At 72.4% G+C, this 56,069-nt stretch carries 55 protein-coding genes, 1 pseudogene and 1 riboswitch (2 of these 57 only partly in view); of the genes and pseudogenes, 33 read left to right on the forward strand and 23 right to left on the reverse strand.

The features are described from left to right. Positions 1-36, forward strand: a pseudogene (gene gvpJ / locus QDS12_RS22660) (gas vesicle protein GvpJ); its annotated part reaches 159 nt to the left of the window's first position; the annotation flags it as partial. A 249-nt stretch (positions 37-285) separates the two neighbouring features. Here the strand turns inward: gvpJ and QDS12_RS04645 are convergent. From QDS12_RS04645 to QDS12_RS04660, 4 genes are all read right to left on the reverse strand, one after another. Continuing rightward, positions 286-1,707 (reverse strand): aminotransferase class V-fold PLP-dependent enzyme, encoded by a 1,422-nt coding sequence (locus QDS12_RS04645; protein WP_279877292.1) that lies wholly within the window; start codon positions 1,705-1,707, stop codon positions 286-288. Beyond that, positions 1,704-3,032, reverse strand: a complete 1,329-nt coding sequence (locus QDS12_RS04650) for an MFS transporter (protein ID WP_279877293.1) — start codon at positions 3,030-3,032, stop codon at positions 1,704-1,706. Before QDS12_RS04650 ends, QDS12_RS04645 begins: the two co-directional genes overlap by 4 nt. Before the next feature lie 85 nt (positions 3,033-3,117). Next, complete coding sequence (locus QDS12_RS04655) at positions 3,118-4,557, reverse strand: trehalose-6-phosphate synthase (RefSeq protein ID WP_279877294.1); 1,440 nt, start codon at positions 4,555-4,557, stop codon at positions 3,118-3,120. Positions 4,558-4,633: 76 nt separating this feature from the next. After that, positions 4,634-5,659 carry a Gfo/Idh/MocA family oxidoreductase gene (locus QDS12_RS04660; RefSeq protein ID WP_279877295.1) on the reverse strand — a complete coding sequence of 342 codons (1,026 nt, stop codon included), beginning with the start codon at positions 5,657-5,659 and terminating at the stop codon, positions 4,634-4,636. 168 nt (positions 5,660-5,827) lie between these two features. Here QDS12_RS04660 and QDS12_RS04665 point away from each other — a divergent pair, with 168 nt between their 5' ends. The 9 genes from QDS12_RS04665 (at position 5,828) to QDS12_RS04705 (ending at position 16,129) form a co-directional block, all read left to right on the forward strand. Next, positions 5,828-6,121: a DUF3263 domain-containing protein gene (locus QDS12_RS04665; RefSeq protein ID WP_279877296.1), complete on the forward strand. Its 294-nt coding sequence runs from the start codon at positions 5,828-5,830 to the stop codon at positions 6,119-6,121. 8 nt (positions 6,122-6,129) lie between these two features. After that, the gene (locus QDS12_RS04670; protein ID WP_279877297.1) at positions 6,130-6,627 is read left to right on the forward strand and encodes a LytR C-terminal domain-containing protein; all 498 of its coding nucleotides are present in this window, start codon (positions 6,130-6,132) and stop codon (positions 6,625-6,627) included. 102 nt (positions 6,628-6,729) lie between these two features. Continuing rightward, entirely contained in the window at positions 6,730-8,754 is a 2,025-nt protein-coding gene (locus QDS12_RS04675) for an acyltransferase family protein (protein ID WP_279877299.1), read from the forward strand. Between the two features lie 54 nt (positions 8,755-8,808). After that, entirely contained in the window at positions 8,809-9,645 is an 837-nt protein-coding gene (gene otsB / locus QDS12_RS04680; RefSeq protein WP_279877300.1) for a trehalose-phosphatase, read from the forward strand. Positions 9,646-9,809: 164 nt separating this feature from the next. After that, positions 9,810-12,140, forward strand: a complete 2,331-nt coding sequence (lon, locus tag QDS12_RS04685; protein ID WP_279877301.1) for an endopeptidase La — start codon at positions 9,810-9,812, stop codon at positions 12,138-12,140. Positions 12,141-12,234: 94 nt separating this feature from the next. Beyond that, positions 12,235-12,375, forward strand: a riboswitch (SAM riboswitch). Between the two features lie 9 nt (positions 12,376-12,384). Then, a complete protein-coding gene (gene thrC / locus QDS12_RS04690; RefSeq protein ID WP_279877302.1) occupies positions 12,385-13,650 on the forward strand; it encodes a threonine synthase in 1,266 nt (421 codons plus the stop codon). 57 nt (positions 13,651-13,707) lie between these two features. Then, on the forward strand, positions 13,708-14,550 hold the full coding sequence (locus QDS12_RS04695) for an SGNH/GDSL hydrolase family protein (RefSeq protein ID WP_279877303.1): 843 nt from the start codon (positions 13,708-13,710) through the stop codon (positions 14,548-14,550). Positions 14,551-14,569: 19 nt separating this feature from the next. Beyond that, a complete protein-coding gene (locus QDS12_RS04700) occupies positions 14,570-15,571 on the forward strand; it encodes a LacI family DNA-binding transcriptional regulator (protein WP_279877304.1) in 1,002 nt (333 codons plus the stop codon). Positions 15,572-15,592: 21 nt separating this feature from the next. Next, the gene (locus QDS12_RS04705; protein WP_279877305.1) at positions 15,593-16,129 is read left to right on the forward strand and encodes a GNAT family N-acetyltransferase; all 537 of its coding nucleotides are present in this window, start codon (positions 15,593-15,595) and stop codon (positions 16,127-16,129) included. 45 nt (positions 16,130-16,174) lie between these two features. On the opposite strand, the gene QDS12_RS04710 is transcribed toward QDS12_RS04705, so the two are convergent. The 3 genes from QDS12_RS04710 to QDS12_RS04720 form a co-directional block, all read right to left on the reverse strand. After that, positions 16,175-17,209: a DUF6596 domain-containing protein gene (locus QDS12_RS04710; RefSeq protein WP_347882174.1), complete on the reverse strand. Its 1,035-nt coding sequence runs from the start codon at positions 17,207-17,209 to the stop codon at positions 16,175-16,177. 230 nt (positions 17,210-17,439) lie between these two features. Next, entirely contained in the window at positions 17,440-17,802 is a 363-nt protein-coding gene (locus QDS12_RS04715) for a YciI family protein (protein WP_279877306.1), read from the reverse strand. Beyond that, entirely contained in the window at positions 17,795-18,157 is a 363-nt protein-coding gene (locus QDS12_RS04720) for a YciI family protein (RefSeq protein ID WP_279877307.1), read from the reverse strand. Before QDS12_RS04720 ends, QDS12_RS04715 begins: the two co-directional genes overlap by 8 nt. Before the next feature lie 83 nt (positions 18,158-18,240). Between QDS12_RS04720 and QDS12_RS04725 the strand changes: the two genes are divergently transcribed. After that, entirely contained in the window at positions 18,241-19,095 is an 855-nt protein-coding gene (locus QDS12_RS04725; RefSeq protein WP_279877308.1) for a hypothetical protein, read from the forward strand. A 57-nt stretch (positions 19,096-19,152) separates the two neighbouring features. Here QDS12_RS04725 and QDS12_RS04730 read toward each other — a convergent pair whose 3' ends face one another. Then, a complete protein-coding gene (locus QDS12_RS04730) occupies positions 19,153-21,006 on the reverse strand; it encodes a hypothetical protein (RefSeq protein WP_279877309.1) in 1,854 nt (617 codons plus the stop codon). A gap of 364 nt (positions 21,007-21,370) precedes the next feature. Between QDS12_RS04730 and groL the strand changes: the two genes are divergently transcribed. Beyond that, positions 21,371-22,999 carry a chaperonin GroEL gene (gene groL / locus QDS12_RS04735; RefSeq protein WP_279877310.1) on the forward strand — a complete coding sequence of 543 codons (1,629 nt, stop codon included), beginning with the start codon at positions 21,371-21,373 and terminating at the stop codon, positions 22,997-22,999. Positions 23,000-23,228: 229 nt separating this feature from the next. Here the strand turns inward: groL and QDS12_RS04740 are convergent, their stop codons facing one another. Together QDS12_RS04740 and QDS12_RS04745 are read right to left on the reverse strand one after the other, a co-directional pair. Then, positions 23,229-23,819 (reverse strand): hypothetical protein, encoded by a 591-nt coding sequence (locus tag QDS12_RS04740; RefSeq protein WP_279877311.1) that lies wholly within the window; start codon positions 23,817-23,819, stop codon positions 23,229-23,231. Beyond that, entirely contained in the window at positions 23,816-24,379 is a 564-nt protein-coding gene (locus QDS12_RS04745) for a sigma-70 family RNA polymerase sigma factor (protein WP_279877312.1), read from the reverse strand. The genes QDS12_RS04740 and QDS12_RS04745 overlap by 4 nt, the downstream gene beginning before the upstream one ends. A gap of 68 nt (positions 24,380-24,447) precedes the next feature. On the opposite strand from QDS12_RS04745, the gene QDS12_RS04750 reads away from it, so the two are divergent. The 13 genes from QDS12_RS04750 (at position 24,448) to QDS12_RS04810 (ending at position 35,894) form a co-directional block, all read left to right on the forward strand. Next, positions 24,448-24,954 (forward strand): sigma-70 family RNA polymerase sigma factor, encoded by a 507-nt coding sequence (locus tag QDS12_RS04750; RefSeq protein ID WP_279877313.1) that lies wholly within the window; start codon positions 24,448-24,450, stop codon positions 24,952-24,954. Next, the gene (locus QDS12_RS04755; RefSeq protein WP_279877314.1) at positions 24,951-25,577 is read left to right on the forward strand and encodes a hypothetical protein; all 627 of its coding nucleotides are present in this window, start codon (positions 24,951-24,953) and stop codon (positions 25,575-25,577) included. The genes QDS12_RS04750 and QDS12_RS04755 overlap by 4 nt, the downstream gene beginning before the upstream one ends. Beyond that, on the forward strand, positions 25,574-26,182 hold the full coding sequence (locus QDS12_RS04760; protein WP_279877315.1) for a nucleotidyltransferase family protein: 609 nt from the start codon (positions 25,574-25,576) through the stop codon (positions 26,180-26,182). The genes QDS12_RS04755 and QDS12_RS04760 overlap by 4 nt, the downstream gene beginning before the upstream one ends. Beyond that, positions 26,175-26,357 carry a hypothetical protein gene (locus QDS12_RS04765; protein WP_279877316.1) on the forward strand — a complete coding sequence of 61 codons (183 nt, stop codon included), beginning with the start codon at positions 26,175-26,177 and terminating at the stop codon, positions 26,355-26,357. Before QDS12_RS04760 ends, QDS12_RS04765 begins: the two co-directional genes overlap by 8 nt. A gap of 71 nt (positions 26,358-26,428) precedes the next feature. Next, complete coding sequence (locus QDS12_RS04770; RefSeq protein WP_279877317.1) at positions 26,429-27,301, forward strand: MoxR family ATPase; 873 nt, start codon at positions 26,429-26,431, stop codon at positions 27,299-27,301. Next, a complete protein-coding gene (locus QDS12_RS04775) occupies positions 27,298-28,557 on the forward strand; it encodes a VWA domain-containing protein (protein ID WP_279877318.1) in 1,260 nt (419 codons plus the stop codon). Before QDS12_RS04770 ends, QDS12_RS04775 begins: the two co-directional genes overlap by 4 nt. Beyond that, positions 28,550-29,698, forward strand: coding sequence for an XdhC family protein (locus tag QDS12_RS04780; RefSeq protein WP_279877319.1), 1,149 nt, complete (start codon positions 28,550-28,552; stop codon positions 29,696-29,698). Before QDS12_RS04775 ends, QDS12_RS04780 begins: the two co-directional genes overlap by 8 nt. 4 nt (positions 29,699-29,702) lie before the next feature. Then, entirely contained in the window at positions 29,703-29,954 is a 252-nt protein-coding gene (locus QDS12_RS04785; protein ID WP_279877320.1) for a hypothetical protein, read from the forward strand. Between the two features lie 87 nt (positions 29,955-30,041). Continuing rightward, on the forward strand, positions 30,042-31,232 hold the full coding sequence (locus QDS12_RS04790) for a transcriptional regulator (protein ID WP_279877322.1): 1,191 nt from the start codon (positions 30,042-30,044) through the stop codon (positions 31,230-31,232). Positions 31,233-31,319: 87 nt separating this feature from the next. After that, positions 31,320-31,832 carry a 2Fe-2S iron-sulfur cluster-binding protein gene (locus QDS12_RS04795; protein ID WP_279877324.1) on the forward strand — a complete coding sequence of 171 codons (513 nt, stop codon included), beginning with the start codon at positions 31,320-31,322 and terminating at the stop codon, positions 31,830-31,832. Further along, positions 31,829-34,288 carry a xanthine dehydrogenase family protein molybdopterin-binding subunit gene (locus QDS12_RS04800; protein ID WP_279877325.1) on the forward strand — a complete coding sequence of 820 codons (2,460 nt, stop codon included), beginning with the start codon at positions 31,829-31,831 and terminating at the stop codon, positions 34,286-34,288. Before QDS12_RS04795 ends, QDS12_RS04800 begins: the two co-directional genes overlap by 4 nt. Further along, positions 34,285-35,148: a xanthine dehydrogenase family protein subunit M gene (locus QDS12_RS04805; protein ID WP_279877326.1), complete on the forward strand. Its 864-nt coding sequence runs from the start codon at positions 34,285-34,287 to the stop codon at positions 35,146-35,148. Before QDS12_RS04800 ends, QDS12_RS04805 begins: the two co-directional genes overlap by 4 nt. Beyond that, on the forward strand, positions 35,148-35,894 hold the full coding sequence (locus QDS12_RS04810; RefSeq protein WP_279877327.1) for an SRPBCC family protein: 747 nt from the start codon (positions 35,148-35,150) through the stop codon (positions 35,892-35,894). The genes QDS12_RS04805 and QDS12_RS04810 overlap by 1 nt, the downstream gene beginning before the upstream one ends. On the opposite strand, the gene QDS12_RS04815 is transcribed toward QDS12_RS04810, so the two are convergent. After that, complete coding sequence (locus tag QDS12_RS04815) at positions 35,891-36,619, reverse strand: hemerythrin domain-containing protein (protein WP_279877328.1); 729 nt, start codon at positions 36,617-36,619, stop codon at positions 35,891-35,893. The genes QDS12_RS04810 and QDS12_RS04815 overlap by 4 nt on opposite strands. A gap of 65 nt (positions 36,620-36,684) precedes the next feature. Beyond that, positions 36,685-37,941, reverse strand: coding sequence for an MFS transporter (locus QDS12_RS04820; protein ID WP_279878464.1), 1,257 nt, complete (start codon positions 37,939-37,941; stop codon positions 36,685-36,687). 205 nt (positions 37,942-38,146) lie between these two features. On the opposite strand from QDS12_RS04820, the gene QDS12_RS04825 reads away from it, so the two are divergent. Beyond that, positions 38,147-38,698 carry a LemA family protein gene (locus QDS12_RS04825; protein ID WP_279877329.1) on the forward strand — a complete coding sequence of 184 codons (552 nt, stop codon included), beginning with the start codon at positions 38,147-38,149 and terminating at the stop codon, positions 38,696-38,698. On the opposite strand, the gene QDS12_RS04830 is transcribed toward QDS12_RS04825, so the two are convergent. After that, positions 38,695-39,303, reverse strand: coding sequence for an alpha-ketoglutarate-dependent dioxygenase AlkB (locus QDS12_RS04830; RefSeq protein WP_279877331.1), 609 nt, complete (start codon positions 39,301-39,303; stop codon positions 38,695-38,697). The genes QDS12_RS04825 and QDS12_RS04830 overlap by 4 nt on opposite strands. Positions 39,304-39,436: 133 nt before the next feature. On the opposite strand from QDS12_RS04830, the gene QDS12_RS04835 reads away from it, so the two are divergent. Then, the gene (locus QDS12_RS04835) at positions 39,437-40,156 is read left to right on the forward strand and encodes a GntR family transcriptional regulator (protein WP_279877332.1); all 720 of its coding nucleotides are present in this window, start codon (positions 39,437-39,439) and stop codon (positions 40,154-40,156) included. On the opposite strand, the gene QDS12_RS04840 is transcribed toward QDS12_RS04835, so the two are convergent. Further along, positions 40,153-40,509 carry a hypothetical protein gene (locus tag QDS12_RS04840; RefSeq protein WP_279877333.1) on the reverse strand — a complete coding sequence of 119 codons (357 nt, stop codon included), beginning with the start codon at positions 40,507-40,509 and terminating at the stop codon, positions 40,153-40,155. The two genes, QDS12_RS04835 and QDS12_RS04840, sit on opposite strands and share 4 nt — an antisense overlap. Positions 40,510-40,560: 51 nt before the next feature. Between QDS12_RS04840 and QDS12_RS04845 the strand changes: the two genes are divergently transcribed. Then, positions 40,561-40,821: a DUF4031 domain-containing protein gene (locus QDS12_RS04845; RefSeq protein WP_279877334.1), complete on the forward strand. Its 261-nt coding sequence runs from the start codon at positions 40,561-40,563 to the stop codon at positions 40,819-40,821. Positions 40,822-40,956: 135 nt separating this feature from the next. Here the strand turns inward: QDS12_RS04845 and QDS12_RS04850 are convergent, their stop codons facing one another. Genes QDS12_RS04850 through QDS12_RS04865 form a run of 4 tightly spaced genes read right to left on the reverse strand, consistent with a single transcriptional unit; the run spans position 40,957 to position 44,566 of the window. Then, complete coding sequence (locus tag QDS12_RS04850) at positions 40,957-42,201, reverse strand: MFS transporter (RefSeq protein WP_279877335.1); 1,245 nt, start codon at positions 42,199-42,201, stop codon at positions 40,957-40,959. A 54-nt stretch (positions 42,202-42,255) separates the two neighbouring features. Then, the gene (locus QDS12_RS04855; protein WP_279877336.1) at positions 42,256-42,864 is read right to left on the reverse strand and encodes a hypothetical protein; all 609 of its coding nucleotides are present in this window, start codon (positions 42,862-42,864) and stop codon (positions 42,256-42,258) included. Positions 42,865-42,909: 45 nt separating this feature from the next. Further along, complete coding sequence (serA, locus tag QDS12_RS04860) at positions 42,910-44,271, reverse strand: phosphoglycerate dehydrogenase (RefSeq protein ID WP_279877338.1); 1,362 nt, start codon at positions 44,269-44,271, stop codon at positions 42,910-42,912. A gap of 16 nt (positions 44,272-44,287) precedes the next feature. After that, positions 44,288-44,566, reverse strand: coding sequence for a hypothetical protein (locus tag QDS12_RS04865; protein WP_279877339.1), 279 nt, complete (start codon positions 44,564-44,566; stop codon positions 44,288-44,290). 167 nt (positions 44,567-44,733) lie between these two features. On the opposite strand from QDS12_RS04865, the gene QDS12_RS04870 reads away from it, so the two are divergent. Continuing rightward, entirely contained in the window at positions 44,734-45,348 is a 615-nt protein-coding gene (locus tag QDS12_RS04870) for a glyoxalase (protein ID WP_279877340.1), read from the forward strand. 38 nt (positions 45,349-45,386) lie between these two features. Then, complete coding sequence (locus QDS12_RS04875; protein WP_279877341.1) at positions 45,387-47,738, forward strand: excinuclease ABC subunit UvrA; 2,352 nt, start codon at positions 45,387-45,389, stop codon at positions 47,736-47,738. Between the two features lie 48 nt (positions 47,739-47,786). Here QDS12_RS04875 and QDS12_RS04880 read toward each other — a convergent pair whose 3' ends face one another. Then, a complete protein-coding gene (locus tag QDS12_RS04880; RefSeq protein ID WP_279877342.1) occupies positions 47,787-48,956 on the reverse strand; it encodes an RtcB family protein in 1,170 nt (389 codons plus the stop codon). A 123-nt stretch (positions 48,957-49,079) separates the two neighbouring features. On the opposite strand from QDS12_RS04880, the gene QDS12_RS04885 reads away from it, so the two are divergent. After that, on the forward strand, positions 49,080-49,796 hold the full coding sequence (locus tag QDS12_RS04885; RefSeq protein WP_279877343.1) for a hypothetical protein: 717 nt from the start codon (positions 49,080-49,082) through the stop codon (positions 49,794-49,796). On the opposite strand, the gene QDS12_RS04890 is transcribed toward QDS12_RS04885, so the two are convergent. Together QDS12_RS04890 and QDS12_RS04895 are read right to left on the reverse strand one after the other, a co-directional pair. Further along, positions 49,763-50,023 (reverse strand): DUF2087 domain-containing protein, encoded by a 261-nt coding sequence (locus tag QDS12_RS04890; RefSeq protein ID WP_279877344.1) that lies wholly within the window; start codon positions 50,021-50,023, stop codon positions 49,763-49,765. The genes QDS12_RS04885 and QDS12_RS04890 overlap by 34 nt on opposite strands. A gap of 69 nt (positions 50,024-50,092) precedes the next feature. Continuing rightward, the gene (locus QDS12_RS04895) at positions 50,093-51,760 is read right to left on the reverse strand and encodes a DNA repair helicase XPB (protein ID WP_279877345.1); all 1,668 of its coding nucleotides are present in this window, start codon (positions 51,758-51,760) and stop codon (positions 50,093-50,095) included. On the opposite strand from QDS12_RS04895, the gene QDS12_RS04900 reads away from it, so the two are divergent. After that, a complete protein-coding gene (locus QDS12_RS04900; RefSeq protein ID WP_279877346.1) occupies positions 51,759-52,928 on the forward strand; it encodes an acyl-CoA dehydrogenase family protein in 1,170 nt (389 codons plus the stop codon). The two genes, QDS12_RS04895 and QDS12_RS04900, sit on opposite strands and share 2 nt — an antisense overlap. Here QDS12_RS04900 and QDS12_RS04905 read toward each other — a convergent pair. Both QDS12_RS04905 and QDS12_RS04910 read right to left on the reverse strand, forming a co-directional pair. Continuing rightward, positions 52,915-53,715, reverse strand: coding sequence for a crotonase/enoyl-CoA hydratase family protein (locus QDS12_RS04905; RefSeq protein ID WP_279877348.1), 801 nt, complete (start codon positions 53,713-53,715; stop codon positions 52,915-52,917). The two genes, QDS12_RS04900 and QDS12_RS04905, sit on opposite strands and share 14 nt — an antisense overlap. 22 nt (positions 53,716-53,737) lie before the next feature. Beyond that, positions 53,738-55,972 (reverse strand): helicase-associated domain-containing protein, encoded by a 2,235-nt coding sequence (locus QDS12_RS04910; protein WP_279877349.1) that lies wholly within the window; start codon positions 55,970-55,972, stop codon positions 53,738-53,740. A 42-nt stretch (positions 55,973-56,014) separates the two neighbouring features. Here QDS12_RS04910 and QDS12_RS04915 point away from each other — a divergent pair, with 42 nt between their 5' ends. Then, positions 56,015-56,069, forward strand: partial view of an FHA domain-containing protein gene (locus QDS12_RS04915; RefSeq protein ID WP_279877350.1) — the beginning only. 1,130 nt of this gene lie beyond the right edge of the window; only the first 55 of its 1,185 coding nucleotides appear in the window; its start codon is at positions 56,015-56,017; its stop codon lies beyond the right edge, outside the window.

Genomic DNA, 56,069 nt, shown 5'->3' on the forward strand with positions numbered 1-56,069 from the left:
AGCAGCGTCGACACCTACCTCCGGTTCGCGGAGGCGACCAACCGTCTCGACCTCATCGACCGCGGTCCTCCCTCGCTCGCCGACGTCATCGAGGAAGGGGTCGGCCGCACGATCGAGAACGTCGCCTCCCACGTCGTCGAGAACAAGGTCGAAGAGGGCATCGAGAAGGTCGAGGAGGTCGCCGAGCACCTCGGTCCGGTGGCGGAGACCGTTGTCGAGGGTGCCGAGAAGCTGGTGGCGAAGGTCGTGGAGAAGGTCGTCCCCGACCCCGAGGACTGAACGGCGCTAGATCGTCGCGCGCACCGGCCGGGACAGCCGGTCCAGGAACGCGACGAGGACCGCCTCCCGGGTGGCCGGCGAGGCGAGGTCGAGCAGCGCGTTGACGGGCGCCATCCGGTCGGGGAGGGCCACGCCCTCGCCGGCGAGGCCGGCGAAGGCGAGCAGGCCGTCGAAGTCGTCGTCGCTGAGCGTCGTCGGGTCGAGCGCGGTCACGAAGTCGGCGACGCCGGCGTCGACCGCCACCGGTCCGGCGGCGACGGCCGCCTCGACCGCGGCTGCCAGTGCGTCGAGGAACTCCGGCACGTGCGGCAGCGTCGCGGCCGAGAGCGACAGGTGGACGGTCGCCGGCAGCCCGGCGAAGGAGAGCTGCGGCTGGACGAACCAGCCACGGGCGACCAGCTCGTCGATGAGGGTGAACGGGTCGAGCGTGTCGTCGGTCGTGAAGGCGACCAGCGTCGAGTCCGGGTGGGCGACGAGCCGCAGCGGCGGAAGGGCCGCGATCCCGGCGACGACGAGGTCGACCGCCTCGAAGACCTGGCCGGCCAGGGCGGCGTACCCCTCGGAGCCGATGGCCTGCGTGACGGCCCAGGCGCCGGCGAGCGGCCCGCCCGACTTCGTCGACTGGAGCGTGGAGTTGAGCATCGTGTAGCCGGGCCAGGCGGCGGAGGCGAAGTATTGCGGCCGTCGGAGCTCGGGGGTGCGGTGCAGGAGCAGCGAGGTGCCCTTCGGGGCGTAGGCGTACTTGTGGGTGTCGACGGAGATCGAGGTGACGCCCTCGACCGCGAACGTCCACGGCGGCACGTCGCGTCCGATCCGCGGCGCGAACGGCAGCACCCAGCCACCGATGCAGGCGTCGACGTGGCACCGCACGCCGGCCGCAGCGGCCGCGGCCGCGATCGCCGGGACCGGGTCGACCACCCCGTGCGCGTACGACGGCGCGCTGGCCACGACGAGCACCGTGCTCTCGTCGATGGCGGCCGCCATCGCGTCCGCATCGGCCCGGAAGTCGGGCCCGACCGGGACGACCACCGGCTCGACCCCGAAGTAGTGCGCCGCCTTGTGGAAGGCGGCGTGGGCGGTCGACGGGATCACCATCCGTGGCCGGACGACGTCCGGGCGCGCGTCCCGGGCACCCTGGACGGCCAGCAGCACCGACTCCGTGCCCCCGCTGGTGACCGTGCCGACCGCGGTGTCGGGAGCGTCCAGCAGGCCACACGCGTAGCCGACCAGCTCGTTCTCCATCTGGAGCATGCTCGGGAAGGCGGTCGGGTCGAGGCCGTTCGAGCCGGCGTAGGCGGCCACGGCCTCGCGCCCGATCGCGTCGACGTCGGGCAGCCCGGAGTCGTAGACGTAGGCGAGGGTCCGGCCACCGTGGACGGGCAGGTCGGCGGCCTGCAGCTGGCGCAGCCGGGTCAGCGGGTCGGTCATGCGGACACCCTCTCAGCCGAGCCGACGACGTCCGCGCTCAGCGAGTAGCGGCGCAGCCACCAGAGGCTGGCGACGACGAGCACGGCGGGCACCACGCCGAAGCCGAGCGTGATCGCGGTGAGGGCCGAGTCGGGCTGGGTGGTGCCGCCGGTGGTCGACGAGCGGTAGCCGCCGACGGCGAGCACCAGCGCGAACAGGCCGGGGCCGAGGGCGAGGCCGAGGGTCTCCCCGGCGGTCCAGACGCCCGTGTAGACGCCGACCCGCGACGAGCCGGTCCGCCGGGCGTCCACGGCGGCGGCGTCGGGCAGCATCGCCATGGGGAACATCTGGCAGCCGGCGTAGCCCACGCCGGCCAGCGCTGTGCACAGGTAGACCACCGGCAGGGGCGCGACCTGGGCGGTCGCCGTACCCAGCGCGCCGACTGCCAGGAACACCGAGGACCACGTGTAGCCGGTCCGCTTGCCGACGCGGGCGCCGACCCGCGCCCACACCGGGGTGAGGAGCAGCGCGGGTCCGACGAAGCAGACGAACAGGACGGTCGACGCCGCCGTGCGGTCGAGCACGTCCGAGGCCAGGTAGTCGACGCCCGCGAGCATCGCGCCGGTCGCCAGCGCCTGCACGATGAAGGTCGTCAGCAGCAGCCGGAAGTCCCGCGCGCCCGCGACGATGCGGAGCTGGTCGCGCAGCCCGCCGGCGCCGGCGGTCACGGTCCTGACGGGAGCGCGCCGCGTGCCGACGTACGCCGAGACGACGCCGACCAGCATGAGGCAGGCCATCAGCAGGCCCATCACGCGGTAGCCGTCCCGGCCGCCGACGGCGTCGCGGATCGCCGGAGCGGTGCCGCCTGCGACGAGGATCGTGAGGGCGAGGATCGCCACCCGCCAGGTCATCAGGCGGGTGCGCTCGTCGTAGGAGTCGGTCAGCTCGGCGGGCATCGCGACGTAGGGCACCTGGAAGAACGCGTACGCCGTCGCGGTGGCCAGGAACACCAGCAGCACCCACGCGGCCTCGGCGGCCAGCGGCATCGACGGCGCCGCGAACAGCAGCGCGAAGCCGGCTGCCAGCCCGAGGCCGCCGCGCAGCAGCCACGGACGGCGCGGGCCGCGCGGGTCGACGGTGCGGTCGGAGAGCCGGCCGGCGTAGGGGTTGAGGACGACGTCCCACGCCTTCGGCAGCAGCACGATCGCGCCGGCCAGAAGGGCGGCCACGCCGAGGGTGTCGGTGAGGTAGGGCAGCAGCATCAGCCCCGGCACGGTCCCGAACGCGCCGGTCGCGACCGAGCCGGAGCCGTAGCCGGCGCGCACGGCGCGCCCGAGGGGAGGCATGGCGGAAACGTACCGGCCGTCGCGCGCCGGCGGGCGACTTCGGCGAGGACTCGGGAGGCCTCGGGAGGACTCGGTAGGACTCGGGCTAGGACTTGCGGGCGGGCCGCAGCGTCTTGCCGTGGCTGCCCGGGACCCCGGCGAGAGACGTCATGTACTCGGCCGCCCACGCCGCGACGTCGTGCTGCCGGATGGTCCGGCGCATCGCCCGCATCCGGCGGGCCAGCTCGCGGTCCTCGGCCCGGTAGGCGTCGAGCAGGGCCTGCTTCATGCCGTTGAGGTCGTAGGGGTTGACCAGCCACGCCTGGCGCAGCTCGTCGGCCGCGCCGGCGAACTCGGAGAGGACGAGCGCGCCGTCGTCGGAGGCCCGGCAGGCGACGTACTCCTTGGCGACGAGGTTCATGCCGTCGCGGTAGGGCGTCACGACCATGACGTCGGCGGTGCGGTAGAGCGCGGCCATCTCCTCCCGCGGGTAGGAGGAGTGCAGGTAGTGGATGGCGGGGCGCCCGAGCTTGCCATGGTCGCCGTTGATGCGGCCGACGAGGCGCTCGATGTCGTCGCGGAGCACCTTGTACTCCTCGACCTGCTCGCGACTGGGCACCGCGACCTGCACGAATACCGCGTCGTCGACATCGAGGTTGCCGTCGGCGATGACCTCGGCGAAGGCGCGCAGCCGTGCGTAGATGCCCTTCGTGTAGTCGAGCCGGTCGACGCCGAGGAAGACCTTGCGCGGGTTGCCGAGTGCCTCGCGGATCTCCTTGGACCGCTCGAGCACCGGCTCGGTCTGGGCGAGCTGCTCGAGGCCTGCCGCGTCGATCGAGATGGGGAAGGCGGCGGCCCGGACGGTACGGCCGTCGGGGAGGTAGACGAGGTCGCGGTGGGTCTTGTGGCCGACCCGCTGCCGGACCAGCCGGATGAAGTTCTGGGCCGCCCCCGAGAGCTGGAAGCCGACCAGGTCGGCGCCGAGCAGCCCCTCGAGGATCTGGCGACGCCACGGCAGCTGCTGGAACAGCTCGGTGGGCGGGAACGGGATGTGCAGGTAGAAGCCGATCGTCAGGTCGGGCCGCAGGTCGCGCAGCATCGCGGGAACCAGCTGCAGCTGGTAGTCGTGCACCCACACGGTGGCGCCCTCGGAGGCGAGCTCGGCGGCCTTCTCGGCGAAGCGACGGTTGACGCGCTGGTAGGTGTCCCACCACTCGCGGTGGAACGACGGCCGGGCCGCCAGGTCGTGGTAGAGCGGCCAGAGCGTTCCGTTGGAGAAGCCCTCGTAGTGCTCCTCGATCTCCTCGGGGGACATCGACAGCGGCACCAGATGCAGGCCGTCTTCGGTGAACGGCTCCATCCCGGTGTCGGTGCCGCCGGGCCAGCCGATCCAGACCCCGTCGTTCTCGCGGAGCACCGGCTCGATCGCCGTGACGAGCCCGCCGGGTGAGGTGCGCCAGCCCTTCGTGCCGTCGCTGTTGGTGACCCGGTCCACCGGGAGACGGTTCGCGACCACCACGAGATCGGCCTGCATGCTCTTGACCATAGCCGGGTTCAGATACCCCGCGGACGCCGCCCGCAAGCGTCCGACCGCGGAATCGGTGGGACGGCTGCGTCACCGGTCAGGAGAACTGCACACCGACCTGGCGTCGTACGTCGTCCATCTGGCGCAGCAGCGCGAGCGTCTGCGCGTGCGGGACGAGCGGCGACTCACGCAGGCCTTCGCGCAGGCAGCGGCCGACCTCGGCGATCTCGTTGCCGTAGCCGGCGCCGATCAGCGGGCCGTCGGGCTCGATCTCGACCGGCTCGACGGGAGCCTCGTCGGCGGTCCAGTCGGCGATCGCCGGCTTCGGCGTGAAGACGGCCCGGCTGGGGTGGTGGAAGTCGTCGAGGTCGATCCGGCCGGTGTCGGTGGCGATCTGCGCCGCCCGGGAGGACCAGGAGGTGATCGACGCGGTCAGGGTCGCGAGCACGCCGCGGGGGTAGCGCGCGACGATCGCGACGTCGGTGTCGTAGGTGCCGCCCGGCGCGCTCCGCGTGTCCGCGAGGGCTGAGGTCGCCTCCGCCTCGCCGAACAGCAGGTGGGCGACGGTGAGCGGGTAGACGCCCATGTCGAGCAGCGCCGACGCGCCGAGCGCGGGGTCGAACATCCGGTCGCCGGCGTCGCCCGTGACCACGAAGCCGAGCTCGGCGTGGAAGTGTCGCGGCGTCCCGAACTCGCCGGCGGCCAGCCGGCGCCGCAGCGCCGCGATCGTCGGGTGGCAGGCGGTCCACATCGCCTCCATGAGGAAGCGGTCGTGCCGGCGGGCGAGGGCGACCATCTCCTCGGCCTCGGCCGAGGACAGCGTGAGCGGCTTCTCGCACAGCACGTGCTTGCCGGCCTCGAACGCGAGGCGCGCGTTGTCGAGGTGGAAGGCGTGCGGCGTCGCGATGTAGACGACGTCGACGTCCGGGTCGGCGACGAGCTCCTCGTAGGAGCCGTGCGGGCGTCCGCCGTGCTCGGCGGCGAACGCCTCGGCCGACCCGAGGCGGCGCGACCCGACCGCGACCAGCTCGGCGCCGGGCGTCCGGTGGAGGTCGCGGGCGAACGTGTGGGCGATCTTGCCGGTGGCGAGGATGCCCCACCGGACGGGAGTGTCGTGGCTCACGCGGACAACGTAGCGACCTACCTGGCGACGGATCTGCGCCGGCCACGGCCGCGTGGATCGGCTCCGCCGGCGCGGCAGGCACGCCGCGCAGAAGAACTACATCGGTGTGATTCCTCGTCTACAGTGGTGGGCGACGTACGACCAGCATCACCAAGGACGGGGGAGCCGATGGCCGCGGAGAACGCCGCCTCACCGAGCGAGGTCCAGGGCCCGGCGCTCAGCGAGCGCGACCGCGAGATTCTCGACTTCGAGCGTCAGTGGTGGAAGTACGCCGGGGCCAAGGAGACGGCCGTCCGGGAGAAGTTCGACATGTCCGCCACCCGCTACTACCAGGTCCTCAACGCCCTCATCGACCGTCCCGAGGCACTCGAGGCCGACCCGCTGCTGGTGCGTCGCCTGCGTCGCCTGCGCGCCGCCCGCCAGCGCCAGCGCTCCGCCCGCCGCCTCGGCTTCGAGATCTGAGCCGGGCCATGGGTCGCAGGGACCAGCGCGGCGTCGTCCTCCCCTCGCCGGTGATGATGCTCAGCATCGTCGCCGTGCTCATGGCTGCGGTGGCCTTCGTGGCCACCCGCGGTGACGGGCCGAAGGAACGCGAGATCTCCACCGTCTCCCAGCCGGAGCCCTCGGCGACGCCGACCCCGACCCCGACCCAGACCACGGCCCCGAAGCCGACGCACACGCCCAAGCCGGTGGTCCGCAAGAAGGTCATGGTCGAGGTCTTCAACAACACCCCGACCAAGGGCCTGGCCAGCACGGTCAGCCAGAAGGCCTCGACGATCGGGTGGCAGGTCGTCGGCGCCGACAACTGGTACGGCAGCGTCCCGGCGACCACCGTCTACTACCCCGAGAAGCTGAAGCGCGAGGGCAAGCAGCTCGCCCTCGACCTCGGCGTCAAGCGCACCGCCAAGGCGGTCGACCCGATGAAGCTCGACCGGCTGACGATCATCCTCACCGGCCCGCTGCACTGACGGTGTGTCCGAGCGGTTTTCTGGCACGGACCGTCGCGTCGTAGGCTCGACGGCCGCGCGGCCGCACCTGCGGTCGGCGTACGTGTCTGGAGGAGTCGCCCGTTGAACCGCCGCCGCGACATCCAGGGGCTGCGCGCGATCGCGGTCGGGCTGGTCGTTGCGGCGCACGCCGGCGTCCCGGGCCTGCAGGGCGGCTTCATCGGCGTCGACGTCTTCTTCGTCATCTCCGGGTTCCTGATCACCGGCATGCTGCTCAGCGAGGGGCGGCGGACCGAGCGGATCAGCCTCAAGGACTTCTACGCGCGGCGCGCCCGCCGGATCCTGCCGGCCGCCACGCTGGTGCTGGTCGTGACGCTGGCCTACGTCTCGTTCGTCGGCTCGGTCGCCCGCACCCACCAGGCCCGCGGTGACGCGCTGTGGTCGGCCGGCTTCCTGGCCAACGTGCACTTCGCGCGCACCGGCGCCGACTACTTCAGCACCGACCTGCCGTCCGCGTTCCAGCACTACTGGTCCCTCGGCGTGGAGGAGCAGTTCTACCTGCTCTGGCCGCTGGTCATCGCGCTGCTCGTCCGAGGGCGGGCCCGCCGCGGCATCGTCCTCGCGGTGACCGGCACGCTCGTGCTCGCCTCGTTCGCGTGGTCGCTGCGGGTGACCGACCTCGACCCGTCCGGCGCCTACTTCTCGACGCCCGCCCGCGGCTACGAGCTCGGCGGCGGCGCGCTGCTCGCCGTGCTCGCGCCCCGCGTCCCGAGGACGGCGCAGTGGCTCCTCGGCATCACCGGCGCCGTCGTCCTCGGCTGGGACGCGGTGGTCGTCGACGCCGACACGGCGTTCCCGGGCTGGCAGGCCGTGATCCCGGTGGCAGCGACGATGGCACTGCTCGCGGCGCGCCGCGGCCCGGTGGCGACGGCGCTCTCCTGGGCGCCGCTGCGCCGGCTGGGTGACATCTCGTTCTCGGTCTACCTCTGGCACTGGCCGCTGCTGGTGCTCGGCGAGTCCCGGCTCCCGAAGGAGTGGAGCCACGCCGAGCGCGTGTCCCTGCTCCTGGCGCTCACGCTGGTCGTGTCGGTGCTCAGCTATCTGCTCGTCGAGCGGACCTTCCAGCGCGGCCTACCGGCGCTGCACGGCCCGCGCGCTCTCGTGCTCTGGCCCGCCACGCTGTCGCTGGTCGTGGGCTCGGCGATCGTCGCGACGTCTCACGCGGACGCGGTCATGGCCCGTGAGCGCGGGGACTCGGACCGCTGGTTCGCGGCGCACCCGGAGGCGAAGGTCGAGCCCGAGCCGGCCAGCATCCCCGACACCGTCGCGCAGGCCGTCGCCGTCGCCCGCGGCGGCGCCCCGCTGCCCGCGGTCGACCTCGACGCCCAGGCGAAGGACGTCTGGCGGACCGACTTCCCCTGCTACGCCGACTTCGACACGTCCACCACCCGGCTGTGCACGTTCGGCGACAAGACGGCCGACCCGCTCGTGGTCGTCTACGGCGACTCACACGCGGGCATGTGGCTGCCGGCGCTCGACGCGATCGGCAAGACGCAGCACTTCCGCGTCGTACCGCTCGTCAAGTCGTCGTGCACGCCCTTCGACGTGCCGCAGAGCCTCGGCTCGCACGACTACAAGGGGTGCGTCGCGTTCCACTCCTGGGCCGCCGCCCAGATCGCCCGGCTGAAGCCCGACACGGTCGTCATCGGCTACCGCGGGCTCTACCAGACCCGCACCCGCGCCGGCATGAGCAAGGAGCGCACCTGGCAGGCCGGCGTCGCGTCGACCGTCGGGAGGCTGACGGCGATCACTCCCGACGTCGTCGTGCTCGGCGACATCCCCCAGCGCACGCTGCCGGCGCCCGAGTGCCTGAGCACGCCCGGCGCGGACCAGGCGACGTGCCTGTCGCCGGTCGGCGGCGACGGCATCGTCTCCAACCGGTTCACGGTCCAGGGCATGGCCGGCACCGGGGCCCGGTTCGTCGACCCGCGCTCGCTCGTCTGCTCCGCCGGCGTGTGCCCGCTGGTCGTCGGCGACGACGTGGTCTTCTACGACGACGACCACATCACCGCCTCGTGGTCGCGGGTGGTCGCGCCCGGGCTCGCCGCGCTCACCGCACCCCTGGCCGGAACCAGACCCGCCACCTGACGTTCGCGGCGGGGGCGTTCCGGGCCGATGGGCGGACATGGTTGGCTTGAGGCCATGCAGTTCGTCTCACCCGAGGGGGAGCAGCGGTACGACGCGCTGGTGGCCGCGGCGCCCGGCGTGATCGTCGCCCTCGACTTCGACGGGACGCTCTCTCCCATCGTCGACGACCCCGCCCAGGCCCACATCCACCCCGACGCCGGCGAGGTCCTGGTCGCCCTGGCCCGCAAGGTGCGCGCGATTGCCGTGGTCACCGGGCGCCCCGCGCGCCAGGTGCTCGACCTCGGCGGGCTCGAGGCCGTCGGCGACGCCGTCGCCGCTGCCGGCAAGGAGCTCTACGTCTTCGGCCAGTACGGCAACGAGCGGTGGAGCGCCTCCCAGCGGTCGATCGTCGGCCCGCGTCCGCCGCAGGGCCTGGCGACGTTCCTGCGCGACCTCCCGCGCACCCTGCGCACGGCCGGCGCCGCCGACGCCTACGTCGAGGAGAAGGGGCTCGCGGTCGCCGTACACACCCGGCGGCTGCCGGACGCGGAGGCGGCGTTCGAGCGCCTGCTCCCGGTGCTGAGGGAGCAGGCCGACGCCCACGACCTCGTCGTCGAGCCGGGCCGCAACGTCATCGAGGTGCGCTCCGGCGGGATGGACAAGGGCCTCGTCGTCGATCGGCTGATCACCCAGCTCGACGCCAAGGGCTTCCTGTTCGGCGGCGACGACCTCGGGGACGTCGAGGCGTTCGAGACCGTGGCAGCCTACGCCGCCGAGGGCCTGCCCACGCTCCTCGTCTGCTCGGCCTCCGACGAGCAGTCGGCGCTGGTGCCGCTCTCGGACGTGGTCGTCGACGGCCCCGACGGTGTGCTCGACATCCTGCGTCGGCTGGTCGACGACATCCCGGGCTGACGGCTGATCGGACCAGGTCTCGAAGATCGCTGGTCGACTAGCGAGCGCCAGCGAGCGTATCGAGACCCTCCGGCCGGCCGCCCTGTCCGCCCAAGGCGAACACCGGGAAGCATCTCTGCCGCAGGGAAGTTGAGCCTTCACAACTCAACTCCAGGAGGGTCCCCGTGGATCGTCTTCCCGTTCTCTTCGTCTCGGACCTCGTCGTGCTCCCGGGCATGGTCGTGCCGATCGCCCTGGACGAGGCCGCCCAGGCCGCCGTCGACGCAGCGCGCGCCAGCAGCGACGGCCGGGTGCTCGTCGCGCCCCGGCTCGAGGACCGCTACGCGTCGTACGGCGCCGTCGCGACCATCGACCGCGTCGGTCGCTTCTCCGGCGGCGGCCCGGCCGCCGTCCTGCGGGCCGAGTCCCGCGCCCGCATCGGCTCCGGCGTCACCGGCCCCGGTGCCGCCCTGTGGGTCGAGGTCGACCCCGTCACCGAGACCGTCACGGACCACGCGCAGGAGCTGGCCGAGGAGTACAAGCGGCTCGTCGTCGCCGTGCTCCAGCGGCGCGAGGCGTGGCAGATCATCGACCAGGTCAGCCAGCTCACCGACCCCAGCCAGATCGCCGACACCGCCGGCTACGCGCCGTATCTCACGGACGACCGCAAGCGGGAGCTGCTCGAGACGCCTGAGGTCGAGGAGCGGCTCGAGAAGGTCATCGGCTGGACCCGTGACCACCTCGCCGAGTCGGAGCTGACCGACAAGATCAGCGAGGACGTCCGCGAGGGCATGGAGAAGTCGCAGCGCGAGTTCCTGCTGCGCCAGCAGCTCGCCGCGATCCGCAAGGAGCTCGGCGAGGGCGAGCCGGAGGGTGCCGACGACTACCGCGCCCGCGTCGAGGCCGCCGACCTGCCGGAGCACGTCCGCGAGGCCGCGCTCCGCGAGGTCGACAAGCTGGAGCGCGGTTCGGAGCAGAACCCCGAGACGTCGTGGATCCGCACGTGGCTCGACACGGTGCTCGACCTGCCGTGGAACGTCACGACGCAGGACTCGACCGACATCGAGGCCGCGCGTGCGGTGCTCGACGCCGACCACCACGGCCTCGACGAGGTGAAGGAGCGGATCGTCGAGTACCTCGCCGTCCGTGCCCGCCGTGCCGAGCGCGGCCTCCAGGTCATCGGCGGCCGCGGGAGCGGTGCCGTCATCCTGCTCGCCGGCCCTCCCGGCGTCGGCAAGACCTCGCTCGGCGAGTCAGTCGCCCGCGCGTTGGGCCGGAAGTTCGTCCGCGTCGCCCTCGGCGGCGTGCGGGACGAGGCGGAGATCCGCGGTCACCGGCGCACGTACGTCGGCGCGCTGCCCGGCCGCATCGTCCGGGCCGTGAAGGAGGCCGGCTCGATGAACCCGGTCGTCCTGCTCGACGAGGTCGACAAGGTCGGCGCCGACTACCGGGGCGACCCGGCGGCCGCGCTGCTCGAGGTGCTCGACCCGGCGCAGAACCACACGTTCCGCGACCACTACCTCGAGCTCGACCTCGACCTGTCCGACGTGGTCTTCATCGCCACGGCGAACGTCGTCGAGTCGATCCCGTCGGCACTGCTCGACCGCATGGAGCTGGTCGCGATCGACGGCTACACCGAGGACGACAAGGTCGCGATCGCCCGCGACTTCCTGCTGCCGCGGCAGCTGGAGCGGGCTGCCCTGACCGCTGACGAGGTGACGGTCGCCGACGACGCGCTGCGCGAGATGGCGGCGAACTACACCCGTGAGGCCGGCGTACGGCAGCTCGAGCGGCTGATCGCGAAGGCGCTGCGCAAGACCGCGACCCGCCTCGCGATGGGCGAGGAGCACGTCGACGTCGGCGTCGACGACCTGAAGGGCCTGGTCGGGCGGCCCCGGTTCACGCCGGAGTCAGCCGAGCGCACCGCCGTCCCGGGCGTCGCGACCGGGCTCGCGGTGACCGGGCTGGGCGGCGACGTCCTCTTCATCGAGGCCTCGGCCTCGGACGGCCAGCCGGGGCTCACCCTCACCGGCCAGCTGGGCGACGTGATGAAGGAGTCGGCGCGGATCGCGCTGTCCTACGTGCAGTCCCACGCGGCGGAGCTCGGCGTCGATCCGACGGTCCTCGACCGGCAGGTGCACGTCCACGTGCCCGCGGGAGCGGTACCCAAGGACGGGCCGAGCGCCGGCATCACGATGGTCACGGCGCTGGTCTCGCTGGCCACCGGGCGCCCCGTGCGCGGTGAGGTCGGCATGACCGGCGAGGTCACCCTCAACGGCCGGGTGCTGCCGATCGGCGGGCTCAAGCAGAAGCTGCTCGCCGCCCAGCGGGCAGGCCTGACCGAGGTGTTCGTCCCGCTCCGCAACGAGCCCGACCTCGACGACGTGCCGGCGGAGGTCCGCGACGCGCTGACGATCCACATCGTCGGCGATGTCCGTGACGTCGTACGCGGTGCGCTCGAGCCGGCGGACGTCGCCGGCGGAACGGCGCGGGCGACCGCTTCCGACGCCGCCTGACGCGGCCGCTTCGAGAGTCCGGATGCTGAGATTTTCGTCCGGCATCCGGACTCTCGATTTCTTCGCCCGGCTCCGGCGCCCCTAGAGTCAGACCTGCTCATCGAGAGGGACTGAGGGAACGGCCCGTTGAAGTCCCGGCAACCGCCACGAGCCTCCGCCGCCTGTGTGAGGTCGGTTCGTGGAAGAGGTGCTAATTCCGGCCCGACGCGAGATCCGCGCACGGGGAAGATGAGGAGGAGGACTCATGAGCGCAGTTGTGTCGGAGCTGGAGACCGTTCGCGAGGGTGCCTTCGGCAACGCCGTCGCCCTGTCGTGTCGCGAGTGCGGCGCGAAGGTCGACCTCGGGCCGTCGTACGCCTGCCCGGAGTGTTTCGGGCCACTCGAGGTGGCCTACGACTTCCCGGCGATCACCCGCGAGGACATCGCCGCCGGACCGGCGAACATCTGGCGCTACAAGGCGCTGCTGCCCGTGCCCACCGACATCGAGCAGAGCCCCAACACCGAGCCCGGCTTCACCCGGCTGCTGCGCGCCGACAACCTCGGCCGTGAGCTCGGCATCGCGTCGCTGTGGGTGAAGGACGACAGCACCAACCCGACCAACTCGTTCAAGGACCGCGTCGTCGCCTGCGCGCTGAGCGCCGCCCGCGAGTTCCACGCCAAGGTCTTCGCCTGCCCCTCGACCGGCAACCTCGCCAACGCGGTCGCCGCGGCCGGCGCCCGCGCCGGGATCCGCACGGTCGTCTTCATCCCGAGCAACCTCGAGCAGCCCAAGCAGGTCAACTCGGCCGTCTTCACCGACAGCCTGGTCGCCGTCGACGGCAACTACGACGACGTCAACAAGCTGGCCCAGGAGATCGCCGCCGAGGAGGAGGGCTGGGCCTTCGTCAACGTCAACGTCCGCCCGTTCTACGCCGAGGGCTCCAAGACGCTCGGCTACGAGATCGCCGAGCAGCTCGGCTGGCGGCTCCCCGACCAGATCGTCATCCCGGTGGCGTCCGGCTCGCAGCTGACCAAGGTGCACAAGGCGTTCCAGGAGCTCATCGCGCTCGGCCTCGTCGAGGACAAGCCCTACAAGGTGTTCGGCGCCCAGGCCGAGGGCTGCGGCCCGGTCGCGACCGCCTACAAGGCGGGCGTCGACGCGATCCGACCGGTCAAGCCCGACACCATCGCCAAGTCGCTCGCCATCGGCAACCCCGCCGACGGCATCTACGTCCTCGACATCACCCGCGCCACCGGCGGTGCCGTCGAGCAGGTGACCGACGACGAGATCCGCGACGCGATCGTGCTGCTGGCCCGCACCGAGGGCGTCTTCACCGAGACCGCCGGCGGCACGACCACGGCGGTGCTCAAGAAGCTGGTCGAGACCGGCCAGCTCGACACCTCGCTCGAGACGGTCATCATCAACACCGGTCACGGCCTGAAGACCCTCGACGCGGTCTCCGGCAGGGTCGGCCCGCGCGCCACCATCGCCGCCTCCTACGACGCCTTCGAGGCCGCCGGGCTGGCGTAGGTCGGCGGCCGCGGTCGGTTCACCGCCGGTTCACCGCTCCCGGGTAGACAGCGCGGCATGGAGCGAGTCAACCCCCGGATGCTCGGTGCGGTCGCGGTGACCGCGGGCGTCGCGGGTGCCGTCGGGGCGCTGGGCGCGGCCGTCGGCGTGGGCGCCCGGCACCTCCTCAAGCGCCAGGCCGCGGCCGCCCGCGCGCTCATCGGGAAGCCGCTGGGCGAGGTCGCGCCGGAGGCGGACAAGGTCTACAAGAGGCGGTACGGCGACCCGATCCGGCTCCTCGTTCTCGGCGACTCGATCGCGGCCGGGCTCGGCGCGGAGGACGGCAGCGGGACGCTGGGCGCCAGGCTCGCCAAGAAGATCGCGAAGGCCACCCACCGGTCGGTCGACCTCACCACCGCCGCGGTCGTCGGCACCGAGTCGGCGCAGGTGATGGCACAGATCGAGGCCCTTCCGCCGACGTACGACCCCGACGTCGCGGTCGTCATCGTCGGCGGCAACGACGTCATCCACCGGGTACCGGTCGCGGAGTCGGCCCAGCACCTGGCCGAGGTCGTCGCGCGGCTGCGCGAGCGCGGCGTCCCGGTCGTCGTGGGGACCTGTCCCGACCTCGGCGCCCTCCGCGCCGTCCCGAACCCGCTCCGCGCGCTCGGGTCCCGGGCGTCACGTCAGCTGGCCGCGGCGCAGACCGAGGCGGCGCTCGACGCGGGCGCCTACGTCGTCAGCCTGGCGAAGATCGTCGGGCCGTTCTTCATCACCAACCCCGACGAGATGTTCAGCCTCGACCGGTTCCACCCGAGCGAGCTCGGCTACCGGCGTACCGCCGAGGCGCTCCTGCCGTCGGTGCTCGTCGCGCTCGGGGTCTCCGACACGGTGCCGTTCGGGCACCGGATCCCGACCTGACCCGAATAGTCTGAGCCGCATGTCACAGGCTCGCCGTCCCACGCTCGAGGACGTGGCGGCGCGGGCCGGGGTCGGGCGGGGGACCGCGTCGCGCGTCATCAACGGCGCGTCCCGCGTGTCAGCCCAGGCGCGGGAGGCGGTCCAGACCGCCATCGACGAGCTCGGCTACGTGCCCAACCGGGCCGCCCGGTCGCTGGTCACCAACCGCACCGACGCGATAGCGCTGGTCATCGCGGAGTCGGAGGAGCGCGTCTTCGGCGAGCCGTTCTTCGCCGGCGTCGTGCGCGGCATCGGCACGGCGGTGGCCGAGGCCGACAAGCAGCTGGTGCTCCTGCTCGCGCCGGCCGAGCGCGCGGGCCACATCGACGACTACCTCACCCGCCAGCACGTCGACGGTGTCCTCCTGCTCTCGCTCCACGACGACGACACGCTCCCCACGCGCATCCGCGGGCACGGCATCCCGGTCGTGCTCGGCGGCGGTCCGCGACCCGGCCCCGGGGTCGGGTACGTCGACAACGACAACGCCGAGGGTGCCCGGCTCGCCGTCGCCCACCTGCTCGAGCGCGGTCGCAGCCGGATCGCGACCATCGCCGGACCGGCGGACATGACCGTCGGCCACCACCGTCTCGAGGGCTACCTGAGCGGGCTGCGAGAGGCCGGCCTCGAGCCGCTCACGGTGCAGTACGGCGACTTCAGCCAGGCCAGTGGCGAGGCTGCGATGCGCACGCTGCTGGAGCAGCACCCCGACCTCGACGCGGTCTTCGCCGCGAGCGACCCGATGGCCGCGGGCGCGATGACCGTGCTCCGAGAGACCGGCCGGACGGTGCCCGAGGACGTCGCCGTCGTCGGCTTCGACGACTCGGCGGTCGCCGTCTCGCTCGACCTCACGAGCGTCCATCAGTCCGCCGACGCGATGGGTCGCGCCATGGTCGAGATGCTGACCGAGGCGATCCGCGCCCCCGACGACGAGCCCGCCACGCGCATGCTGCCCACCCACCTGGTCGTGCGCTCCAGCTCCTGACCGCTCGCTAGGTTGTACGTCGTGCTGAACGGCCCGATCCTCACCTACCGCGACGCCACGACCGCCGACGTACCCGAGGTGGTCGCCCTCGTCGAGTCCGCCTACCGCGGGGACGCGAGCCGCGGCGGCTGGACCACCGAGGCCGACATCCTCGAGGGTCAGCGCACCGACCCCGAGGGCGTCCGCGAGGTCATCGAGCGCCCCGACAGCCGGATGCTGCTCGCCCACCAGGACGGGTCGCTGATCGCCTGCTGCCAGCTGGAGCGCCGCGGCGAGGCCTGCTACTTCGGGATGTTCGCGGTCCGGCCCGGTCTCCAAGGTGGCGGGCTCGGCAAGGTCGTCATGGCTGAGGCGGAGCGGGTCGCCCGCGAGGACTGGGGCGCCACGACGATGGAGATGACCGTGATCTCGGTCCGCGAGGAGCTGATCGCCTTCTACGTGCGGCGCGGCTACCGGCGGACCGGTGAGCTGTCGCCGTTCCCCTACGGAGACGAGCGGTTCGGTCTCCCGCAGCGCGACGACCTCGCGTTCGAGCGGTTGGTCAAGGCGCTCGCCTGAGGCTGGGGCGGGTTGGTCGGTTCATCGAGGTATGCAGCCGAACCGTCACTTTCCCTGCGGAGCTCCGCTGGGGGAGTGCGCATTCGGCTGCATACCTCGATGAACATCCGCCTCCGCCAGCCGACCCTCCAGGTGCGCCCGCTCGGCACCGTTGCCGCACAACGCGATCGCGGTGGTGAACGCGATCCGTGCCTCGTCGGGCCGCCCGGCGCGCAGCAGCAGCTCCGCGCGGGTGGCCGGCAGCCGGTGGCCCGAGAGCGCGACCGAGCCCAGCGCGTCGAGCCCGGCCTCGGGCCCGGACGCCTCGGCGACCGCGACCGCGCGGTTGAGCCGGACGACCGGGGTGTCGAGCAGGGTGAGCAGCTCGTCGTACCTCGCCACGATGCGGTCCCACGCCGTGGCCGCCGACGACGGTGCGATCGCGTGCTCGGCGGCGATGAGGGCCTGGACCAGATAGGGCGCGGGTGGCTCGTGGACCAGCGGCTCGAGCAGGGCCAGCCCCTCGGCGATCTCGTCGTGGTGCCACCGCGTCCGGTCCTGGTCGGCGAGCAGGACGAGCGCGCCGTCGCGCACGCGGGCATCGCGCCGGGAGTGCTGCAGCAGCAGGAGGGCCAGCAGGGCGTCGACCTCGGCATCGGAGTGCGGCAGCAGCGATCGGAGCACGCGCACCAGCCGCACGGCCTCGCCCGCCAGCTGGGTCCGTACGACGTCCGGGCCGCTGCCGGGGGCGTAGCCCGCGGTGAAGGCGAGGTAGGCGATGTCGGCGACCGCCGAGACCCGCGCGGCCAGCGCGGCCGTGTCCGCGGGCACCTCGAACCGCGCGCCGGCCAGGCGCTTGCGGGCGCGGGTGAGCCGGGCCGCCATGGTCGGGGTCGACTGAAGGAAGAGCCGGGCGATGTCCTCGGTGGCGACACCGAGCACCAGCCGCAGGGTCAGCGCTGCCGCCGCCTCGGGCGAGAGCGACGGGTGGGCGCACAGCAGGACCAGGCGCAGCCGCTCGTCCGCGACCAGCTCGCCTCCGTCGGCCATCACGTGCGCCGCCTCCTGGGTCAGGGAGGCCTCGACCTCCAGCAGCGGCATCCGCCGTGCCAGGACGGACTCCGAGCGGAGCCGGTCGACGATCCGCCGGCGGGCGGTCGTCAGGAGCCAGGCCGGCCCGTTGGCCGGCGCACCGTCCGACGGCCACGTCCGGGCGGCCGCCTCGAACGCGTCGGCGAGCCCGTCCTCGGCGAGGTCGAGACGGCGGTACTGCGCGACGAGCAGGGCCAGCAGCCGGCCCCACTCGTCGCGCAGCAGGTCCTCGAGGGTGGTCAGCGGATCGGCACCCCTCGCGTCGGGCGCACCTCGACAGCGGTGTTGCGAGGGAGGAGCCGAGCCAGGTCGACCGCCGTCTCGAGGCTGTCCACGTCGATGACGTAGAAGCCGGCGAGCTGCTCGACGGTCTCCGCGAACGGCCCGTCGGTGACGACGCGCTCGGGGCCCATCTGGACGGTCCGGGCAGCGGCGGGCGCATACAGCGCGTCGCCGGCCACGATCTCGCCGCGCTCCTGCACCGCCTTGGCGAAGGAGCCGAAGGACGCCATCGCGTCGTCGCGCTCCTCGGAGGAGAGGCCCTCCCAGCGGGCGAAGTGGTCGGGCGCGGTCAGCAGGACGAGGAACTGCACCTCACTCACCGCCCTGGTCGACGGTGGCGCGCACCTCGACGGGGGCCCCGCCGTTCGCGAGCAGCGCGGAGACCTCGAGCAGGTCGTCGAGGTCGTCGCTCTCGACGAGGTAGAAGCCGGTCAGCTGCTCGACCGTCTCGGCGAAGGGCCCGTCGGAGACGACGACGCCGCCCGACGCGTCGCGGCGGACCTGCTTCGTGGTGCGGGAGTGGGTCAGCTCGGCGCCGCCGAGGATCTTGTGGCCGCGCTCGGCGAGCATCGCGGCGAAGCGGCCGTGGATCTCGTACATCGCGGCCCGCTGCTCGGCGGTGGCGCTCTCCCAGGTGCTCTCGTCAGCGGGGAGCAGAACGGCATAGGTGGTCATCGCGGTGTTCCTCTCGTGCGTGGTGAGTCTGTCACCGAGATGACGTGCGGGGCGATGAGGAATCGACAGTAGGTTTCTTCCTCGTGCCGAAGATCCTGCTTGCCACCTTCCAGCTGATGCCCGACGGCGAGAGCGGAGGCGACTCCCTGCTGGCCGCCCTCGCCGAGCGCGGGGTCGACGCCGCCTGGGCGCGCTGGGACGACCCGGGCGTCGACTGGGCGGCCGCCGATCTCGTGGCGGTCCGGTCCACGTGGGACTACTACCGGCGTACGCCGGAGTTCCTGGCGTGGGCGCGCAGCGTGCCGCGGCTCCTCAACGGCGCCGACGTCATCGCCTGGAACGCCGACAAGGCCTACCTGCGCGACCTCGCCGCAGCCGGTGTCCCGACCGTGCCGACCGAGCTCCTCGACGACACCACGCTCGTGACCGGCCTCGCCGCCGCCCTCGAGCGGTGGGAGAGCGCCGTGGTCAAGCCGCGCACGGGCGCCGGCGGCGTCGGCGTCTGCGTGGTCTCCGCCTCGTCCTACGACGGCCTGGAGGGCCTGGTCGCCGCGCCCTGGATCGTCCAGCCGCTCGTCGAGTCGGTGCGGACCACGGGGGAGACCAGCGTCTTCGTCTTCGCCGGCACGCCGGCCGCGCAGGTCCAGAAGGTGCCGGGCGGTGGAGACATCCGGGTCAACGAGCTCTACGGCGGCAGCTCGCGGGCCGTCGTACTCACGCAGGAGCACGCCGCCCTCGCCGAGTCGGCTGTCGCGGCGGCCGCCGCGCGGCACGGACGCCCGATCGACTACGCCCGCGTCGACATCCTCGAGTACGACGACCGCCTGGTCGTCTCCGAGCTGGAGCTCATCGAGCCGGGGCTCTACCTGGACGTCGAGCCGGCCAACGCGACCGCCTTCGCCGACATGGTCGCCTCGCGCCTGGCGAGCGGCGCGTGACGACGCGGCGGCCGGGCGCAGGCCCGGCCGCCGCTCTGGGTCACCTGGTGGCTCGGCTCATCGGCTGAAGGACGTGCCGAAGATGTCCTGGTCGAGACCACCTGCGTTGGGACACGTGTCGGCTCCGAACGTGCCGCCGGGCTGAGGCGCGCGGCACTGCAGCACGTCGAAGCCCTCGCCGCCGACGTAGCGCGGGTCGTCTCCTGGGGCGACCTGCCGCGTGTCCGTCCACGTGCCGAAGGCGAGGTTGCCGACGCTCGACACGTAGTTGTAGTCGCCGTGGAAGGGCACCCGGCGGTCACCGAACATCTCGTAGTTGGGCATCTGCGAGCGCGACGAGAGCCGCACCACCGACCAGGTGGTGCCGCCGTCCACCGAGGTCGCCCCGTAGGTGTCCAGCCCGACGGTGGCGAGGTGGAATCCCGCCGCATCGGTGGCGGTCGCGTTGCCCGGCGGGTTCTGGACGCTGTAGCCGGGATCGTTGCGGCTGTCGTGCCAGAGCGCGAACAGGTGGCCGCCGTCGGCGTTGATGTCGGGGAACAGCTGGTGCCCGACCGGGGTCGGCGCCAGCCTCGACGGGGCCGTCCAGGCGCCGTTGCCGACCTTCTTGGTGAAGTAGACCGCGCCTTGACCGACCATCAGCGTCCCGTTGCGGACCGGGGCGGTGTTGTAGGTCGAGGTGGACGGCACCTCCGTGGCCGGCACGGTGGCGTCGTAGGTCATGTAGACGGTGTTGGACGGGTCGGCCGGGTCGGCGGTGATCCGCGGCTGGCTGTCGTGGCGGAAGAAGACGAAGCCGCTGCGGCACGCGAACGGGCCCGACCCGCAGTCGCGGGCGTCGCCGGCCGAGCTGGGCTCGACGTCGGCCTCCGGGCCGTCGGCGTGCTCGAAGGCCTGCTCGCGAGCCTGCTCCGCCGCCTCGGGGTCGCCGGTCGAGTCGGCCGCGTCGAAGCCGTCGAAGTCGGCCGCGACCGACGGCTTGGTGAACGTGCGTCCGCCGTCGTTGGAGCGGACCCACAGCATCGCGGCGTGCCCGGTGGCGCGGCTGCCCACCGAGCCGTTCCACGCGACGTAGACGGTGCCGTTGCGGGTGACCGCGATGTCGGCGAACTGGTTGTCCTTGGACGTCTCGGAGATCTTCTGCGGCTGGCTGAACGTCGCGCCGTGGTCGGTGGACCGGGCGAACATGATCTCGTTGTTGCCGTGCAGGCCCTGGAACACGCTCCAGGCGACGTAGACGTTGCCGCTGTAGGGGCTGGCCAGCCCGCGGTCGACCTCGATGGAGGTCTTGTCGTTGAACTTGCCGTTGAGGGCGGGCGTGCCACGGCCGACGATCACCGTCCGCACGTAGTGGCCCGCGTCCTGGTCGTAGGTCGCGACCCAGACCGAGCCGTTCTGCGGGGCCACCCGGTTGAAGGCGTTCCCCATGTAGAACAGCCGGTGGCTGCGGTCCCAGGCCTGCACCGGGTCGCCGGCGTTGGTGATGCCGCGCTGCTGCAGCGGGCTCGCCTGACCCTCGGGGGAGGTGTCGGTGGGATAGCCGGGCAGCAGCGAGTCGGTCCAGCTCGTCCCGCCGTCGGTGGAGCGGTAGAAGCCGGCCCAAGTGCCGCCCGCCAGCTCCACGGTGCAGTAGTCGTTCGAGCCGGAGGTGACGACGGCGGTGTTGGCCGGGTTGATCGCGACCGTCGGCTCGTTCTGCTGGCGCCGGTTGGTCCCGCAGGCGGTGATGGCATCGCCGGGTGTCGGCGTACGACCGTTGGCCTTGACGTACGGCGAGTCGACGCTGACCGGCCGGTCGGGTGCCACCGCCGCGTCGGCGGAGGCGCCGAGCGAGACGGTGGCTGCCGCGAGGGTGCCCGCGGCGAGCAGGACGGCGCTCCGGTGGAAGCGCCTGGTGTGGTTGTCGACCATGTGGTTCTCCGAGTGGTCAATCGACGCGCCACCTCAGCGGTGGCGAGGACCGCGACGCCGCGCCTCGGGTGTGACGCACGTCACGCCAGCGGTCCCTCGCACCGTACGACGTCGACACCCGTCTGGGCACCACCCCAGGTGCGGTATCTCGCGGCCGGTCGACGTACGGTCTCCTTGCACTCGCCAGGGGCGAGTGCTAAACATGGCATTGGCACTCTCGCCATGAGAGTGCCACCTCCGGTCCGGTGACGTTGGGCCATCCCGGGGGCGGCGTGAAGGGATCGCCGCCGCAGGGTTGGTCGTGCCGTCGCGGGCAACCCACCGGCCGGGACAACGAACTTCCCAAGTGAAGGATCGCCAGGCAATGCCGAAGCTGATTGCTTTCAACGAGGAGGCCCGTCGCGGTCTCGAGCGGGGCATGAACACCCTCGCCGACGCCGTCAAGGTCACCCTCGGCCCCAAGGGCCGCAACGTCGTGCTGGAGAAGAAGTGGGGCGCCCCCACCATCACCAACGACGGTGTCTCCATCGCCAAGGAGATCGAGCTCGAGGACCCCTACGAGAAGATCGGCGCGGAGCTCGTCAAGGAGGTCGCCAAGAAGACCGACGACGTCGCCGGTGACGGCACCACCACCGCCACCGTGCTCGCCCAGGCGCTCGTCCGCGAGGGTCTGCGCAACGTCGCCGCCGGCGCCAACCCGATGGGCCTCAAGCGCGGCATCGAGGCCGCCGTCTCCGCCGTGTCGGAGCAGCTGCTCGCCCTCGCCAAGGACATCGAGACCAAGGAGCAGATCGCCTCCACCGCCTCGATCTCCGCCGCTGACACCACGGTCGGCGACATCATCGCCGAGGCGATGGACAAGGTCGGCAAGGAGGGCGTGATCACGGTCGAGGAGTCGAACACGTTCGGCCTCGACCTCGAGCTCACCGAGGGCATGCGGTTCGACAAGGGCTACATCTCGGCCTACTTCGTCACCGACCCCGAGCGCATGGAGACGGTCTTCGAGGACGCCTACGTCCTCATCGCCAACCAGAAGATCTCCAACGTCAAGGACCTGCTCCCGCTGCTGGAGAAGGTCATCCAGTCGGGCAAGCCGCTGGTCATCATCGCCGAGGACGTCGACGGCGAGGCCCTGTCCACGCTCGTCGTCAACAAGATCCGTGGCACCTTCAAGTCGGTCGCCGTCAAGGCCCCCGGCTTCGGTGACCGTCGCAAGGCCATGCTGCAGGACATCGCGATCCTCACCGGTGGCCAGGTCATCTCCGAGGAGGTCGGCCTCAAGCTCGAGAACACCGGTCTCGAGCTGCTCGGCCAGGCCCGCAAGGTCGTCATCACCAAGGACGAGACCACGATCGTCGACGGTGCCGGCGAGGCCTCCCAGATCGAGGGCCGGGTCAACCAGATCCGCGCCGAGATCGAGAAGTCGGACTCCGACTACGACCGCGAGAAGCTGCAGGAGCGCCTCGCCAAGCTGGCCGGCGGCGTGGCCGTCATCAAGGTCGGCGCGGCCACCGAGGTCGAGCTCAAGGAGCGCAAGCACCGCATCGAGGACGCGGTCCGCAACGCGAAGGCCGCCGTCGAGGAGGGCATCGTCGCCGGTGGTGGCGTCGCTCTGCTCCAGGCCGCCGAGAAGGCGTTCGAGAAGCTCGAGCTCGAGGGTGACGAGGCCACCGGTGCCAACATCGTCAAGCTGGCGACCGAGGCCCCGCTCAAGCAGATCGCCATCAACGCCGGCCTCGAGGGCGGCGTCGTGGCGGAGAAGGTCCGCAACCTCACCCCAGGTCACGGCCTCAACGCCGCCACGGGCGAGTACGTCGACCTGCTGGCCGCGGGCATCATCGACCCGGCCAAGGTGACCCGCTCGGCGCTGCAGAACGCCGCGTCGATCGCCGCGCTGTTCCTCACCACCGAGGCCGTCGTGGCCGACAAGCCGGAGAAGGCCGCGCCCATGGGCGGCGACCCGACCGGCGGCATGGGCGGCATGGACTTCTGACCGGCCACCGTCCGAGCGCAGCGAGGACGGTGATCAGCCGGGCAGGTCGAGGAGCGTCGGCACGGACCCCGCGCCAGCGGGGGACGTGAGACGCGTCTCGAAACCCAGTCGCTCCGGAAGAGACATCCAGCAGGGCCCCAGCGCGATGCGCTGGGGCCCTGTTGCCCTGTCAGTGGCCCTGTCAGTGGCCCTGTCAGTGGCCCTGTCAGTGGCCTTGTCAGTGGCCTTGTCAGCAGGCGCCGCCGGACCAGTAGACGGCCACCGGGGAGTGGACGTCGTCCGCGTTCGAGCCGCCCGTGACGATCTCGAGCTCGGCGTCGCCCGCGACCTGCGCGGCGCTCAGGGTGAACGTCAGGCCGGCGTCGGACTTGGCGAGGTGGATGGAGCAGGCGGTGTGCTGCGAGGTGCTGTCGCCGGCGGCCGAGGTGCCCGGACCGTCGGTCTTGGATTGCGGATCTCCGGATTCGCCATCGGAGTCGGTCTTCGGCGCGACCGTCGTGTCGTAGCGGACATCGGCTCGGATCCCGTGGGCGCGCAGCGCGTGCTCGAGCCCGGCCGCGTCGTCGAGCCGGTGGATGGTGACGACGACGTCGCCGCCGGCGGTCGTGCCCACGGCGTACGCCGACGGGGAGCCGCCGAGGCTGAGCGCGACCGCGACGCTCGCGGCCACGCCGGCGGGCACGGCCGCCAGCGCCCAGCGGCGCCGGGTGCGGCGGGTGCGCCGGGTGCGTCCGGTGTGGCGGGCCGAGGCGGTGCCGCGCGAGGCGACGTGCTCGCGCAGGTCGGTGAGCAGGGACTGCTCGAAGCTGTCGAGTGTCATGAGGAGACCTCCTGGATCGGGAGCAGGTGTGACTGGACCCGGGCCCGGCTGCGGTGCAGCCGGACCCGCGCGGTGCCCGGCTTCACCCCCAGCACGGCCGCAGCCTCGGTCACGGTCAGTCCGTCGACGGCGACCAGCTCCATCAGCGCACGGTCGCGGCGAGGAAGGGACGCCAGCGCCTCGTAGAGACGGCGGGTCTGGCGCTCGGCGTCGATGCGCTCCTCGAGACGGGCCAGCGAGTCCGCGTCGAGGTGGCGCCGCCCGGAGAGGCGTCGCGTCGCCTCCCGATCCCTGGCCTGCCGGCGGAACTCGGCCGCCACGACATGGCGGGCGACGCCGGTCAGCCAGCCGGCGGGTGTGCCGCGGTCCGCACGGTAGCCCCCGGCGCCGTCGATCGCGGCGAGGAACACCTCGGCGATCAGGTCGGCCGCGAGGTGGGGGTCGCTCACGCGACGCACCACGAAGCCCCGCACCAGACCGAGGTGCGCCCGATAGAACTCCTCGAACGCGTCCGGGTCCCCGGCGATCCGGCCGACGTCCGGATTCGGTGGTGTGTTCATGCCTCCTCTTGGGAACGAGCAGGACTGACGTTACAGACACCTCACCCCGTCGATGAGAGGCTGGAGACGTGGAGCCCAGCAGGACCGACCGCTTCGAGGCGCTCGCCCGCGAGTGCCTGGAGCCGTTGCGGCGCTACCTCGCGCGGCGCACCGACGCCGAGACCGCCGCCGACGTCCTCGGCGACACGCTCCTGGTCGCCTGGCGGCGCTTCGACGACGTACCGCCCGAGCCACTGCCGTGGCTCTACGGCGTCGCGCGCAACTGCCTGGCCAACGCGGAGCGGGGCGTACGCCGACGCGCACGGCTGGGGGCCCGGCTGGCCGCGCAGCCGGTCGAGACGCCGACCGGGAGCGACGCGACCGACCTGCACGAGGCGCTCGAGCGGCTCACCGACACCGAGCGCGAGCTGATCCGGCTCTGGGCCTGGGAGCAGCTGGCGCCCGCCGAGATCGCCACGGTCGTCGGGCTCACGCCCAACGCGGTGAGCATTCGGCTCACCCGCGCCCGCCAGCGCCTGCGCGAGCTGATGGCGGCACGAAAGTCCGGCGACCTCGCCGGACATGAAGGGTCGTGAACGACTCCGACGCCGATCTCCACGCCCGCCTCCGTGCCGCCGACCCGGCCGCCGAGCTGCCGCCCGCGGACGCCGACGACGTCGACCACCTGCTCAACCGGGTGGTCCACACCGACCTGCGCGAGACCGGCACGCGTCGTCGCAACGCGCTGACCTGGCTGGTGGCCGCGGCGGCGGTGGTGGTCATCGCGGCCGGCGTGACCTGGTGGTTCAGCGACGACCACTCCAAGCCCGGGGTGGTCGCGCAGCCGAACGCGGGTCAGACGACGTCCGCGCCCCGCACGACCGAGCTCGCGGCCGCGACCGCGGCCGGCCGGTGCATCATGCCCAGCGCGCAGCTGCTCGCGAAGAAGCCGATCGCCTTCGCGGGGACCGTCCTCGGTATCGCCGACGGGGTGGTCACGATCCGGACGACGAAGGTCTACGCGGGTCAGGTCGGCGACCAGGTCACGGTGCGGGGCGTGACGGCCCCGGACACCGGCGGCATCGAGGGAGACCCGGTGTTCGAGGCCGGCAAGGACTACCTCGTCGCGGCGGACGGCCAGCGGGTGATCGGCTGCGGGATGAGTGGCCCGGCGACCCCGGAGACCCAGCGCCTCTACACCGAGGCGTTCCCGCAGTGACCGCCCACGGGCTGCTGCTCGCCGCCGGCGCCGGCAGCCGGATGGGCACCCCCAAGGCGCTGGTCTCCGACGGCGACGGGCACTGGCTCCCGCGCGGCGTCGGCGCGCTCCTCGACGGCGGGTGCGCCGCGGTCACGGTCGTGCTCGGCGCCGCGGTCGACGAGGCGCTGCCGCTCCTGCGCGCACCTGACCTGCTGAACCGCGACACGCCGGAGAACGGTTCGGAAGGTCAGGTGCCGGTCGCGGCCGTCGTCGCCCGCGACTGGGCCGAGGGGATGAGCGCCTCGCTCCGGGCCGGACTCCGGGCGCTCGAGGGGTCGGACGCCGACGTCGCGGTGGTGCACCTCGTGGACCTGCCCGACGTCGGCCGGGACGTGGTGCGGCGGGTGCTCGCCGCCGGGTCGACCGGGGCCGGCGCGCTGGCCCGGGCGGCGTACGGCGGCGTGCCGGGGCACCCCGTCCTCCTCGGCCGGGACCACTGGGCGCCGATCGCGGCGAGCATCACCGGTGACGAGGGCGCTCGCGACTACCTGAAGACCCATGACACCCGGCTCGTCGAGTGCGGGGACCTCGCCTCGGGCGTGGACGTCGACACCCGTGAGTGACCGCGACCCGGACCGGGCACCGGGCGGCATGACCGAGAGCGACCCTGAGCAGAACGAGCGGCAGGCGGACGACCAGGACGCGGGCGCGGCGTCGAAGCCGTCGGGCGCGGCGGCGGAGGAGACCGCTGCCGAGCAGGAGGATCCGGACGCCGGGCCCGCGTCGGAGCCCGACTGAGCCCGACTGAGCCCGGCTGACACCGGCTGACACCAACCCCGGGCCAACTCGCCCCGAGTAGCCTGGATCACATGGAGACCCTGTCCGCTCAGGAGCTGAGCACTCGGCTCGGGCGGACGGGCTACCTGTGCGACGAGCCGCTCGCCACCGTCACCTACCTCGCCCTCCGGATGCAGCGACCGCTGCTGCTCGAGGGGGAGCCGGGCACCGGCAAGACGGCCCTGGCCGAGGCGATCGCGGAGTCGCTCGAGCTGCCGCTGATCAGGCTGCAGTGCTACGAGGGGATCGACGCGACGCAGGCCCTCTACGACTGGGACTTCCCGCGCCAGATCCTGCACCTGCGTGCCCTCGAGGCGGCCGGCCGCGGCACCGAGGTCGAGGAGGCCGAGAAGAGCCTCTACGACGAGCGCTTCCTGCTCGCCCGGCCCGTGCTGGCGGCGCTGCAGCAGAGCCCGGCGGTGCTGCTCGTCGACGAGGTCGACCGCGCCGACGACGAGTTCGAGGCGTTCCTGCTCGAGGTGCTGTCGACCTATCAGGTCTCCATCCCGGAGCTCGGCACCGTCGCGGCCGCCGAGCCTCCGGTCGTGGTCCTCACCTCCAACCGCACCCGCGAGCTGCACGATGCGCTCAAGCGGCGCTGCCTCTACCACTGGATCGACCACCCCGGCCTCGACCGCGAGGTCGAGATCGTCCGCAGCCGCGCCCCGGAGGTGGCCGACGCGCTGGCCCGGCAGGTCGTCGGGATCGTGCAGCAGCTGCGCACCGACGCCGGGCTGCTCAAGCCGCCGGGCGTCGCCGAGACCCTCGACTGGGCCCGTGCGCTCTCCTGCCTCGGCAGCGACCAGGTCGACCTCGCCACCGCGAGCGCCACGCTCGGCGCGCTCGTGAAGTACCGCGAGGACGCCGACCGGGTCCGCGCCGCCCTCGACCGGCTGCTCGCATGAGCGAGCGAGGTCTCGATACGCCCTCGCTCGTTCCTCCCGAGGGCTACTCGACCAGCGAAGCTCCAGCTGGTCGAGTGGGGGACGAGGCTTCCGCTGGTCGAGTAGCGAGCGCCAGCGAGCGTATCGGGACCACCCCCGCGGACCGCATCCTCCTCGGCTTCACCCACGCCCTCCGGGCCGCGGGCGTGGCGGTGACCTCCGACCGGTCGCAGAGCTACCTCGAGGCGGTCTCGCTCGTGGGGCTCGACGACCGCCGGGCGACCTACACGGCCGGCCGCGCGACGCTGTGCGGCGGACCCGACGACCTGGCCCGCTACGACCAGGTCTTCGAGGCCTACTTCGGCGCCCGCGACGGGCTCCCGATGCCGCGGCCGGCGCGGTCCACGGTCCAGTCGGTGGGGGATCTGCCGCTGGCCGACGGCGTCGGTGCCGCGGATCGGGCGGACGACGTCACGCGGGCGATGGCGAGCGAGGTCGAGGTGCTGCGCCACCGCGACGTCGCCGGGCTGACCGCCGCGGAGAAGCAGCGGCTCGCCGCCCTGTTCAACACCCTGACGCCACGGGCGCCGCAGCGCCGTACGGCCCGCCACCGGCCCTGGCACCGCGGCCGGGTCGACGCCGCCCGCACCCTGCGGACCAGCCTGCGCCGGATGGGGGAGCCCGCCGAGATCGCCTGGCGCCGGCGCGCCACGAAGCCGCGCCGCGTGGTGCTGCTCATCGACGTCTCGGGATCCATGAGCGGGTACGCCGACACGCTGCTGCGCCTGGCCCACCGGATGTCGACGAGCTCGATCGGGGGGAGGACGGGCTCGACCGGCGGACGGCCGGTCGTCGAGACCTTCACGGTCGGGACCCGGCTCACCCACCTCACCCGAGCGCTGCGCGTGCGCGACAGCGAGCGCGCGCTCGTCGCGGCCGGTGACACCGTGCCCGACTGGTCCGGCGGCACCCGCCTCGGCGAGACGCTCCAGGTCTTCCTCGAACGCTGGGGCCGGCGCGGGATGGCACGCGGCGCCGTCGTCGTCGTCTTCAGCGACGGCTGGGAGCGCGGCGACGTGACGCTGCTCGCCGAGCAGGCCCGGCAGCTCAGCCGGGTCGCCCACCGTCTCGTCTGGGTCAATCCGCACCGGGGCAAGGACGGCTACGAGCCGATCCAGGCCGGGGTGCTCGCGGTGCTCCCTCACGTGGACCACTTCGTCGCCGGGCACTCGCTGGCGACATACCAACGCCTCCTGGAGGTGGTAGCCGATGCGTGACGTGCTCGACGACCTGATGACGTGGTGGGAGTCCGGCCGGACGGTCGGGGTCGGCACCGTGGTGGCGACCTTCCAGAGCGCGCCGCGCCCACCGGGCGCCTCCATGCTCGTCGGCCCGGACGACACTGCAGTCGGGTCGGTGTCCGGCGGCTGCGTGGAGGGCGCCGTCTACGACCTGGCCCAGGAGGTCGCGGCCTCCGGCGAGCCGGTGCTGCAGCGGTACGGCGTCTCTGACGACGACGCCTTCGCTGTGGGCCTGACGTGCGGCGGCATCCTCGACGTCTACGTCGAGAAGGTCGACCGCGAGACGTTCCCCGAGCTCGGCGACGTCGCGGCCGACATCCGCTCCGGACGGCCGGTCGCGCTGGCCACCGTCATCGAGCACCCCGACGCGTCGGTGCTCGGGCACCGCCTGGTCATCCGGCCCGACGCCTCGACGGGCTCGGCGACCGTGTCCGGCAGCCTGGGCAGCGAACGGATGGACGACGCCATCCGCGACGACGCGCTCGGTCTGCTGGCGCAGGGCCACAACGCGACCCTCACCTACGGCCCGCACGGCGAGCGGCGGGGTGAGGGCATGCGGGTGTTCGTGTGGGCGTTCGCGCCCAAGCCCCGGATGCTCGTCTTCGGGGCGATCGACTTCGCCGCCGCGGTCGCCCGGGTGGGCGCCTTCCTCGGCTACCACGTCACGGTCTGCGACGCCCGGCCGGTCTTCGCGACCCACAGCCGGTTCCCCGACGCCGACGAGGTGGTCGTGGACTGGCCGCACCGCTACCTCGCCGCGGAGGCGGAGGCGGGCCGCGTCGACGCGCGCACGGTGGTCGCCGTCCTCACCCACGACCCGAAGTTCGACGTACCCCTGCTCGAGGTGGCGCTGCGGCTGCCGGAGGTCGCCTACATCGGCGCCATGGGCTCCCGCCGTACGCACGAGGACCGCGAGCAGCGCCTCAAGGAGGCCGGTCTGACCGCCGACGAGATCGCCCGCTTGTCGAGCCCCATCGGTCTCGACCTCGGGGCGCGCACGCCCGAGGAGACCGCGATCTCGATCGCGGCGGAGATCATCGCCGGCCGCTGGGGTGGCACGGGCAGCCGTCTCGGCGTCCTCGACGGCCGCATCCACCGGGAGCACGTCCTGCCGTGAGCCGGTGACCCGGTCAGGCGTCCACCCAGCGGCCGCCGAGCAGGCCGCCACGGATCCCGACATGCAGGAGGAGTGGGCCACGTGGAGCGGCCGGCTGGCGGCGTACCTCGGCGACGACCACCCGCTCGCACGGCGGGTGGGCGCGGCGGCCGGGCAGGCGATGCAGACGTCCTCCAGCCCCGACCACGCGTGGGACTTCGGCCTGGCACGGATCGTCGACGGTCTCGCCGTCCTCGCGAGTGGATCCGGCTCCTAGTGACGGGTGTCACGAGCGGGTAGGTTCGACCCGACGGCGCTCCTTCCCGAGGTGACGATGGCCAGAGCAGAGCTGCAGGCGCGGCGCGTGGACGCCGTGCGTGCCTGGACCTCCTTCGTGGAGAACGGTGACGATGTCGAGCACCGGGTCCGTCCCGAGATCCTGCGCAGCTGGACCCGGTCGTCGGTGATCCGTCCCGACGTCACGCATGCGCCGCTCGCCGACGAGGCGGACACGGCCGACTACTGGCGGCACTCGCCGCTCCAGGTGGCGGTCGAGCGGGTCGAGGAGGACCTGCGTCGCACGGCCGAGGACGGCGACCTCGTCATCGCCATCACCGATCCCGACACGCGCATCCTCTGGACGTACGGCGGCCGGGTGATGCGACGCCGGGCCGAGACGGTCAACTTCGTGCCCGGCGGGCGCTGGGACGACCAGTCGGTGGGCACCAACGCCCTCGACCTGGCCAACCGCGACGACGTGCCCTCCATGGTGTTCTCCGCGGAGCACTACGCCGAGGTGGTGCACAACTGGGTGTGCTGGGCGGCCCCGGTGCACGACCCGGTCACCGGCGCCCGCCTCGGCGTCGTCGACCTCTCGACGACCTGGGACCGTACCCACCCGATCGGCCTCGCCACCGCGCGGGTCATGGCCCGGCTCATCGAGACCGCGCTCCCCGCCGGCGCCGTCGCGGGCCGACGCGACGAGCCGAGCGCGCCCGGCCTCGTGATGACCCTGCTCGGCACCGCCGAGTCATGGCTCGACGGCCAGCGGCTGCTGCTCAACAGGCGCCAGACCGAGATCCTCGCCCTGCTCGCGCTGCACCCCGAGGGCCTCTCGCTCGAGCAGCTGCACGCCGCGGTCTACGGCGACCAGGCGGTCACCTTCTCCACCCTCAAGGCCGAGGTCTCCCACCTGCGGCACGCGATCGGCGGTCAGCTCGCCTCCCGCCCCTACCGGCTCCTCATGCCGGTCGCCACCGACGTCGAGCAGGTCCTGTCCCTGCTGCGCCGCGGCCGCGTCGGCGCCGCCGTCGACGCCTACGGCGGCGACCTCATGCCGGGCACCAACAGCCCGGCGCTCACCGAGCTCGCCGAATACGTCGCCGTCGCGCTGCGCGAGGCGCTGCTCGGGCAGCCGGAGCCCGACGCCGTCCTGCGCTACTCCGAGCTGGCGCCCTACGACACCGAGGTCGTCGAGGCGGCGCTGCGCGTGCTCGCCGGCCACCAGCACCCGGTCGTGCCGCTCCTCAAGGCACGGCTCGCGGCGGCTCGCTGAGCACCGGCGAGCGGTCGCCAACCTTCGGGCAACCTGGCGCCTCCTAGTGTGATCGGGACCACATCGGCGTGATCACCTGGAGGTCCCATGACCCGGATCAACCTCACCGTGGACGGCATGAAGGTGAGTGACGACGTCGAGCCCCGGATGCTGCTGGTGCAGTACCTCCGCGAGAAGCTCGGCAAGACCGGCACCGTCGTCGGGTGCGACACCAGCAACTGCGGCGCGTGCACCGTCCACCTGGACGGGGAGAGCGTGAAGTCCTGCAACGTCCTCGCGGTGCAGGCCGACGGGCACGACGTCACCACCATCGAGGGGCTGGCGAAGGACGGCCGGCTGCACCCGGTGCAGGAGGCGTTCCGCGAGTGCCACGGGCTGCAGTGCGGCTTCTGCACCCCCGGGATGATCATGCAGAGCATCGACCTGCTCAACCACAACCCGCAGCCCTCCGAGCAGGAGATCCGGGTGGGTCTCGAGGGCAACCTGTGCCGCTGCACCGGCTACCACAACATCGTCCGGGCCGTGCAGTACGCGTCCGGCCAGCTGGTCGCCGCCGCCGGTGAGGCCGGCGGCGTCGCCGAGGAGGTGACTCCCGCATGACCGCCGTCGAGGCCCAGCCGATGGACACCAAGGAGATCGGCCGCGACCGGCGCCGCAAGGAGGACGCCCGGCTCATCACCGGCCGTACCCGCTGGACCGACAACCTCCAGCTCAACGGCATGCTGCACCTGGCCATGGTGCGCAGCCCCTTCGCCCACGCGCGGATCACGACCATCGACACCCGGGCCGCCGAGGAGGCGACCGGCGTGGTCGCCGTACTCACCGGCGAGGACCTGGCCGACACGCAGGGCGCGTGCATCAACGCCTGGGCGATCACCACCGACCAGGTCACGCCGGCGCACCCGCCGATGCCCGTCGACCGCGTGGCCTTCGCCGGCGAGACCGTCGCTGTCGTGGTGGCGCGCAGCGCCGCCGAGGCCCGCGATGCCGCCGAGCTGGTCGAGATCGACTACGACGAGCTGCCCGCGGCGCTCGACCTGAAGGAGGCCGCGGCGGCATCCGCGGAGAACGGCGGCGCGCTCGCGCACCCCGACCTCGGCACCAACAAGAGCGCCTTCTGGAGGTTCGACTCCGCCGAGGCCGGCACGGGCGGCGACGTCGACGAGGCGATCGCCCAGGCGCGCGAGGACGGCGTCGTCCTCGAGCGGGAGTACCGCCAGCAGCGCCTCATCCCCGCGTTCATGGAGCCCCGCAGCGTCGTCGTCGACCCGACCGGCGAGCAGATCACCGTGTGGAGCGCGACCCAGATCCCGCACATCCTCCGGTTCGCCCTCGCGGCGACGACGGGCGTGCCGGAGTCCAAGATCCGGGTCATCGCGCCGGACGTCGGCGGCGGGTTCGGCGGCAAGCTGCAGCAGACGCCGGAGGAGATGATCGCGTTCGCGGTCGCCCGTCGCCTCGGCAAGCCGGTGAAGTACACCGAGACCCGGTCCGAGTCGCTGCTGAGCGCCCACCACGGCCGCGACCAGTGGCAGAAGCTGACCCTCGCCGCGACCAAGGACGGGCACGTCACCGGGCTCAAGGTCGAGCTCCTGGCCGACCTGGGCGCCTACGTCGCGCTGGTCGGCGGCGGCGTCCCGGTGCTCGGCGCGTTCATGTTCAACGCCATCTACAAGTTCCCGGCCTACCAGTTCAACTGCCAGACGGTGCTCACCAACAAGACCTGGACCGACGCCTACCGCGGCGCCGGCCGGCCGGAGGCGACGTACGCCGTCGAGCGGCTGATGGACGAGCTCGCCGCCGAGCTGGGCAAGGACCCGCTCGAGGTCCGGGAGATGAACTGGATCAAGCACGAGGAGTTCCCGTTCACGACGGTCGCCGGGCTGGAGTACGACTCCGGCAACTACGAGGCCGCCACCGCCCGCGCCAAGGAGCTCTTCGGGTACGACGACCTGCGGGCCGAGCAGAAGCGGCGCCGTGACTCCGGCGACCCGGTGCAGCTCGGCATCGGCGTCAGCACCTTCACCGAGATGTGCGGTCTCGCGCCGAGTCGGGTGCTGGGCCAGCTCAACTACGGGGCCGGCGGCTGGGAGGCGGCGAGCGTGCGGATGCTGCCGACCGGGAAGGTCGAGGTCATCACCGGTGCGAGCGCGCACGGCCAGGGTCACGAGACGGCGTTCAGCCAGATCGTCGCCGACCGGCTCGGCGTGCCGTTCGAGGACGTCGAGATCCTGCACGGCGACACCCAGGTCGTCCCCCGCGGCATGGACACCTACGGCTCGCGTTCGCTGGTCGTCGGCGGCGAGGCGCTGGTGCGGGCCGCCGACAAGGTGATCGAGAAGGCCAAGCCGATCGCCGCCCACCTGCTCGAGGCGAGCATCGACGACCTGGAGTTCAAGAACGGTCGCTTCGGTGTCCGAGGCACCGACCAGGGGCTGGCGATCGGGGAGATCGCGACCGCCAGCTTCGCCGCGCACAACCTCCCGGACGGGGTGGAGCCCGGGATCGACGCCGACGCGACGTACGACCCGGTCAACTTCAACTTCCCGCACGGCACCCACCTGTGCGCGATGGAGGTCGACACCGAGACCGGCGAGACGCGGATGCGCAAGTACACCTGCGTCGACGACATCGGCGTCATCATCAACCCGCTCATCGTGAGCGGGCAGGTGCACGGCGGGCTGGTCCAGGGGATCGCGCAGGCGCTGTGGGAGGAGGCGGTCTACGACGACTCCGGCACGCTCGTGAGCGGCACGTTCACCGACTACCTCCTGCCGACCGCGGCCGACACGATCAGCTTCGACATCGACCACACCAGCTCGCCGTCGACGACCAACAGCCTCGGCACCAAGGGCGTCGGCGAGGCCGGGACGATCGCCTCCACGCCGGCGGTGGTCAATGCCGTCGTCGACGCGGTCCGACACCTCGGCGTCGACGACATCCAGATGCCGTGCACCCCCGAGCGGGTGTGGAAGGCGATCAACACAGCGGGGTCCGGCGGCGAGACGGTCGACGCGGCGGTGCCCCACCTCAGCACCGAGGAGGGACAGGCATGATCCCCGCACCGTTCGACTACGTCGCGCCGTCCAGCGTCGAGGAGGCACTGGCCGCGCTCCAGCAGCACGGCGACGACGCGAAGATCCTGGCCGGGGGGCAGTCGCTGCTGCCGGTCCTCCGGATGCGGCTCAACGCGCCGGAGCTGATCATCGACCTGGGCCGGATCGACTCGCTCCGCGGCGTGCGCGACGACGGCGACGCGATCGTGATCGGCGCGATGACGCCGCACAGCGTGGTGGGCGCCGACCCGCTCGTCGCGGAGCACGCGCTGCTCGTCGCGAAGGCCGTGGCGCACCTCGCCGACGCGCAGGTCCGTCACCGTGGCACGTTCGGCGGCGCGCTCGCGCACGCCGACCCGGCCGGTGACCTCGGCGGCCCGGCCCGTGCCCTCGACGCACAGTTCGTGATCGCCGGCCCGGCCGGCACGCGCACGGTCCCGGCCGACGACTTCTTCGTCGACCTCTTCGAGACCGCCATCTCCGAGGACGAGATCCTCACCGAGGTCCGGATCCCCAAGCACACCGGCTGGGGCGCCCACCACGAGAAGATGGTGCGGGTGGCCCACCAGTGGCCGATCTGCGCGGTCGCGGCGACGGCGCGGGTCGAGGGTGGGACGATCGCCGACATCGCGATCGGCCTGGCCAACATGGGCTCCACGCCACTGCGTGCCCGCGGCGTCGAGGAGGCCCTGCGCGGTCAGCCGGCGACCGAGGACGCCGTCCGCGCGGCATGCGGGCGTGCCGCCGAGGGCGCGAACCCGCCGTCGGACCTCAACGGCAGCGCGGAGTACCGCAACCACGTCGTCACCGTCATGTGCCGACGGGCGGTGCTGGGTGCAGTGCAGGGGGCCGGCGCCTGATGGAGCTGACCCACGGCTTCACCGTCCCGGGCACCGTCGACGAGACCTGGGCCCGCTTCCAGGACATCTCCTCCCTCGCGGAGTGCTTCCCGGGCGCCCAGGTCACCTCGGCCTCCGGCGACTCCTTCGAGGGGACCGTCAAGGTCAAGCTCGGCCCGATCGCGCTCGTCTACGCCGGCTCCGGAACCTTCGTCTCGAAGGACGAGGCGGCACACGCCTTCGTCGTCGAGGCGAAGGGACGCGACAAGCGCGGCAACGGTACGGCGGGCGCGACGGTGACCGTCTCGATGAGCGGTGCCGGGGACTCGACCGACGTCGAGGTGAAGACCGACCTGTCGATCACCGGCAAGCCGGCGCAGTTCGGCCGCGGGGTGATGCAGGACGTCTCCGACAAGCTGCTCGGGCAGTTCGTGGCGTGTCTGGAGCAGCGGTCCGACGTACCTGATGGGGACCAGGACGCCGGACCCGCGTCGGTGCCGACAGGCGCCGCCGCCACCGCGGCGCCGGGGGAGGACCAGGACACGGGTCCTGCCTCGGCGCCGTCCGCGGAGCCTTCCGCCGCCCCGAGCGTGGAGCCATCGACCGCGCCGGCGACGCAGGCGCTGGGTGGCCCACCTCCCGCCGACGACGCCCTGAATCTCGGTGCGACCGTGCTGCCGGTGCTCGTCAGGAGCTATTGGAAGCAGGGCGCGGCCGGGCTGGTCGGGCTGGCGCTGCTCGTCTGGCTGGTCCGCCGGATCTTCTAGGAGGCATAGCGGAAGGCGCGCTGCTCGCTGCGGCGGTAGCCACCCCGCGTCAACCACCAGAGCACGCGGAACGCTTGACCGCGCCCGGAGAAGACCTCGTCGAGCCCGGCGGTGGGCACCCCCTCGGCGAGCCACGGCACCATGAACGAGAGGGCCACCGGGTGCTCGTCGGCCTTGAAGTGCACCTGCTCGATCCGCTCCCAGTCGGTCGGCGTCATGTGACGCTGGAGGATCGCCATCGCGTCGGTCTCCTCGTGGGCCAGGTGACGCCCGAGCGCCTCGCGGGTGTCCTCGATCCGCGCGTGCAGCGCGGCGCGCACCGTCTCCGGGTTCCGCGGGAGCGCGCCGCGCCCGAGCGCCTCGAAGCCGGTGGCGACGCTGGTCAGGAGCGGGTCGATGTGGCTGTGCTCCTCCTCCATCGCCTCGAGGTGGCCGCGCTCCTCGGCGTCGGCGCGGTCGAGCAGGAAGGGCCAGATGCCGGCGTCCTCGCCGGTGTGGTGGTGGTGCAGGATCACGAAGAACCTGTCCCACCGCTCGGCGAGGGCCTGCCACGTCGACCGGTCGTCCACCGGCGTCGCCGCGACCGCCTCGTCGAACCGGCGCAGGTCGCGCCGGAAGGCGTGGTGCATCAGGTACATCATCGTCATGTCGACCGGACCGCCCGGCGCGGCCGCCTGGCCGGGCAGGGTGAGCTGGTCGGGGTAGGCGGTGGCTGTGGTGGTCATGTCGCTCTCCTGGGTCTCGGGAGCACCACCTTGGTCCTGGCGACTTGGAGGGTCCTTGGGATCGGCTAGGTCCGCACACCGTTCTCGGCCGGGGTCAGCAGCGGTTCGAGCCGGGTGATCGCCAGGACCCCGATGAGGAGCGACCCGACGACCAGCGACGCGATGTAGAGCCCGGACAGGCTGTGGTCGATGAGCAGGCCGGCGATCGGCGGCGCGACGACCTGCGGGAGCTGGAAGCCGAAGGAGTTCAGCGCGTTGGCGCGGCCCCGCGTGCGGTCGGTGGCGAGGTCGTTGACGATCGCCGGGACGCTCGGCTGCAGCAGCGTCTCGCCGAGCGCGAAGATCGCCGTGCACGCGCACACCAGCAGCGCCGCGGTCAGGGTCCCGGGCGTGAGTCCGGCGGCACCCAGGCAGATCCAGGCGACGGCCCAGATCACGCCCATGACCGCGAGGACGCGCGTACGCCGGCGCCCCTCGATGCGCTGCAGCACGAACAGCTGCAGCACCACGATCACGGCGGTGTTCGCGGCGAACGCGAAACCGAGGGCGCGCGTCGACACCCCGCCGACCGCCGTCGCGAAGGCGGTCATGCCGGCGTTGAGCTGGGCGTACCCGACGAAGGCGCCGACCACGCTGACGATGAGCAGGGTCCGCACGGCCGGGTTGCGCAGGAGCGCGAGATAGCTGGGCCGCTCGCCCGTCTCGTCGTCGTGGACCGGTCGGCCCGCGATGTGGCGCAGCGGCCAGGCCAGGACGAAGGCGCTCGGCAGGAAGGTGGCCGCGTCGGCCAGGTAGATCGCCTGGAACGTGACCAGCCGGTCGACGTCGACGAGCATGCCGCTGATGATGCCGCCCAGCCCGATGCCCAGGTTGAGCAGCGTGAAGTTCACGCCGAAGTAGCGCTGGCGCAGCGGGACCGGGACGACCGCCGCGATCATGCTCTGCGACGCCGGCCAGACGACCCCGAAGGCGAGCCCCTGCAGCACGAGCGCGAGCGCCGCGACGGCCACGGTCGACGCGAACGCGAGCAGCACGCCGCCGAGGATGAGCAGGACCTGCACCAGCTGCATGACCTTGCGGGCGCCGATCCGATCGATGACCGCACCGCCGGGGCCGACGGCGGCGAAGCCGACCAGTGAGCCGAGACCGATCAGGGCGCCCGTGGTGCTCAGCGAGAAGTCGCGGACCTCGTGCAGGTAGACGACGGAGAACGGAAGCGTCAGACCACGGCCGACGAAGTCGATGACGACGAGCGAGAGCAACAGCTTGCCCTCCCGCGGCAGGTCGTGCCAGAAGGAGGAGAGGCTCGGGCGTGCAGTCATCGTCGACACGGCGTCATGCAACCACTGGTCGCCGCCGTCGTTCGAATGAATTCCCCGCCTGGGCCGGTCCACATGGCCCCGGCGAGTCATGCGGACGGGACCAGGCTCCCTCCAGGGTCCCGCCGTGACCCGGTGGCGGCGCCTGGTAGCCAGCGCCCGTCCTGTCCGGCAGGATCGTCCCACCCGTCACGCGAAGGATCCGTCCATGCTCATCGCCATCATCGTGGTCGTCGTCGTCCTCGTGCTGCTCGTCGTCGGCTTCAACCGCCTGCGGCGCAGCGACGTCTCCGCGCAGGAGGCCCTGGGCGGCATGGACGTGCAGCTGACCCGCCGAGCAGACCTGGTCCCCAACCTCGTCGAGACGGTCAAGGGCTACGCCGCGCACGAACGTCAGGTGCTCGACGAGGTCACGCGGGCGCGCAGCGCGGTGGCGGCCGCGGCCGCGCGGGCCGACGTACCCGCCAAGGCGGCCGCCGACGCCGAGCTGCAGCAGTCGCTCTTCCGGCTCAACGCGACCGCCGAGGCCTACCCGGACCTCAAGGCGAACCAGAACTTCCTCCGGCTCCAGCAGCAGCTCGCCGAGACCGAGACGCAGCTCGCGTTCGCCCGCACCTACTACAACGACGCCGTCGCCTCCCTCAACAAGCTGGTCGCCACCGTCCCGTGGATGTTCTTCACCGGGATCGCCGGCGTCGAGGCGCGGCAGTTCTACCAGGCGCCGGCCGGCCAGGAGCAGGCGCCGACCGTGCAGTTCTAGAACACGTTCATCGGCCGGAACTGCACCGAGATCCGCGGCCCCGCGTGTGCGACCTTGGGCACCGCGTGCTCCCAGGTGCGCTGGCAGGAGCCGCCCATCACGACCACGTCGCCGTGACCCATCTCGACCGAGATCGAGTCGCCGCCGCCGCGCGGGCGCAGGCAGAGCCGGCGCGGGTCGCCGAGCGAGACGATGGCGACCATCGTGTCCTGTGACCGGCCGCGTCCGATGGTGTCACCGTGCCAGGCGACGGAGTCGCGGCCGTCGCGGTAGTAGCAGCAGCCCGCGGTCCGGAACGGCTCGCCGAGCTCGGGCAGGTAGTGCTCGCTCAGTGCGTCGCGGGCCTCGTCGAGCACCGGGTGCGGGAGGGCCTCGCCGGCGAGGTAGGTGTGCACGAGACGGGGTACGTCGACCACCCGGTCGTACATCTCGCGTCGCTCCGCGCGCCACGGCACCGTCCCGACGAGTCGCTCGAAGACCTCGTCGGCGTCCGGAAGCCAGTCGCGGTGGACGTCGATCCATGCCCCGCGGGACAGGACGGTGCGCTCCAGCCGGTCGAAGCCGATGCCCGCCGGAGCCTCGAAGAGGGTGCCCTGGAACTCCATGCGCCCCACCCTACGCCACCTTCGAACACATGTTCTAGGGGTCAGTGGTCGGCGGCGCCGGCACGCGCGCCCGACGGACAAGGACTGGGCAATCCGCGGACAGCGGAGCGCCGGTCTACCTACGCTGACCGGCATGGAGAACGTGCTGTCGCCCCGGGGGCGGGCGCTGAAGCACGAAGCCATCCGTGAGTACGTCCGCCGGCTCGTCGCCGAGGAGCTGCCGGGCGCACCGGCCCCCTCCGAGCGTGAGCTGGTGGGCCGCTTCGGGGTCGCTCGCATGACGGTGCGCCAGGCGCTGGACGCACTGGTGGGCGAGGGCCTGCTCGAGCGCAAGCCGGGCCGCGGGACGTTCGTCGCCCGCCCGCGACGGAGCTCGACGCCCGTCCTCTCCTTCACCGACGAGATGACGGGCCGGGGGTTCGCCGCCGAGTCGCAGACGCTGGTGCTCCGCCTCGAGCAGGCGGGCCCCGGCGTCGCGGAGGCGCTCGGCATCACCGAGGGCGACGCCGTCATCCGCTGGCGGCGACTCCGGCACGCCGACGGTGCTCCGATGAGCATCGAGGAGGTCTTCCTCAACGAGGTGCTCCTGCCCGGCTTCCTGAAAGGCGTGGCGCCGACCAGCCTCTACGACGAGCTCGGCAGTCGCAGCCTGCGGCCGACGTGGGTCCAGGACACGATGACCGCCGACCTCGCGTCACCCGAAGAGGCGTCGCTGCTCGGGCTGCGCGCCGGCGCCCCCGTCGTACGGAAGCAGCGTCGGGGACTGCGCGAGGACAAGGTCATCGAGGTGTCGCGCTCGACCCTCCGCGCCGACCGCTACGCCCTGCGGATCACGCTGGGCGGGTCCGACTAGCGCGCGTGCTCCAACCGCCCCAGCGGTGCCACGACGTCGCCGCTCTCCTCGCACACCCAGACCGGGTCGGGGCCGCCGAGGTCGGGGGAGATGTAGAGCGAGTGCTCGGGGGCGTCCACCCCGCAGCCGGTGCACAGCGGCCACCGGCTGCCGCTCTCGAAGAGCGCGTCCTGCACGTCCTGGGCGACCAGCCCGGCGACGTACCTCGCCCCCTCGGGCCACTGGTCCGCCCACCAGCCGCGCTCGGAGACGGCGTCCTCGAGCGCGTTGACGGCGTCTGCGCTCGCCTGACCGCGTGCCTGCAGGTCGGAGAGGACGAGGGCACGGGCTTCGAGCAGGAGCGTGGCATCCATCGCCCCCCATGTTCTCCCAGCCGTCAAACGCCGCCCCCGGATACTGGGGCGGTGATCCTCATCGACCCGCCGCTCGTCGCCGCCTACGGGCGGCTGTGGTCGCACCTCGTGAGCGATGAGTCCTACGACGAGCTGCACGCCTTCGCCGCCGCCGTCGGCATCCCGGCGCGCGGCTTCGACCGGGACCACTACGACGTCCCGTCCGAGCGGTACGACGACGTGGTCGCCGCCGGCGCGGTCGCGGTCAGCAGCCGTGAGCTCGTCGCGCGGCTGCGGGCCGCCGGGCTGCGGCGGCGGAAGCGGTCGTCCTAGCCGCGAGGCGGGGTGGGGCGGGCCGCTGACTGTTCATCGAGGTATGCAGCCGAACCGTCACTGCCCACGCGGAGCTCCGCTGGGGAGGTGCGCATTTCCCTGCATACCTCGATGAACATGCAGTCAGCGCGCCCCTCACACCCCCAGCGGCGCGTCGGTGGCCTGCTGAGCATCGCCGAGCGCGGCCGCCTCCTCGACGGTCGGCAGCGCGCGGCTGGGACGACCGCGGCGGTGCAGCACGAGGCCCGGCAGGGCGATGAGGAGACCGGCGAGGCCGGCCAGGCCGAAGCCCCACGACCAGCCGCCGTGGTCGAGGCCGAGGCCGATGATCGGCGCGCCGATGGCGCTGCCGAGGGTGAGGGCGGAGCCGTGCCAGCCCATGGCCTCCCCGCGCACGCTCGCCGGCACGTTGCGGGAGAGGTCGTCGACGGTGGCGGTGATGGTGGGCGCGCAGAACAGGCCGGAGATGGTCAGCAGCGCGGCGAACCACAGCCGGTTGCCGTCGGGCGCGAAGGCGACCAGGGCGGTGGTGCCGGCGAGGCCGACGAGCAGGATGGCCGCCGACGGGTGGCGGTGCAGGGCGCCGTACACGATGCCGCCGATCGCCGAGCCGGCTCCCCACAGGGCGAGCGTCCAGCCGATCGAGGTCGACTGGTGCCAGTCACGCAGCGCCGCGACCGTGGCGAGGTCCTCGCCGGTGAGGATGATCGTGCTGGTCACCGCGATGACCAGCACCATGACGACCGCGGGGCTCAGCCACGAGCGCACGTGCACCTTGCCGGCCGACAGGTCGGCGTGCTCGCTGTGCAACGGCGGGTTCGCGATCCACAGGATCAGCGCGCCGACGACGACGCTGAGCTGGCAGATGAGCAGCGCGACGGGCGTGGGCAGGTAGGTCGCCGCGAGCACGCCCAGCACGGGTCCGACGAGGAACGTCAGCTCGGTGGCCACCGAGTCGACCGACAGCACCGTCGTCCGGTGGTGGTCGGGGACGTGCCCGATCAGGACCTGCCGGATGATCGAGAAGCTCGGGACGGCGAACAGGCTGGCGAAGCCGGCGACCACGACGAGCGGCCAGTAGCCGAGCCACGGCGCGATGCTCCACGCCACCGCGCCGATCACGATCGACGGCAGCACCGTCGCGCGCAGCCCCACCCGGTCGAGCCGCCGCCCGCGCCACGGGCTGCTCACCGACAGCGCGATCGCGACGATCGTCGAGACGAGCCCGGCCTGCGCGTAGGAGCGGTCGAGATGACCGACCACGTGCAGCGTGATGACGACGTTGGCCGCCCACAGCGGAACACGGATGAGCATCCCGAGCAGGAGGATCCGGCGTACCACCGGGTTCTTCAGCACCACGGCGTACGTCGCGAATCCCACGAGGCAGGATTCTGGCGGCCTCAAACCCCCGTGGCCGAATCGTTATCGAGTCGTCTATTGCAGGCCCTCGGCCAGCACGAGCAGCTCCGCCTCGAGATTGGCGCGGGCGACCGCCTCCCAGGCCTCGTGGGCGTACGCCGTGTGGAAGATCGTCTCCTTGTCGAGGAGGTGCCGCAGGACCAGTGCGCGGCCCTTCCGGAACTCCTCGTCGTCGAGGTGGCGGTACTCCTCGCGGACGGCGTCGCGGTACTCGGCGTAGCGCTCGGGGCCGGCGGCCAGGATGGCCAGGTCGGCGTCCGACAGCGCGCACCCGTTGGCGTCGCGCTTGTCCGGCCGGTGCGTCTCGGTCATCCTGACGAGGCGCGCGACCTCGGCGACGACGGCCGCGTCGACCAGGCCCGGCAGGCCGTCCTCGGCCCAGACCGCCGAGCGCTCCTCGGCGTCGCGCTCGCCGTCGTAGACGCTGTCGTGGAACCACGCGGCCAGCGTCACCGGAAGCTGGTCGAACGCCGTCCCGGCCTCCCGCAGCTCGCCGAGCCGCTCCAGCACCTCCTCGAGGTGCCGGGTGCCGTGGTAGCGGCGACCGGGGTCGTCGTAGGCCGCCCGCAGCGCGTCGCGCAGGTCGGTGGCGTCAGGAAGTGGCCAATGTTGAGGCAGCTCCACGAGGCCTATCCTGCCGGTTCTCCCGCCGGGAAGGCCAGTCGGACCTCAGGACTCCCAGCTGCGCAGCCACTGGGTGTGCGGCGAGGCCTGCAGCTTCTCCAGGGCGCCCTCGGAGACGTGCCCGGACACGTCGGTGACGACGTACCCCTGCTCGCCGCGGGTGGCGAGGTACTGGCCGGTCACGTTGACACCCTCGCTGGCGAGGATGTTGTTGACCTCGGCGAGGACACCCGGCACGTTGACGTGCAGGAAACCGAGCCGCGAGCCCTCGGTGAGCGACGGCGGCTGGACGGCCGGCAGGTTCACCGACAGGGCGGTCGAGCCCTCGCGCTGGAAGTTCTTGAGCTTGGTGGAGACGAAGTAGCCGATCTCCTCCTGCGCCTCCTGCGTCGAGCCGCCGACGTGCGGCGTGAGGATGACGTTGTCGAGGCCGCGCAGCGGGGACTCGAACGGGTCGCCCTGGGCCTTCGGCTCGATGGGGAAGACGTCGAGCGCGGCACCGGCGATGTGACCGGACAGGATGTGTTCGCGGAGCGACTCGGTGTCGACGACCATGCCGCGGGCGGCGTTGATGAAGAGGCTGCGCGGCTTCATCTTGCGGAACTGCTCGTCGCCGAAGATGCCGGCGTTGCCGGGGCGTCCGTCGACGTGGAGGCTGACGACGTCGGCCTCGGCGAGCAGCGCGTCCATGGTCGGCATCCGGCGCGCGTTGCCGTGGGCGAGCCGGTCGGCGATGTCGTAGAAGATGACGTACATGCCCATCGCCTCGGCGAGGTTGGACAGCTGGGTGCCGATGTTGCCGTAGCCGATGATGCCGAGCGTCCGGCCGCGGACCTCGTGCGAGCCCTTGGCGCTCTTGTCCCAGATGCCGGCGTGCATCTTCTCGGTCTTCTCGGTGAGGCGGCGGCCGAGGCTGATGATCTCGGCGATGACCAGCTCGACGACGCTGCGCGTGTTGGAGTACGGCGCGTTGAAGACCACGACCCCGCGCTCCGCGGCGGCGGGCAGGTCGACCTGGTTGGTGCCGATGCAGAAGCAACCGATCGCAGTGAGGTCCGGCGCGCTGTCGAGCACGCGCGCGGTGATGTGGGTGTTGGACCGGATGCCGAGCAGCGTGACGCCCTGCCCGTTCTTGGGGGCGAGCGCGGCGACGAGCTCGTCCTCGGACATGCTCGCCTTGCGCAGCTCCACCTCGAAACCGGCCGCCTCGAGGTTCTCGACGGCGACGGGATGGATGTTCTCGAGCAGGAGAGCCTTGGCCATGCCCCCAGGGTAAGACCGCGCCGACCCGCGCGAGGCATCTCGGTTGACCTGCGAGACGGCTCCCGAGGCCCCGGAGGCTCGTGGCAGCGCAGCTCGCCGATGCGCTGCTCGACCGCGGCCGGCGTTCGAACGTGATGCGGGCATGACACCGAGGACGGCGTCAGGGCTTCATCCAGTGGGGGTGCGTGCGGCTGCCCTTGCAGACGTAGCGGCGGCCCTTCGCGTCCCAGCCGCTCTTGTGGTACTTCGACTTCGGGCAGAGCTGGCCGCCCCTGATGCACGACCCCGAGGACGTCCGCGTGCACGCGTGGCGGTCGAACGCCGTCGGCGCGACCGACCCGGACGGGTGAGTGGCAGCCGAGGCGGTGGGCGCGACGAGCAGCGGCGACGCAGCGAGCAGGAGCGGCACGGCGGGGCCGAGAAGGCGACGAAGGAGCACGGCACGACCGTAGGAGGAGTCGACCCTGGCCGGGGCGGGATTCGCGCAGCTCGACCAATTCGGGTCATCGGGCTGACCCAGCGGGGCCGGTCCGAAGGGGCCATGTCACATCTCTCGAGCGGCGTACGTCGACATCCCGACAAGCCCACCGAGAGGAGCTCTAGGCCATGACCACCATCGACACCATCACCATCGAAGCGCCCGACCCGACCGCCGCCGAGGCGTTCTACAAGGAGGCGTTCGACCTCGGCGACCTCCTCCGAGTCCGGCCCGCCGCGTCGCCGACGTCAGGCTTCCGCGGCTTCACGATGTCCCTCGTCGTGGCGCAGCCCGGCAACGTCGACGCTCTCGTCGGCGCGGCGCTCGAGGCCGGCGCGACCACGGTGAAGCCGACCACGAAGGGCTTCTGGGGCTACGGCGGCGTGGTCCAGGCTCCCGACGGCACGATCTGGAAGATCGCCACGTCGACGAAGAAGGACACCGCCCCGGCCAGCCGTGACGTCGACCAGGTGGTGCTGCTGCTCGGCACCGCCGACATCGTGGAGAGCAAGCGCTTCTACCTCGACCGTGGGTTGACGGTCGCCCGCAGCTTCGGCCGCAAGTACGTCGAGTTCGCCGCTGCGCCGGGCGGCGTGACGCTCGCCCTCTACGGCCGCAAGGCGCTCGCGAAGGACGCCGGCGTCCCGCAGGACGGCGAGGGCTCGCACCGGATCGCGATCGTCAGCGACGCGGGACCCTTCACCGACCCGGACGGATTCCGGTGGGAGGACGCCGCCGAATGAGGTTGGATCGGAGGGAGCCACTCGACGAGGGAGACACGATGAGCACGCCGGTCGCCGACACCCATGACGTCATCAGGGTCCAGGGCGCGCGGGAGAACAACCTCAAGGACCTCAGCGTCGAGCTGCCGAAGCGGCGGCTGACGGTGTTCACCGGCGTCTCGGGGTCGGGCAAGAGCTCGCTCGTCTTCGGCACGATCGCGGCGGAGTCGCGGCGGCTGATCGACGAGACCTACTCGACCTTCGTGCAGGGCTTCATGCCGAACCTGCCGCGGCCCGAGGTCGACGTACTCGAGGGACTCACGACGGCCATCGTGGTCGACCAGGAGCGGATGGGCGCCAACGCCCGCTCGACGCTCGGCACGGTCACCGACGCCAACGCGATGCTCCGCAGCCTGTTCAGCCGCCTCGGCGAGCCCTACATCGGCGGTCCGACCGCGTTCTCGTTCAACATCCCCACCACGAAGGCCAGCGGCGTCATGACCGGCCCGAACGGCGAGAAGAAGATCGTCAAGGACGCGGTCTACCTCGGCGGGATGTGTGCGGAGTGCGAGGGCCGCGGCACCGTGTCGGACCTCGATCTGTCGGTCATCATCGACGAGTCGAAGTCGCTGGCCGAGGGCGCGATCCTGGTGCCGGGCTACACCGCGGACGGCTGGATGGTCGCGACCTTCATCGAGTCCGGCTTCTTCGACCCGGCGAAGCCGATCGCCGACTACTCCGAGAAGGAGCGCCACGACCTGCTCTACAAGCAGACGACGAAGATCAAGGCCAAGGGCATCAACGTCAGCTATGACGGCCTGATCCCCAAGCTGCGGAAGTCCATGTTCTCCAAGGACCCCGAGTCGCTGCAGCCGCACATCAAGGCGTTCGTCGAGCGGGCCGCCGTCTTCACCACCTGCCCCGGCTGTGCCGGCACACGGCTCAACGAGTCGGCGCGCTCCTCGAAGATCAAGGGGCTCAGCATCGCCGACGTGTGCGCGATGCAGGTCACCGACGCGGCCGAGTGGCTGCGCGGCATCGAGGACAAGGGCGTGGCGCCGCTGGTCGCCCACCTGCTGCACCTGTTCGACTCCTTCGTCGAGATCGGCCTCGGCTACCTCTCCCTCGACCGTCCCTCGGGCACGCTGTCGGGCGGCGAGGCGCAGCGCACCAAGATGGTCAGGCACCTCGGATCGGCGCTCACCGACGTCACCTACGTCTTCGACGAGCCCACCGTCGGCCTGCACCCGCACGACATCGAGCGGATGAACAAGCTGCTCCTCGAGCTGCGCGACAAGGGCAACACGGTCCTCGTGGTCGAGCACAAGCCGGAGACGATCGCCATCGCCGACCACGTCGTCGACCTGGGCCCGGGCGCGGGCACCGGCGGCGGCAGTATCTGCTTCGAGGGGACCGTCGACGGGCTGCGCTCGAGCGACACCCTCACCGGGAGGCACCTCGACCACCGGGCCTCCCTCAAGGAGACGGTGCGGACGGCCGCGGAGCACCTCGAGATCCGGGGCGCCTCCACGCACAACCTGAAGGACGTGGACGTCGACGTCCCGCTCGGGGTGCTGTGCGTCGTCACCGGCGTCGCGGGCTCGGGCAAGTCGTCGCTCATCCACGGCTCGGTCGCCGGGCGCGAGGGCGTCATCGTGGTCGACCAGGGCGCCATCAAGGGCTCGCGGCGCAGCAACCCGGCGACCTACACCGGCCTGCTCGAGCCGATCCGCAAGGCGTTCGCGAAGGCCAACGGGGTCAAGCCGGCGCTGTTCTCGGCCAACTCGGAGGGCGCCTGCCCGACCTGCAAGGGCAACGGGATGATCTACACCGAGCTCGGGTTCATGGAGACCGTTGCGACCGTGTGCGAGGACTGCGGCGGCAGGCGGTTCCAGGCAGCCGTGCTCGACCTGCGCTTCGGCGGTCTCAACATCGCCGAGGTGCTCGACCTGCCGGTCGCCGAGGCGCACGCCTTCTTCGCCGCCGGGGAGGCCCGGACGCCGGCCGCCGCCGCCATCCTGGCGCGGCTCGAGGACGTCGGCCTCGGCTACCTCCGGCTCGGCCAGCCGCTCAACACGCTCTCGGGCGGCGAGCGCCAGCGCATCAAGCTCGCCACCCACATGGCCGAGAAGGGCGGCGTCTACGTCCTCGACGAGCCCACCTCAGGCCTCCACCTCGCCGACGTCGACAACCTGCTCGCCCTCCTCGACCGGCTCGTCGACGCCGGAAAGTCGGTCATCGTCATCGAGCACCACCAGGCCGTGATGGCGCACGCCGACTGGATCATCGACCTCGGCCCCGGCGCCGGCCACGACGGCGGCCGGGTCGTCTTCGAGGGCCCGCCGGCCGACCTCGTCGCAGCGCGCGCGACGGTGACCGGGCAGCACCTCGCCGCCTACGTCGGGTCCTGACGGGGACCTCGACAGGCTCGGCGGGCCTGCGCCGAGCCTGTCGAGGCGTCAGTCGCCCTTGACGTTGACGATCTGACGCAGCGTGTGCCGAACCTCGACGAGGTCGGCGGCGTCCGCCATCACCTGGTCGATGTCCTTGTAGGCAGCGGGGATCTCGTCGATGAAGGCGTCCGTGTCGCGGTACTCGATGCCGACCATCGCCGCCCGCAGGTCGTCACGGGTGAACCGCCGCCGCGCGGCGTTGCGCGAGAAGTTGCGCCCCGCGCCGTGCGGCGCCGAGTTCAGTGCCTCCGCGTTGCCGCGGCCCGAGACGACGTACGACGCCGTGCCCATGCTGCCCGGGATCAGTCCCGGCCGCCCGGCCTCGGCGTTGATCGCGCCCTTGCGTGACAGCCACACGCGCTCGCCGAAGTGGGTCTCCGGCTCGGTGTAGTTGTGGTGGCAGTTGATCTCCTCGGTGCGCTCCACCGGTCCGTCCACCCACTCGGAGAACTGCCGGACGACGCGGTCCATCATCTCCTCGCGGTTGAGCAGCGCGTAGTGCTGGGCCCACCGCATCTGGGCGATGTAGGCGTCGAACGCCCCGGTCCCCTCCTCGAGGTAGGCGAGGTCGCGGTGCGGCAGGTCGATCCCCCGGTCACGGCACCGGTCCCGAGCGACCTGGATGTGCCGCTGGGCGATCTTGTTGCCCACGCCGCGCGAGCCCGAGTGCAGGAACAGCCACACCCGGTCCTCCTCGTCGACGGTGACCTCGATGAAGTGGTTGCCCGAGCCGAGCGTGCCGAGCTGCAGGCGCCAGTCCTTCTTGACGTGCGCGGGGTCGAAGCCGGCGTCCTCCGCCTCTCGCGTCAAGAGCTCGAGCCTGCGCTCGGTGTGGTCGCGGCTGACCTTCCGGTTCGCCGCGCCCGCGTTCACCGGGATGGCGCGCTCGATCGCCTCGCGCAGGGGCCGGCGGTCGCCGGGGAGGCGGTCGCGGGTGTACTGGCTCCGCACGGCGATCATGCCGCAGCCGATGTCGACCCCGACCGCGGCCGGGATGATCGCGCCGAGGGTCGGGATGACCGAGCCCACGGTCGAGCCCAGCCCCAGGTGGGCATCCGGCATCAGCGCGAGGTGCGGGTGGATGAACGGCATGCTCGCCGTCGTCACCGCCTGGTCGCGGGTGCTGCTCTCGAGGATCGAAGCCCAGCTGAGGAGCTTCGGGGTGATCTGCTTCATCGTCGTTTCCTGCGTCGATGCCTTTCTCGTGTGTCTGGTGCCCACTCGGTGTGGGCCGACGCGTGACGTTAGGGACGAGGAAATCGGTGGTACGACGGCTTTTCCGTGTGCTGCCCTGTGCGCGTGCGGCTGACCGACGACTCCTTCCGCGCCCTGGCGAGATCGTCGCCCTGGCGCTTCTCTGCGCTGCACTTCACCCGCCGGGCGACGACCGCTCGACCGGAGGGCGCGGTCGAGGCATGGCTGCGCCGGCCGGGGTGGCTGCGGGTCCTGCTGCCGGACGGCTCGGAGCGCATCGAGACCGGCGTGCCCTACAGCAGCTCGACGTTCTCGGTCACGGCCGTCGGCGCCGTCCAGGAGATGACGAGCGAGCCGCCGCACCAGGCGGAGCCGACGTACCGTCCCGACGGGCTCGTCGCACGGCGGCCCGACGCCTGGGTCTGGAGCCACGCCGACCCGATGTTCGAGAACTACCAGTGGGTGGCCATGCTCGATCCCGCGGAGCTGGCCTCCGGCACGGTGCTTTCCGAGCTGCGTGAGGACGTCCTCTTCGGTCGTCCGGTCTGGCGGGCGCGGGCCGCCGCTGTCGACGGCTACGACCCCGTCTGCAGCTGCTGCCCGTTGCTGTGGTCCTCGGTCTCCGACGACCTCGAGTACGGCGACAGCCCTCGTCGGCCGCAGGGGCGGGCCTACCCCCAGGCTTACAACGTCGCGCTCGACGTCGGGACCGGCGTGGTCGTCTCGCTCCGACCGGTCGGCGGCTCACGGCCGGACGATTGGTTCGAGGTCGAGATCCACGGGGTCGATCAGACCGCGAACGTCCCGCCGCTGCGCCAGTAGTAGCCGTCCTCGCGGGTGAGGAACTGCTCCTCGACGAGGTAGCGGCGCAGCGCGGCGTGGTCGGGATGGAACCGCTGCAGGATCTCGACGACCTCCCGCTCGGGGTAGACCCGGCCCGGCTCGAAGGACTGGGCCAGGTGGTCGAGCACGACGAGGCGCTTCGCCCGCTTGCTGGGGATGGTGTGCAGCCGGCCGTCGGGTGTCAGGAACCGGTCGAGGGTCTCCATGCCCTCAGGCTAGATCGGTCGGCCATCCGGGGAGTGTGAGGCGCACCAGGTGCGCCGCCCCCCCCGGGATCAGGCGCCGACGTCCTCCGCGTCCACGATCCGGTAGGCGTACCCCTGCTCGGCGAGGAACCGCTGGCGGTTGGCGGCGAAGTCGGCGTCGACGGTGTCGCGCGAGACGATCGTGTAGAAGTGTGCGACCTTGCCGGGAGCGCCCGGGCGGAGCAGCCGGCCGAGCCGCTGTGCCTCCTCCTGGCGCGAGCCGAACGACCCGGAGACCTGGATGGCGATCTCGGCGGACGGCAGGTCGATGGAGAAGTTCGCGACCTTCGAGACGACCAGCAGGCCGACCTCGCCGGACCGGAAGGCGTCGTAGAGCCGCTGCCGCTCGCGCACCGGCGTCTCGCCGGAGATGACCGGGGCGTCGAGCGCGTCGGCGAGCTCGTGGAGCTGGTCGAGGTACTGGCCGATCACCAGCGTCGGCTGCCCCGCGTGCTTGGTCAGCAGCGAACGGACGACGCCGACCTTCTCGCGCGCGCAGGCGGCGAGCCGGTAGCGCTCCTCCGGGTCCGCGGTGGCGTAGGCCAGCCGGTCGGCGGACGGCAGCGTCACGCGGACCTCCACGCAGTCCGCTGGCGCGATCCAGCCCTGCGACTCGATGTCCTTCCACGGGGCGTCGTACCGCTTCGGACCGATGAGTGAGAACACATCGCCCTCGCGGCCGTCCTCGCGCACGAGCGTCGCCGTCAGCCCGATCCGCCGGCGGGCCTGGAGGTTGGCCGTCATCCGGAAGATCGGCGCGGGCAGCAGGTGCACCTCGTCGTAGACGATGAGCCCCCAGTCGCGGGCGTCGAGCAGCTCGAGGTGCGGGTAGACGCCCTTCCGCTTCGTCGTCAGGACCTGGTACGTCGCGATGGTGACCGGCCGGACCTCCTTGGTCGAGCCGGAGTACTCGCCGATCTCGTCCTCGGTCAGCGACGTGCGCCGGACCAGCTCGTCCTTCCACTGCCGGGCCGAGACGGTGTTGGTGACGAGGATGAGCGTGGTCGCCCGGGCGTGCGCCATGGCGGCCGCGCCGACCAGCGTCTTGCCCGCGCCGCAGGGGAGTACGACGACCCCGGACCCGCCGTGCCAGAACGACTCGGCCGCCTCCCGCTGGTAGGCGCGCAGCTCCCAGTCGGTCTCGTCGAGGTCGATGGCGTGCGCCTCACCGTCGACGTACCCCGCGTAGTCCTCGGCCGGCCAGCCGAGCTTGAGCAGCGCCTGCTTGAGGTTGCCGCGCTCGGAGGGGTGGACCGCGACGGTGTCGTCGTCGATGCGCGCGCCGAGCATGCCGGCGATCTTCTTGGCGCGCAGCACCTCCTCGAGGACCGGGCGGTCGGTGCTGGCGAGCACCAGCCCGTGGGTGGGGTGCTTCTCGAGCCGCAGCCGCCCGTAGCGGGCCATCGTCTCCGCGATGTCGACCAGCAGCGCGTGGGGGACCGCATAGCGGGAGTACTCCAGCAGCGCGTCGACGACCTGCTCGGCGTCGTGGCCGGCGGCGCGGGCGTTCCAGAGCCCGAGCGGCGTCAGCCGGTAGGTGTGGATGTGCTCCGGCGACCGCTCCAGCTCGGCGAACGGTGCGATCGCCTTGCGGGCGTCGCCGGCCCGTGGGTGGTCGACCTCGAGGAGCAGGGTCTTGTCGGACTGGACGATCAGGGGGCCGTCGCTCACGACAGACAAGGGTACGGTCGCGCCCATGAGTGCCCACGAGCCTGAGGTGAGCGGCGAGGACTTCGCCGAGATCCTGGCCACCACCCGCGACTTCCTCCACAGCAAGGTCCTGCCGCGGGAGAGAGAGATCATGACCGAGGACCGGATCCCCGACGACCTCCGCGCAGCGGTGGCCGACCTGGGCCTGTTCGGCTTCGCCATCCCGCAGCGCTGGGGCGGCCTCGGGCTCGACGGGCTGCAGGAGGTCGAGGTGGCGATGGAGCTGGGCTACACCTCGATCGCCGTGCGATCCATGATCGGCACCAACAACGGCATCGCCGGGCAGGTCCTCGTCAACTACGGCACCGACGAGCAGCGCGAGCAGTGGCTGGAACGGATCGCCGCCGGCGACGTCGTCGCGTCGTTCGCGCTCACCGAGCCGGGCGCCGGCTCCAACCCCGCCGGCTTGCGCACCCGGGCCGTTCGCGATGGTGAGGACTGGGTGCTCGACGGCACGAAGCGCTTCATCACCAACGCGCCGGTCGCCGACCTCTTCGTCACCTTCGCGCGGACCCGCGAGGCGACGCCGGGTGATCCCGGCATCGCTGTGTTCCTCGTGCCTGCCGCGACGCCCGGTGTCGAGGTCGGCCCCAAGGACGGCAAGATGGGCCAGGAGGGCGCTTGGACCGCCGACGTCACCTTCACGGGCGTCCGGCTGCCGGCGGCGGCGCTCGTCGGTGGCTCCGAGGAGGTCGGCTACCGGGCCGCGATGGCCTCGCTCGCCCGCGGCCGGCTGCACATCGCCGCACTCGGCGTCGGCCTGGCCCGCCGGGCCCTCGACGAGTCGGTCGCGTACGCCGCCACGGCCACCCAGGGCGGTCAGCCGATCGGCTCCTTCCAGCTCGTGCAGGCACACCTCGCCGACATGCACACCGGGGTCCAGGCCGGACAGGCCCTGGTGCGCGACTGCGCCCGCCGCTACTGGCTCGACGGCGACCGGACCGCGCCCTCGGTCGCCAAGCTCTTCTGCACCGAGATGGCGGGCCGGGTCGCCGACCTCGGCGTCCAGGTGCACGGCGGCAGCGGTTACATGCGCGGTGTCGCCGTCGAGCGGATCTACCGCGACGTACGACTGCTCCGGCTCTACGAGGGCACCAGCGAGATCCAGCGGCTGATCATCGGCGGGGCGCTGGTGAAGGGCGCTACTCCCCGGTGAACCGCGGCTGACGCTTCTCGACGAACGCGATGACCGCCTCGGCGTGGTCGGCCGTCTGGTGCATGAGCGCCTGGACGTCGGCCGACTTGTCGAGGACCTCGTCGAGGGTGAGCGTCGCGGCCTCGCGGAGCAGCTGCTTGCCGGCGCGTACGGCGACCGGCGGGTTCGCCGCGATCCGGTCGGCGATCTCCCGGGCCGCCGGCAGCAGGTCGTCGGGCGCGACCACCCGCGACACGAGCCCCCACGCCAGGGCGGTCTGGGCGTCGATGCGGTCGCCGGTGAGGGACATCTCGGCCGCCCGCGCGGCGCCCACGACCCGCGGGAGCAGGAACGCGCCGCCGTCGCCCGGGATGAGGCCGACCTTCACGAACGACTCGGCGAAGAACGCCGACGTCGAGGCGACCCGGATGTCGCACATCAGGGTGAGGTCGCAGCCGGCGCCGACCGCGGGACCGTTGACCGCGGCGATGAGCGGGACCGGACAGTGGTAGAGGGAGCGGGGGATCCGCTGGATGCCCCGCCGATAGCCGTCGGCGATCTCGGCGCCGGTGCCGCCGAACATCCCGGTCCGCTCGGCCATCGCCTTCACGTCGCCGCCGGACGAGAACGCCGGCCCGGCGCCGGTGAGGATCACCGCGCGCACCGACACATCGGCGGTCACCCGGGTCGCGGCCTCCTCGAGCGCCTCCACCATGGGGAGGTCGGAGATCGGGTTGCGGCGCTCCGGCAGGTTGAGCGTCCAGGTCTCGACGTGTCCCTCGCGGGTGATCAGCAGCGGGCCGGCCATGGGCGCGACCCTAGCGGCCCGCTCACCGCTCGACCGGCCGCACGTCCCTGATCCGGTGCACCGCGAAGGACCGGGTCTCGTCGGCCCTGCTGTCGACCGCGACCAGCTGACCGCCCTCGACCCGCATCGGCGAGACCAGCCGGTCGGCGAGGGTGCCGTGGTTGTCGACGTACGTGATGACGACCGAGGTCGAGGTCTCCACCGCCTCACGCAGGGCGGCGAGCGCGTCGGCGGGGGTGAGCTGCGTCGAGGAGCGGCCGGAGGCGGCGGCCTCGTCGCCCGCGCGGATGGCCCGCGCGACCGCGGCGGCCCGCGCCGACTCGCGGGCGTCGACGGCCGCGGGGCGGCGCGCCCGGGGCGTCCGCGCGCGCAGCTGGTCGGGCCGGGCGACGTGCACCGAGCCGTCGGCCGCCTCGACGACGGGGGCCGCGCCGAGCTCGCGCAGCCGGGGGAGGAGTACGTCGATCGGCGTGGTGGAGATGAGCACGGTCGGCGCGATCCGCCGCAGCCCGAGCGTCCCCGCCTTCGGGTGGTGGAGGAGCTCGGTCAGCGCCGTCTCGTCGTCGGCGCGCAGGAACGCCTCGGCGTACCCGACCCTGATCGAGCCGAACGTCCGCGCGGCATCGTCCACGAGGTAGGTGAGCGGCTGGGGGACCGGCGTGCGCGACACCGAGGCGAGGAAGCCGTGCACCTCCGCCGCGCTCCACCCGGCGTCGAGCGCGCGCCGGACGGTGGCCGGCGTGAAGCGGTAGACCGTGGCGCCCCCGCGCGACTCCACCTCGGCGATGAGCTGGAGGCTGCGGGCGAGCGCCGGCTCGAGCGGTCCCGGCGCGACGGCGGTGAGGTCGGCCTGCAGCAGCACGTGGTCGACGGGGTCGGGCAGCAGCTCGGCCAGCCAGGGCACCGGGTCGCCGCCGTCGACGAGTGCACGGGCGTACGACGCCAGGCCCTCCAGCCCCGTCACGCCGAGCGTCGCCGCCTCGGTCAGCGCGTGCACGACCTGGTCGGTGCGCTGGCGCGGTCGGCGCGGCCGCAGCCAGCCGAGCCGGGCGACCAGCCCGGGCACGCCGGTCCCGGCTGCCAGCACCTCGTCGTCGGGGAGCAGCGCGAGCTGGGCCAGCATCATCCGGCGTGTCTCGCGGGCCAGTGGGCTGACGAGCTCGGGGACGAGGGCGTTCCACACCTTGCCCGCCGGATCGCGCTCGCCGACCAGGCTCGGCGTGCGGTCGCTCGCGAGCCACGCGCCAGCGAGACCCGCCCAGCGCTCCGCCACGGGCTGCCCGCACCACGTGTCGAACAGGTCGGTCGGCAGCCACGCGGGGTTGCCGTCGGGGTCGGCGGCGGTCGTGACCAGGCCCGCCTCGTGGGCGACCTCGGCGAGGAGCGCCGCGGTCGGCTCGTCGACGTGCAGACGGGCGGCGGTCGCCCGCAGGTCGCGGACGCTCAGGCCGCCCGAGCGCAGCGCCGCCGGCGGGGCGGCGCCCCAGCCGTCGACGAGCAGCTCGACGCGGCGTACCGCCTCGAAGGCGGCCCCGGCCGCCACCTTGTCCACCAGCGACCGTGCGCGCGGCGACGTCGGCACCTCGGGCGCGACGTCCACGGGCTCGGCGGTCGTGTGGCCGCGTACCGCGATGCCTGCCTCACCCGGCACGGTCATCGGGCCGCCGGAGCGCGGGACGAGGAGCCCGCGGGCGATGAGCTCCTCGGCCGGGGTGGCGGCCTCGGCGACCGACACCGTGGTCCGCGCGCTGCTGATCGCCTCGCCGCCGGCGTCGACGACGTGCTCGAGCATCGCCCGAGCAGCGGGTGACACCTCCTCGACGAGGGCGCTTACGTCGCCCGGCGACCGTGGCGTGGCGGACACCGACCGCAGCCCGCTGACCGGTCCCAGCGCCTCGGCGACGCCGGTCAGCGCGCGCAGCCCGACGTGCGACTCCCAGACCAGGGCCAGGTCCAGCAGCCTCTCCAGCGCCGCGCGGACCGTCGCCCTCTCGGCGTTGACGACGTCCTCCAGCTGCTCGGCCGAGGCGTGCTGCAGGACGACGACGGCGTCGAGGACGACGAGCTCGGGACGGCTCAGCTGGTCGAGGGCGCGCACCAGCGAGGCGCGGGTCGCGGCTCGTGAGGCGAGCTGCCCGGAGTCCTGCGGCGCGGGCGCCGCCAGGTCGGGTCGGGCGAGCAGCAGGTGCGACAACCGCTCGTCCGGCCAGGCGCGCAGCTGGTCGGCGAGCGAACGGAATCCGCTGCCTGTACTCATCCTTCCAAGGTTAGAGGTCGCAAATGTGGTGGGATGTGCCCTGTGACTGATCGGACCTTCTCCTACCAGCCGGGCGGCTGGTTCGGGATCGTGGGCG

The organism is Nocardioides sp. CER19 (assembly GCF_029846275.1).
GTDB lineage: Bacteria > Actinomycetota > Actinomycetes > Propionibacteriales > Nocardioidaceae > Nocardioides.

Bases quoted from the DNA above. Each gene is read 5' to 3' on its own strand.
- groL (WP_279877310.1), top strand. From the start codon at position 21,371: ATGCCGAAGCTGATTGCTTTCAACGAGGAGGCCCGTCGCGGTCTCGAG.
- QDS12_RS04890 (WP_279877344.1), bottom strand. From the start codon at position 50,023: ATGGAGACCCTCGACCGGTTCCTGACACCCGACGGCCGGCTGCACACC.
- QDS12_RS04670 (WP_279877297.1), top strand. From the start codon at position 6,130: ATGGGTCGCAGGGACCAGCGCGGCGTCGTCCTCCCCTCGCCGGTGATG.
- QDS12_RS04800 (WP_279877325.1), top strand. From the start codon at position 31,829: ATGACCGCCGTCGAGGCCCAGCCGATGGACACCAAGGAGATCGGCCGC.
- QDS12_RS04745 (WP_279877312.1), bottom strand. From the start codon at position 24,379: ATGAACACACCACCGAATCCGGACGTCGGCCGGATCGCCGGGGACCCG.
- QDS12_RS04900 (WP_279877346.1), top strand. From the start codon at position 51,759: ATGAGTGCCCACGAGCCTGAGGTGAGCGGCGAGGACTTCGCCGAGATC.
- QDS12_RS04770 (WP_279877317.1), top strand. From the start codon at position 26,429: ATGGAGACCCTGTCCGCTCAGGAGCTGAGCACTCGGCTCGGGCGGACG.
- QDS12_RS04795 (WP_279877324.1), top strand. From the start codon at position 31,320: ATGACCCGGATCAACCTCACCGTGGACGGCATGAAGGTGAGTGACGAC.
- QDS12_RS04905 (WP_279877348.1), bottom strand. From the start codon at position 53,715: ATGGCCGGCCCGCTGCTGATCACCCGCGAGGGACACGTCGAGACCTGG.
- QDS12_RS04910 (WP_279877349.1), bottom strand. From the start codon at position 55,972: ATGAGTACAGGCAGCGGATTCCGTTCGCTCGCCGACCAGCTGCGCGCC.
- QDS12_RS04730 (WP_279877309.1), bottom strand. From the start codon at position 21,006: ATGGTCGACAACCACACCAGGCGCTTCCACCGGAGCGCCGTCCTGCTC.
- QDS12_RS04645 (WP_279877292.1), bottom strand. From the start codon at position 1,707: ATGACCGACCCGCTGACCCGGCTGCGCCAGCTGCAGGCCGCCGACCTG.
- QDS12_RS04805 (WP_279877326.1), top strand. From the start codon at position 34,285: ATGATCCCCGCACCGTTCGACTACGTCGCGCCGTCCAGCGTCGAGGAG.
- QDS12_RS04650 (WP_279877293.1), bottom strand. From the start codon at position 3,032: ATGCCTCCCCTCGGGCGCGCCGTGCGCGCCGGCTACGGCTCCGGCTCG.
- QDS12_RS04875 (WP_279877341.1), top strand. From the start codon at position 45,387: ATGAGCACGCCGGTCGCCGACACCCATGACGTCATCAGGGTCCAGGGC.
- otsB (WP_279877300.1), top strand. From the start codon at position 8,809: ATGCAGTTCGTCTCACCCGAGGGGGAGCAGCGGTACGACGCGCTGGTG.
- QDS12_RS04720 (WP_279877307.1), bottom strand. From the start codon at position 18,157: ATGACCACCTATGCCGTTCTGCTCCCCGCTGACGAGAGCACCTGGGAG.
- QDS12_RS04820 (WP_279878464.1), bottom strand. From the start codon at position 37,941: ATGACTGCACGCCCGAGCCTCTCCTCCTTCTGGCACGACCTGCCGCGG.
- QDS12_RS04775 (WP_279877318.1), top strand. From the start codon at position 27,298: ATGAGCGAGCGAGGTCTCGATACGCCCTCGCTCGTTCCTCCCGAGGGC.
- QDS12_RS04810 (WP_279877327.1), top strand. From the start codon at position 35,148: ATGGAGCTGACCCACGGCTTCACCGTCCCGGGCACCGTCGACGAGACC.
- QDS12_RS04870 (WP_279877340.1), top strand. From the start codon at position 44,734: ATGACCACCATCGACACCATCACCATCGAAGCGCCCGACCCGACCGCC.
- QDS12_RS04780 (WP_279877319.1), top strand. From the start codon at position 28,550: ATGCGTGACGTGCTCGACGACCTGATGACGTGGTGGGAGTCCGGCCGG.
- QDS12_RS04815 (WP_279877328.1), bottom strand. From the start codon at position 36,619: ATGACCACCACAGCCACCGCCTACCCCGACCAGCTCACCCTGCCCGGC.
- QDS12_RS04825 (WP_279877329.1), top strand. From the start codon at position 38,147: ATGCTCATCGCCATCATCGTGGTCGTCGTCGTCCTCGTGCTGCTCGTC.
- QDS12_RS04835 (WP_279877332.1), top strand. From the start codon at position 39,437: ATGGAGAACGTGCTGTCGCCCCGGGGGCGGGCGCTGAAGCACGAAGCC.
- thrC (WP_279877302.1), top strand. From the start codon at position 12,385: ATGAGCGCAGTTGTGTCGGAGCTGGAGACCGTTCGCGAGGGTGCCTTC.
- serA (WP_279877338.1), bottom strand. From the start codon at position 44,271: ATGCCCGCATCACGTTCGAACGCCGGCCGCGGTCGAGCAGCGCATCGG.
- QDS12_RS04655 (WP_279877294.1), bottom strand. From the start codon at position 4,557: ATGGTCAAGAGCATGCAGGCCGATCTCGTGGTGGTCGCGAACCGTCTC.
- QDS12_RS04740 (WP_279877311.1), bottom strand. From the start codon at position 23,819: ATGACACTCGACAGCTTCGAGCAGTCCCTGCTCACCGACCTGCGCGAG.
- QDS12_RS04830 (WP_279877331.1), bottom strand. From the start codon at position 39,303: ATGGAGTTCCAGGGCACCCTCTTCGAGGCTCCGGCGGGCATCGGCTTC.
- QDS12_RS04710 (WP_347882174.1), bottom strand. From the start codon at position 17,209: ATGCCGCTGCTGGAGGTCGAGGCCTCCCTGACCCAGGAGGCGGCGCAC.
- QDS12_RS04895 (WP_279877345.1), bottom strand. From the start codon at position 51,760: ATGGGCGCGACCGTACCCTTGTCTGTCGTGAGCGACGGCCCCCTGATC.
- QDS12_RS04840 (WP_279877333.1), bottom strand. From the start codon at position 40,509: ATGGATGCCACGCTCCTGCTCGAAGCCCGTGCCCTCGTCCTCTCCGAC.
- QDS12_RS04695 (WP_279877303.1), top strand. From the start codon at position 13,708: ATGGAGCGAGTCAACCCCCGGATGCTCGGTGCGGTCGCGGTGACCGCG.
- QDS12_RS04665 (WP_279877296.1), top strand. From the start codon at position 5,828: ATGGCCGCGGAGAACGCCGCCTCACCGAGCGAGGTCCAGGGCCCGGCG.
- QDS12_RS04700 (WP_279877304.1), top strand. From the start codon at position 14,570: ATGTCACAGGCTCGCCGTCCCACGCTCGAGGACGTGGCGGCGCGGGCC.
- QDS12_RS04880 (WP_279877342.1), bottom strand. From the start codon at position 48,956: ATGAAGCAGATCACCCCGAAGCTCCTCAGCTGGGCTTCGATCCTCGAG.